Below are 57431 nucleotides of genomic sequence, written 5' to 3'. Positions count from 1 at the left end.
GCATGGCGGTCCTCGGGCGATTCGTTGATGGGCAGGCCGATGCGCGCGCCGATCTCCTTGGCCTCCAGCATCACGCGCGTGATCAGGCCGCGCACCAGGTCGTCGCCCAGGATGCGGTCCGAGGTGGCCCCCGTCAGCGCGCTGACGGGGTTGACGGTCATGTTGCCCCAGAGCTTGTACCAGGCGTCGCGCTGGATGTTGTCGGAGACCTTGGCCTCGATGCCGCCACGCTGCAGCAGTTGGGCCAGTGCCGCCAGGCGCGGCGTGGGCGGCTGGCCGGGCCCTGTGGCCAGGGGCTCGCCCAGGATGAGGCTGTTGCCGAAGTGGCGGCGCACCACGCCGGGCGCATCGTTGGAGCAGCTGGCATGGACCACCGAGCCCAGCACCTGACCCAGCGGGATGGCTTGCGCAATGCGGCCTTCAGGGTCCACGGCTTTCAGCTGCTTGCCTCGCACGCTGGCATCGACACCGCCTTGCAGAAACCACCAGGGCACGCCGTTCATGGCCGTGAGCACCACGGTGTGCGGGCCGATCAGCGGGGCGATGCGCTCGGCCACATCGGGCATGCCCGGCGCCTTGACGGAGATGATGACCAGGTCCTGCACGCCCAGGGCGGCCGGGTCCTGTTCGGCACGCAGCGCGAAGTGCTCGCGCTGCTCGCCGTGCACCAGGGTCAGGCCCTGGGTGCGCAGGGCCTGCAGCGCGGCGCCGCGCGCCACGGCGCTGAGTTGGCAGCCGGCGCGGGCCAGGGCCGCGCCCATCCAGCCGCCGATGGCACCGGCGCCGAAGATGCAGGCCTTGTCGAATGAAATGCTTGTCTGTTCCATGGTCATGCGCGGGAAGCTCCGGGTTCAAAGATCGAGATAGCTGCTGTCGCGCCGGTTCACACGGCGCACCAGGTGGTCGAACACATCGCGGGCACCGCCGTGGCTGGCGTTGAAGGTCAGCGAGTCCTCGTTGCAGCGCTGGGCCATGGCGTCGGAGACCATGCGCGGCGCGCCCATGGACAGGGTGGCCATCTGCACGTCGCAGGCGCGCTGCAGCGTCCACAGCACCACGAAGGCCTGGGGCAGGTCGCTGCCCCAGCTGAGCAGGCCATGGTTGCGCAGGATCACGGCCTTGCGGTGGCCGATGCTGGCCAGCAGGCGCGGCCCTTCGTCGGCATGGATGGTGATGCCCTCGAAGTCATGGTAGGCCACCATGCCGTGCAGCTGGGCGCTGTAGAAGTTGCTTTGCGACAGGCCCTGCTCCAGGCAGGCCACGCCCATGCCCGAGGTGGTGTGCGTGTGCATCACGCAGTGCGCGCCCGGCAGCCCGTCGTGGATGGCCGCATGCACCACGAAGCCGGCCGGATTCACCGGATGCCGCGAGCCGTCCAGCACCTCGCCGCGCACATTGATGCGTACCAGGTTGCTGGCCGTGACCTCTTCGTAATGCAGGCCGAAGGGGTTGATCAGGAACTGCTTTTCACCGCCCGTCACGCTGTCGGGCAGGCGCACCGTGATGTGGTTGTAGATCAGTTCGTCCCAGCCCAGCATGGCGAAGACGCGGTAGCAGGCGGCCAGTTCGATGCGGGCGGCCCGCTCTTCAGGGTGCATGGAGCAATTCATGGTGTGGCTCGTGGGGTGGGTTCTGAGGTGGGTCTTGAGGCGGGTTGTGCAGTGGCTTGTGGGGAAATCAGGCATCCAGCCCCTGGTCCAGCCCCTGGTCCAGCCCTTGGTCCAGCGCTTGGGAGGCACGGCCCAGCTTGTCCAGGATGCGGTCCAGCATGGCGCGCTCATCTGCCGTCAGGGCATTGAGCAGGGCCGCCTGGTAGGGGCGTGCGCGGGACAGCACTTCGTCGAAGAGCGCCTGCCCTGCTTCGCTCAGCTGCAGCAGGTGACGCCGCGCGTGCTGCGGGTCGGCGCGGCGCAGCACCCAGCCCCGGTCGATCAGCGGCTGCAGCGCGCGGCTGATCTGGGCCTTGTCCATCAGGCTCAGGCGCGACAGCGCGCTGGCATGCAGCTCGCCGTGGCGCTGGATCTGGCCCATGAGCCGCCACTCGGTCAGCCCCACGGGCGATGCCGGCGCGATGTAGTGGCGCGTCACCTGGGTCTGCAGCGCATTGGACAGCGCGCCCAGGCGGAAGGTGATGAAGTCCTCCAGCGCCAGCGTCTGGCTGCAGACCTGCGTGTCCGGTGCAGGGCCGGTGGTGGCATCGGCGGCAGGGATGGTGGATGGGCGTGGGCGGGGCATTGGGCGGAGGAAACCGGGCGGCGATTGCGATTTCGATTGCGATGGCCGCATGATCCATCAATGTTGACATATCAACATTGGTGGCAACCCTGAGAGCCCTGGCGGCCTGCAGGCCGCCAGCGGGCGCAGGGTGAAACCCATGCGCCCGCGCCGCGCTCAACGCTTGAGCAGTTCGTTGGAAGGCAGGGTCTCGTCCAGCAGCTTGCGGGCCGTCTCCACGCCCGCCACGGGCAGCAGCGCCGGGTCCAGCAGGCCCACCTGCACCAGCACGCTGGCCTGGTCCCAGTAGATGTGCTCGTGGTAGAGCTTGTCGCCCCGGAACTTGACCACGGCCAGCAGCGGGATCTCCACGCGCCGCCCCGTGGGCCGCACGCCGGGCAGCATCCACGGGATCTCGGTGGTGTGCGTGAAGCAGAACAGCATCTCGTCCACCACCTGCGAGGCCCCCACCGTGCGTGAAATCGGGGTCAGCGACGTGTCGGGCGGATTGCTGTTGACGAAGTGGTTCGTATAGAAGGCGTGCAGGTTGCTGAAGCCCACGCCGCCGGTCATGGTCGGGATGTGGTTCACATAGGGCTCGGCCACCATGGTGGCCATGGTGTCGTCCACGTTGCGAGTGGCGAATTCGTACTCGCAGTGCTTGTCCCACAGCGCGGCCAGGTCGAAATGCGGGCCGATGGCGGACTTGAGCGTGGCAATGCTGCGTTCGTGCGCCATCAGGGCCGAGGCGCGGTGGAAATGGTCGCCGCCCTTGCGCGCAAAGGCATGGTCCACGCCCGGATAGACATGCACGGCCACGCCGGGACGCCCGCCCAGCGCCTGGACGATGCGCTGGCGCGCCTCGGGCGGGCAGAAGGCGTCGAGCTCGGCCACATGCAGGGTGAGCGGGCAGCGGATGCGCTCGGCCTCGTCCAGCGCCGCCTCGATGCCCACGCCGTAGTAGCCGACCACCGCATCGGCATCGGTGCGGCAGGCGGCCAGGTAGGCCAGCTTGCCGCCCAGGCAAAAGCCCAGAACGCCGGCCTTGCCGTCCGTGACGTCGGGGCGCTGGCGCAAGGCGTTCAGGCAGGCCTGGATATCCTGCACGCCCAGGGCCTCGTCGAATCCCTTGTAGAAGCCGAAGGCGCGCTCCCAGTCCGCCGGCGTGTAGCCCAGCTCCACATCGGGCTGCTGGCGCCAGAACAGGTCGGGCACCAGCACCACGTAGCCTTCTTCGGCGTAGTAGTCGGCCACCTCGCGCATGGTGGCGTTGACGCCGAAGATCTCCTGCGCCAGCACCAGGCCGGGGCCGCTGCCCGAGGCCGGCACGGCCAGGTAGGCGTTGAAGCTGCCGCTGCCGTCCAGCGCGTTGATGCGCACATGGCGGCTGGCCGGGGGTTCTTTCTGCTGCATGGGTCTGTCTCCGTTTCAAAGGGTGGGGAAAGCTGCGGTGCCGCTTTTTTCATGGCCCGTCATACGCACTCGGGGTGCCGCACCGTCACCTGATAGTAGCCCGCGTGAAAGGCCAGGGGCTCGCCGTCGAAGCGTTCGCAGCGCTCGACCTGGCCGATGAAGATGAGGTGGTCGCCGCCATCGTATTGCCGGACGTTGCGGCAGACGAAGCGGGCCAGCACGCCATCGATCAGGGGCACGCCGGCCGGGCCTTCCGCGCAGTCCAGGCCGACAAACTTGTCTTGCTGCGGCGTGGAAAAGCGCCGCGACAGAAGGTGCTGGCCCGCAGCCAGCACGTGGATGGCGAAATGGCTGGCGCCCTGGAAATCGCAGACGCTGGGCGCCTGGCGCGCCAGGCTCCACAGCACCAGCGGCGGGTCCAGCGAGACCGAGGAGAACGAGTTGGCCGTCATGCCCACGCGCCGCCCGTCCGGCGCGCGCGTGGTGATGACGGTCACGCCCGTGGTGAACTGGCCGAAGGCCTTGCGCAGCTCGCGCGGATCGAAGGAGCAGGCCGTGGCGGCGGCCGGGGTTTCGCATGTGCTCATGGCGGCCTCTGCGGCTAGGCGGGGACGGCTGCCATGGCGGCGATGGCCGCGCAGCTGTCGATGTAGTGGTCCGCCTCGCCCGCGTCCGCGAACCAGGGGAAGAAGGTGCGCGGGTCATCGAAGCCGTTGGCAAGGGCGCTGGCCAGCGGTGCCAGCGTGCCCGCGCTGGCCAGCAGCTTGAGCACATGGGGTGGCGGTGGCGCCAGCAGCATGTTGGTCCACTGCGTGACCCATTGCGCATAGCCGAACCAGTAGCGGTCGAAGGTCTGCTGCATCCAGGCGGCGTCGAAGGCGCCATTGCCGTCACGATTTCCGTCATCATTGCCGCGCGCCAGGATGCTGCGCAGATAGGTGTCGGCGCACTTGGCCGCGTTGTTGGAGCCCTGGCCCGTAATGGGGTCGTTGAGCACCACCACGTCGCCCATGCCCAGCACCTTGCGCCCCGACGGCAGCGTGGCCACGGGCTTGCGCACCGTGGGGGCGAAGCGGCCCGCGAGGATGCCGTTGTCATCGGTCAGCGCAATGTCGCGGCAGCGCTCGGCCTCCCAGGGCACGAAGGTGTCGAGGATCCAGCGGCTGCGCTCCAGGTGCTGCTCCGGTGTCTTCACATCGCCCCAGCAGTCCATGGGGCCGCCGGGCACGCCCTCGAACACCATGATCTCGCAGGGGCCCGTGGTCGTCAGCGCCGGGAACACGAAATACTCGCCCACGCCCGGCAGCAGGTTGAAGGAGACGGCGGAGAACGGCTCGCGCGGCTTCATGCCCGTCACATAGGTCAGCGCCAGCGCGCGCTGGGGCTGGTCGAAGCGCGAGCGATGGGCATCGCGCTCGAACAGCCTCGATATCTCGCCCTTGCCGCTGGCGACCAGGGTCAGGTCATGGCTGCGCGTGCATTCCTCCAGCTCGGCGATGCCCGCGTCCTTGAGCACCAGCTCGCCGCCCTGGCGGCGGAAGTCGTCCATCCATGCGGGGATCTTCAGGCGCTGGTCCACGGACTGCGCGCCCGCGTTCAGCCGCGCCGCCCAGTCGATGGCCTTGTCGGCCGCTTTCCCGCCGTGCTGCGCCGGATGCGGCACGCACAGGCCGATGCCCTCGACCACCGGGCATTCGCGCGACCAGTGGTCCAGGCCCAGGCCGCGCTCTATCTGCAGCGCGCTGTCGAACATGCACTGGCTGGACATGACCCGACCCTGGGCGATGTCCTGCGCCGTGCGGTTGCTCAGTATCGTGACCTGATGGCCCGCGGCCAGCAGGCCCAGGCCCAGTTGCAGGCCCGACTGGCCGGCTCCGACGATGGCGATTTTCTTCATGGCTGTCTCCTTGCGGCTCCGTGTCCGTACTGCGTACTAGTCCATCAATTGGGGAATGGCGGCCACGGCGCGCTCGGGCCCCATGGCGCCGTAGCCGCCGTCCACCGCGTAGTCGGCGCCGGTCACGAAGCTGGCATGGTCCGAGCACAGGAACAGCACCACCTGCGCCACCTCGTGCGGATCACCCACGCGGCCCAGCAGGTGAAAGGGCGCGGCCACGCGGTCGGTCTTGGCGCGGTCGCCGCCACTGAGCCGGTCCATCACCGCCGACCAGGTCCAGCCCGGGCAGACGCTGTTGACGCGGATGCCATCGGCCGCCAGGTCCATGGCCATGCTGCGCGTGAGCTGCTTCATGGCCGCCTTGCTGGCCGGGTAGAGCCAGCGACCCGTCTGCGCCGCTTCCGAAGAGATGCTGGTGAAATTCACCACGGCCCCGCCACCGGCGGCCACCATGTGCGGGTGCACGGCCTGCAGCATGGCCACGGCGCTGGCCACGTTCACGTTGAACGAGGCCAGCCAGTCCGCGCGCGGCGACTGCAGGCCTTCGTCTACATACGAGCAGGCCAGGTTGACCAGGATGTGCACGCCGCCGTGCCGGCTGCATGCCTGCTGCACGCAGGCGGCGACCTGCGCGTCGTCGGTGATGTCGGTGCGCACGAAAAGCGCGCCCTCGCCCAGCGCATCGGCCAGCACCTGGCCGTTGTCGGCATCGATGTCGGCAATGACCACCTTCACGCCGGCCGCGTGCAGCGCACGCACCACGCCGGCGCCTATCAGGGTGGAGCCGCCGGTGACGATGGCGCTTTTGCCTTCGAGTCCCTTGAACATGACGCTTGTTCTCCCGTGTGGATGCCAGGCCGGGCTGGCCTGTGCAGCACACGTTACGGGGGGCCGGGCCGCGCAGGCATCCGGCAAGCGCAGGCACTGTCCCTGGCGCGCAGAAATCGGCTCCCGGGGAATGGTCCGAATTGTGGGAGCGGGTGGTTTTTGCTACGTTCTGCCCAGCCTATGGAACACGCCATGCACACACCGCTGCCGCTGCAGCGCTACCGGCTTTTCGAGAGCCACGACATGGACGAGGCCCGCGAAAGCGTGGCGCGCGTCTTCTGTCCGCATGGCCTGGGCATGCTGCGCCCGCGCGCCGAGCTGGACGCCTGCCACCACAGCGCGCCGCTTTCCCGCAACGTCAGCTTGAACTATGTGCAGTACGGTCCCGGCGTGCACATCGAGCCCGGCTACCTGCGGGACTTCTTCCTGCTGCAGATTCCCCTGCGCGGCAGTGCCGAGATCCGCTGCGGCGCGCAGCAGGTGGATACCACGCCGCGCCTGGCCTCCCTGCCCTCGCCGACCGAGCCGCTGTCCATGCGCTGGGCCGACGACAGCCCGCACCTGATCGTGCGCATGGCCCGCCCGGCCCTGGTGGCGCGGCTGGAGGCGCTGCTGCAGGCGCCCGCAGGCCGGCCGCTGGTGTTCGATCTGGGCGTGCCGCTGGACCAGCCGGCACTGGCACCGCTGGTGCATTTCATCGACTGCCTGCGGCACACGCTGGATGCGGGCAACGCCCTGCAGGCCACGCAGGCACTGGCCCAGCATGCGGAGGAATACCTGCTGACCAGCCTGCTGATGTCGGCCACGCACAGCCACAGCCGCGCACTGGCCGGAGACAGCCGGCGCAGCCTGCTGCCGCGCGGCGTGCGCAAGGCCCAGGAGTACATGCAGGCCCATGCCGACCAGCCCCTGTCGCTGGCCGATGTCTGCCGCGAGGCCGGCTGCAGCGCGCGCACGCTGCAGGCCGCCTTCCGCCAGCACGCGGGCATGGGGCCCATGGATTTCCTGCGCCAGCTGCGGCTGGACCGGGTGCGCGCCGAACTCCAGGCAGCCAAGGGCCCGGGCGTCGCAGCCGGCTCCGGCGTGCGCGACGTGGCGCAGAAATACGGCTTCCTGCACCTGGGCCACTTCGCGGCCCAGTACCGCAGCCGCTTCGGCGAGCTCCCGTCCGAGACGGCGAGCCGCCGCGTGCAGGCCTGAAGACCTGCCCTTGCCGGTTCAGCCCCGGCCCACGAAGGGCATCTTGGTGGCCATCACCGTGTGGAACAGCACGTTGGCCTCCAGCGGCAGGCTGGCCATGTAGAGCACGGACTGGCCCACCACATCCGCGTCGATCAGCGGCTCCACCGCGATCTCGCCATTGGCCTGGGGCACGCCCTTGGCCATGCGCGATGCCAGCTCGGTCATGGCATTGCCGATGTCGATCTGGCCCACGGCGATGTCGTAGGCACGGCCGTCGAGCGCAGCGGTCTTGGTCAGGCCCATGACGGCATGCTTGGTGGCCGTGTAGGCACTGGAATTGGGGCGCGGCGCATGCGCGGAGATGGAGCCGTTGTTGATGATGCGGCCGCCGCGCGGCGACTGGTCGCGCATGGTGCGGAAGGCCTGCTGCAGGCAATAGAACATGCCGTTGAGGTTGACATCGACCACCTCGCGCCACTGCTCGGGCGTCCAGTCCAGGAAGGAGCCGGGCGGATTGCCCCGGCCGGCGTTGTTGAACAGCAGGTCCACGCGACCAAAGCGCTGCACCGTGCGCGCGAACAGCTGCTCCACGGCAGCCGGGTCGCTGACATCGGTGGCAATGCCCAGCATGCGCTCGCCCGCGCCGTACTTTGCCTGAGCCTCGGCGCAGGTCTCATCCAGCGGCGCCTGGCGGCGGCCCGCCACCACCACCTGGTAGCCGGCGCCCGCCAGGGCCAGCGCCACGGCCTTGCCCACGCCGGTTCCTCCGCCCGTGACCACGGCCGTCTTTGCGTTCTTCATCTCCATTGCTTGTCCATCCTGTAGTGCATGTATTGCAGCCGCCGCCCGCGCACCGGTGGCGGGCGGCGCCGCTGCATTGTCGGCGACGCGCCGGGCCTGCGGACTGTGCCGCAGGCGACACCATCGCCACACTGCGGACGAAGCTCAGGCAAAGCGCCAGGCAATGGAGCCCAGCGGCCCGTAGTCCACATGGAAGCTGTCGCCGGCCTGGGCCGTGACGGGCCGCGTGAACGAGCCTGCCAGCACCACCTGGCCTGCGTCCAGCTGCTCATCCCATTGCGCGAGCCGGTTAGCCAGCCAGGCCACGCCCGTGGCCGGATGGTTGAGCACGGCGGCCGCCACGCCGGACTCCTCGATCACGCCGTTGCGCTGCAACAGCGCCGACACCCAGCGCAGGTCCACCGCGTCGGGGCGCACGGGCCGCCCGCCCATGACGATGCCGGCATTGGCCGCGTTGTCGGCGATGGTGTCGCGCACCGTGCGCATGGCCTGGGTATCGCGGTCCTTTTGCTCGATGCGGGCGTCGATGATTTCCACGGCGGGCACCACCCAGTCGGTGGCGGCCAGCACATCGCACAGGGTGACGCCCGGCCCCTTGAGCGCGCGGCCCAGCACGAAGGCCAGCTCCACCTCCACGCGCGGAGCGATGAAGCGCGCAAAGGGAATGTCGCCGCCGGGCTCGAAGAACATGTCGTCCAGCAGGGTGCCGTAGTCGGGCTCGGTGATCTGCACGGCCTGCTGCATGGCACGCGAGGTCAGGCCGATCTTGTGGCCCCTGACCGTGCGGCCCTCGGCGCGCTTGAGCCGCATCCAGGCGCGCGAGATGGCGTAGCCGTCCTGCACCGTCATGTCCGGATGGCGGCGGGAAAAGTGCCGGACCTGCACCCGGCTTTTTTCGCTGGCGTGCAGCTCGGCCGCCAGGCTGTCTATGGTGTGTTGCGCAAGCATGGGCGGCCCTTCAGCGCGCGGCGGCGCCATCGTCGGCCCAGGCCAGGTAGCCGTCGGACACGCCCTGGCGCTGCATGGCATCCCAATGCGCCACCGAAGGCGTGGGCATCTGGAAGGCATCGCCCACGCGGCCATACCAGCCGGGGTTCTGCAGCCGCGCGATCAGCTCCATGGGCGCGGGGTCGAAGTACATGAGCTCGCCATCGACCACGGCCGCATCCATGACGTGGGCGGCCAGCACGTCGGCCAGCACCAGGCTGCGCACGCCGTCGATATCGATGATCTGGCGCACGCGGCACTCGAAGGACGCAGGGCTGTCCGCGATGCGCGGCGCCTTGACGCGCCGGGCATCGCCCAGGACCAGGCCGGCCTGGGCCGACTCGTCCACCTGCGCGCCGAACTCTATGGCCGTCACCGCCATGCGGCGCGCCAGCGGCTCGGACACCAGGTTCACCACGAACTCGCCCGTGGCCGCGATGTTGCGCGCCGTGTCCTTGAGCACCCCCTGGCGCGAGCCGATGCACACGCACAGCAGCGGCGGATCGCCCGACATGGCGTTGAAGAAGGAAAACGGCGCGACGTTGACCGTGCCGTCCCCGTCCACCGAGCTGATCCAGGCGATGGGACGGGGCAGAACCAGGGAGTGCAGGATGTTGCTGCGCTGCTCGCTGTTGAGCGATTGCATTTCAAAGTACATGGGATTCCGGAGGGGAAGGGAAAAAGGGAGGGCGTCGCGTCACTCGTTGCCGGCGCGCGCCGCGTCCTGCTCGGCCTGGGCGATGCCGGGGGCGCGCGCATTGGACTGGTGCAGTTCCACCAGGTTGCCGGCCGGGTCGCGCAGGAACAGCTGCTTGAGGCTGGGCGATGCCACGTTGTCCAGCGTGAAGTAATCGACGCCGCGCGCCAGCAGCTCCTGCTCGGCGCCGAGGATGTCGTCCACGGCCAGCGCGATGTGGTTGGACACGGGGTCCTTGCCCGGGCCCTGCGCATAGCGCGACGGCCCCTCGCTGCCGAGGATGTGCAACTGGCTGCCGTTGGGCAGGTTGATCCAGGAGCCGTAGATGCCGGGGATCTTCCAGCGCGCGGCGTCCTGGGGCAGGTTCAGCACTTCGCGGTAGAAGTCGAGCATGGCGTCGGCCTGGGCGTGGTTGACGCCGAATCCGACATGGTGGAGTTCCAGAACTTTGATGGGCATGGGATGTCCTTGCAGATTTGTGTGCCGCCAAATAATACGCTTAACGTACTATACACAAAGCGTAATATATGAAAGCCGTAAAATCAACCGCCCTTTCTTCTACCGGCTTCAACCCGGCTTCAACCCGGTTTCACCCGCTTCCATCCACTCCCATGAGTCCGCGCAAGACCGCTGCCGCACCGGCCCCCGACTCCACCCCCCTCGCCAACGCCCCCGAAGCGCTGCGCCCGCACCTGGCCCTGATGGCCGAGACCGCGCAGCCCGGCACCGACACGCCGGCCGCCGGCCTGGGCCTGCTGCTGCTGTGGCTGGCCGACGATGTGGAGCAGCGCGCCAACGCATCGCTGCAGGCGTTCGGCCTGTCCGAGAGCAAGCTCGACGTGCTCATGATCTTCGGCCTGGCCGAGCGCGGGCTGCTGGGCGACACGGTGGTCACGCCGTCCTATATCGCCAGCTACGTCGGCGTGACGCGCTCGTCGGTGACGGGCCTGCTGGACTGGCTGGAAAAGCGCTCGCTGCTGGCGCGCAGCCTCAGCCAGGAAGACCGCCGCAGCTTCGACCTGGCGCTCACCGACCAAGGCCGTGAGGTACTGGCCCGCGCGCTGCCGGCCTTCTGGCGCATGTGCGAGTCCCTGGTCGACTACCTGGACGAGGGCGAGCGCGCCAGCCTGCAGTCCATCCTCTTCAAGGCCTGGACGAGGATGAAGGCGCAACAGGGCGCTTGAGCCTGGGAGCGCGGCAGGCCGCCCTGGCTGCCGCAAGCCTGCGCAGCCGGCACGGTGCCATATTTCGCGCGGGCATAAGCTCAATCTTGCCTGTGCAAAATTTCCTTTGCGATCAATGCCTTGCGCCGTGCATGGCTCGCTATAAGGAAATGTGAATTCCGTCGTGGTGCGCGCCGGGGCCGGGTGTTGCAATGCCTTCAGAGGCCATGCCGGCAGGCGCCATGTGGGCGCCGGCGCCGGGCCTGGCCGAGCTGGAGGAACCACGCCTTGCCCACGCGCAGAAACACATTGCTCTGGTCGCTCGCCGCCACGCTGGCGCTGCCCGGCCTTGCGGCGGCCGCCGCGCTGAAGATAGGCGTCACGCCCGGCTCGCTGGCCGACTCCGTGGAGGTCGCCGCCAAGGAGGCGCGCGCCCAGGGGCTGGACGTGCAGGTCATCGAGTTCACCGACTGGACCACGCCCAACACGGCGCTGGCGGCCGGCGACATCGACCTCAACTACTTCCAGCACCAGGCCTTCCTGGACAACGCCATCCGCGAGCGCGGCTATGCCTTCGCCAGCGTGGCCACGGGCCTGCTGCCCAACATCGGCCTGTACTCGCTCAAGACCCAGCGCTTTGCCGACCTGAAGGAGGGAGCGCGCGTCGGCGTGGCCAACGACCCCGTCAACCAGGGGCGCGGCCTGCTGCTGCTGGAGAAGGCCGGCCTGATCCAGCTGCGCGAAGGCAAGGGCCCGCGCGCGGGGCTGGACGACATCGTGTCCAACCCGCGCAAGCTGCGCTTTGTCGAGATCGAGGGGCCGCAGCTGGTGCGCGCGCTGGACGATGTGGACCTGGCCCAGGGCTACCCGGCCCACTTCGTCAACGCCGGGCGGCCCCAGGTGGCCGGCAATGCGCTGCTGTATTCGGGCATTGACGACCTGTACTACGCCATCCGCTTCGTCTCGCGCCAGGACAACGCCCGGGACCCGCGCATTGCGCAGTTCGTGCGCATCTACCAGACCTCGGGCGCCGTGCAGGCGCAGATCCACAAGTCCTTCGCCGCCAACGACAGGCTGTACAGCCTGCCGTGGCGCAAGCCGTGACGCGGCCCCTTCCTGCCTTTTCGAACCCTTTTTTTCCGGAGATCCCGATGAAGCTTTCCCGTGCCCTGATCGCCCCGCTGGCCGCCCTGGCCCTGTTCTCCGCCCACGCTGCCGACAAGCTGCGCATCGGCGTGGTGCCCGGCGCCTACGCCGACTCGGTGGCCGTGGCCGCCAGGGAGGCCAAGGCCCAGGGCATCGATGTGCAGGTGGTGGAGTTCACCGACTGGACCACGCCCAACGTGGCCGTGGACTCGGGCGACCTGGACATCAACTACTTCCAGCACCAGCCCTTCCTGGACAACGCCATCCAGAAGAACGGCTACAAGCTGGCCAGCGCGGGCACGGGCATCCTGGCCAACGTGGGCCTGTACTCGCTCAAGCACAAGGCCATCGCCCAGGTGCCGCAGGGCGGCAAGGTGGGCATTGCCAACGACCCCGTGAACCAGGGGCGCGGCCTGCTCTTGCTGCAGAAGGTGGGGCTGGTCAAGCTCAAGCCCGGCGTGGGCTACCTGGGCAGCCTGAATGACATCGTCGAGAACCCCAAGAAGCTCAGCTTCGTCGAGGTCGAGGGGCCGCAGCTGGTGCGCATCACGGGCGACGTGGACCTCGCCCAGGGCTACCCGCACTTCATCGTGGCGGCCAAGGCCTTCGATCCGTCCAGCGGGCTTGCATATTCCGGTATCGAGGACGCGCGCTTTTCCATCCAGTTCGTGGTCAAGGCCAGCCGCACGCAGGACCCCGTGGTGCAGAAGTTCATCCGCATCTACCAGAACTCCGATGCGGTGAAGGCCGAGGCCCAGCGCGCCTTCTCCAACGACAAGCGCCTGTACAACCTGGCCTGGGTCAAGCCCTGAGCGGCACGGGGAGGACTTCAGCCATGTCAACCAGCATTGCAGCCAGGCAGCCCCTGGCGGACAGGCCGGCCCACGAGGCGGACAGGCCGGCCCATGACGCGGGCAGGCGCTCATCGGCAGCGGCCGGCACCGCGCGGGAATCCATCCGCGGACCCGGCGCCGTGGCCTTCAGCGGCGTGGCCAAGACCTACCAGTCTTCGGCAGGACCCGTACAGGCGCTGGACGCGATCAGCCTGGAGATCGCGCCGGGCAGCATCTTCGGCATCATCGGGCGCAGCGGCGCGGGCAAGTCCAGCCTGCTGCGCACCATCAACCGGCTGGAGCAGCCCAGCAGCGGCCAGGTGCGGGTCGACGGCGTGGACATCGGCACGCTGGACGAATCGCAGCTGGTGCAGCTGCGCCGGCGCATCGGCATGATCTTCCAGCACTTCAACCTGCTGTCGGCCAAGACGGTGCATGACAACGTGGCCCTGCCCCTGCAGGTGGCGGGCCTGCCGCGCGCACGCATCAATGCGCGGGTCAATGAGCTGCTGGCCCTGGTGGGCCTGCAGGAGAAGGCTGGCACCTATCCGAGCCGGCTGTCGGGCGGGCAAAAGCAGCGCGTGGGCATTGCCCGCGCCCTGGCCACCGACCCCGAGATCCTGCTGTGCGACGAGGCCACCTCGGCCCTGGACCCCGAGACCACGCAGTCCATCCTGGAGCTGCTGCGCACCATCAACCGCAAGCTGGGCATCACCATCGTCCTGATCACGCATGAGATGAGCGTGATCCGCGAGATCGCCGACCGCGTGCTGGTGCTGGAGCAGGGCCGCATCGCCGAGCTGGGCGAAGTCTGGAAGGTCTTCGGCAACCCGCAGCACCCGGCCACGCGCGCCCTGCTGGCACCGCTGCAGCATGGCCTGCCCGACGACCTGCGCCAGCGCCTGCTGCCCGACGCGCCCGCAGGCCGCCACGAACGCATCCTGCAGCTGACCTACCGCGGCGAGGACGGGCTGGAGCCCGACTTCCCGCGCATCGCCCAGGCCCTGGGCGGCCGGGTGCGCCTGCTGCATGGCGGCGTGGACCGCATCCAGGGCCATGCCCAGGGGCAGCTGCTGATCGCGCTGGGCGGCGGCACGGCCGCGCATGACTGGCACACATTGACGCAGGGCCCGGCGGCCATTGCGCATGACATCAAGGATCTCGGATATGTCGCTGAATCTGTCCATTCCCATTGAGCGCTACGGCAACGCGCTGGCCGACACGCTGATGATGGTCGGCGTCTCGGGCGGCATCGCGCTGGCGGCGGGCATTCCGCTGGCGGTGCTGCTCATCGTCACCGCGCCCGGCGGCTTCCTGGCCTCGCCGCGCACGCACCGCGCGCTGGGCAGCGTGATCAACGGCTTCCGTGCCACGCCCTTCATCGTGCTGCTGGTGGCGCTGATCCCGTTCACGCGGCTGGTGACGGGCACCACCATCGGCGTGTGGGCGGCCATCGTGCCGCTGGCCATCAGCGCCACGCCGTTCTTCGCGCGCATCGTCGAGGTCAGCCTGCGCGAGGTCGATCCCGGCCTCATCGAAGCCGCCCAGGCCATGGGCTGCCGCAAGTGGGACATCGTGCGCCACGTCTACCTGCCCGAGGCCCTGCCCGGCATCGTGGGCGGCTTCACCATCACCCTGGTGGCGCTGATCAGCTCCTCGGCCATGGCTGGCGCCGTGGGCGCGGGCGGCCTGGGCGACCTGGCCATCCGCTACGGCTACCAGCGCTTCGACACCCAGGTGATGCTGCTGGTGATTGCCGTGCTGATCGCGCTGGTCACCGTGGTCCAGGTGCTGGGCGACCGCTACGTGCGCCGGCTGCGCAGCCGCTGACGCTGAAAACAGGCACCACGCCTTTCCCTCCGGGGCCGCCGCCTGGCGGCCCTCTCCCCACCGACTCAGCAACGAGGCACGGAATGACCACACCGGATGCCCTGGGCGCAGCCTTGCCCGGCAACACACACCACACCCCGGGCGGGGCGCTGCGGCGCCTGCCCCTGCCGCCCTCCACCCCGCACCGCATCACCAGGGAGGCCGAGGCCCTGCAGGCCGCCCAGGCCCTGGCCGATGAATGGCGCGTGGACGCAGCGGCCCGCGACCACGAGCGGCGCCTGCCCTGGCAGGAAATCGAGCGCTACACGGCCAGCGGGCTGGGCGCCATCACCGTGCCCCGCGCCTACGGCGGCCTGGGCGCTTCCTACGAGACGCTGGCCCAGGTCTTCGTCACGCTGTGCGCGGCCGACCCTTCGCTGGGCCAGATTCCGCAGAACCATTTCGCCGTGCTGCAGAACCTGCGGGACATGGGCAGCGATTCCCAGAAGCGCCGATGGTTCGCCGACGTGCTGGCCGGCCACCGCCTGGGCAATGCCGGGCCGGAACGCAAGGGCCGCGCGGCCCATGTGCTGGAGGCCACCGCGCGCCTGTCGCGCGATGCGGCAGGCGGCCTGCGCGTCAGCGGCACGCGCTTTTACTCCACGGGCTCGGCCTTCGCGCACTGGGTGCCGTTTCGTGCCCAGGACGAGGAAGGCCGCATCGTGCAGGTCTGGGTGCGGCGCGATGCGCCGGGCGTGACCGTGTTCGACGACTGGGACTCCTTCGGCCAGCGCACCACGGCCAGCGGCAGCGTGCAGCTGGACCAGGTGCAGGTACAGCCCGAGGACGTGGTGCCTGCCTGGCAGTTCGAGGCCACGCCCTCGCTGTCCGGCCCGGTGTCGCAGCTGATCCAGGCCTCCATCGACGCGGGCATTGCCCAGGGCGCGCTGCGCGACGCGGTGGACTTCGTGCGCGACAAGAGCCGGCCCTGGATGGACTCGGGCGTGGCGCGTGCCAGCGACGATCCCCACCTCATCCACGAGGTCGGCCAGCTGCAGATCGAGGTGGATGCGGCCTATGCCGTGCTGCTGGAGGCCGCGCGCACGCTGGATGCGCTGGCTGCAGCGGCGGGTGGCGCGGTGGACGAGCAGGCCAGCGCCCAGGCCTCGGTGGCCGTGGCCGAGGCCAAGATCCTCACCACCGAGGCCGCGCTGCAGGCCGGCGAGCACCTGTTCGCGCTGGCCGGCTCCTCGGCCAGCCGCGCTGCCCACCACCTGGACCGCCACTGGCGCAACGCCCGCGTGCACACGCTGCACGACCCCGTGCGCTGGAAATACCACCTGCTGGGCAACTACCTGCTCAACGGCGCCCTGCCGCGCCGCCACCAGTGGAACTGACCGCCATGACACAGACATCGACCCAAGAGCTGCAGGCCCTGGCCTCCACGCCGGGCAGCCAGCCCGCTCCCGCAGCGCCTGCGGCCCGGCCCGCCCACATCATCGGCAGCGAGGCCGAGGCGCTGGAAGCGGCCCGCAGTTTTGCCGCCCTCATCGCCCCCGGCGCGCTGGCGCGCGACCGCGACCGCCTGCTGCCCTGGCAGGAGGTGGAGCAGTTCAGCCAGAGCGGCCTGTGGGGCATCACCATTCCCCGGGAGTACGGCGGCGCGGGCGTGTCCACGGCCACGCTGACGCGGGCCATTGCCCTGATTGCGGCGGCCGATGGCAACTTCGGCCACATTCCGCAGAACCACTACTACTCGCTGGAAGTGCTGCGCGTGGGCGGATCACCCGCGCAAAAGGCCTTCTTCTATGACCGTGTGCTGCGCGGCGAGCGCCTGGGCAATGCGCTGGCCGAGATCGGCCACCGCGACTTCCAGCGCCGCACCCGGCTGCTGCGCGACAGCGGCGGCTGGTTCGTGCAGGGGCGCAAGTTCTATTGCACGGGCGCCCTGTTCGCGCACTGGATTCCCACCCTGGTCAGCGCGCAGGAAGAGGCGCCGGGGCACGGCGAGCGCATGTATCTGGTCTTCATCCCGCGCGATGCGGCCGGCGTCACCGTCACCGACGACTGGGACGGCTTCGGCCAGCGCGTGACGGGCAGCGGCTCCGTGCAGTTCGACCGCGTGCGCGTGGAGCCCGAATGGGTGGTGCCCTTCACCAGTTCCTTCGAGCGGCCCACCACCATCGGCCCCTTTGCCCAGATCATCCATGCCGCCCTGGACGCGGGCATTGGCCACGGCGCGCTGCAGGCCGCCCTGCCCTTCATCCGCGAGCATGCGCGGCCCTGGGTGGACGCGGGCGTGGCCAGCGCCACGCAGGACCCGCTGCTGCTGCAGCAACTGGGCAATGTCCACGTGCGCCTGCGCGCCGCCGATGCCCTGGTGGCCCGCGCGGCCCTGGCCGTGGACGCCGCCCAGCGTGCGCCCACGGACGACAGCGTGGCCGCCGCCTCGGTGGCCGTGGCCCAGGCCAAGGCGCTGAGCACCAGCGCCAGCCTGCTGGCCGGCAGCAAGCTGTTCGAGCTGGCAGGCACGGCCTCCACCCTGGCGGGACAGGGCCTGGACCGCTTCTGGCGCAACGCGCGCACCCACACCCTGCACGACCCCGTGCGCTGGAAATACCACGCCGTGGGCAACTACGTGCTCAACGGCATACGCCCGCCGCGCCATGGCGCGCTCTGACCTTTATCAACGACACAGGAATGCAATGATGACAACGACCTCCCCCACACTCTGGCCCCGGCTGGCCGCCTTCCTGGGCGCTGCCCTGCTCGCGGGCAGCGCCCTGGCCGCGCCCCTGAAGATCGGCGTGGTGCCAGGCATCTTCGCGGACTCGGTGGAAGCCGCCGCCAAGGAGGCCAAGAAGCAGGGCCTGGACGTGCAGGTGGTGGAATTCACCGACTGGGCCACGCCCAACGTGGCGCTGGACGCGGGCGATATCGACCTCAACTACTACCAGAACAGCAACTACCTGGCCAATGCAGCGCGCAGCAAGGGCTTCAAGTTCACCAGCGTGCAGGCGGGCATCCTGTCCTACCTGGGCCTGTACTCCACGCGCCACAAATCCCTGGCCGACCTGCCCACGGGCGCCAAGGTGGCCATTGCCAGCGACCCCGTCAACGTGGGCCGCGGCCTGCGCCTGCTGCAGCACGCGGGCCTGATCACGCTGCGCCCCGACACCGGGCTGCTGGGCACCCAGGCGGACATCGTCTCCAACCCCAGGAAGCTGCAGTTCGTGGAGATCGAGGGCCCGCAGCTGGCCCGCACCACGCCCGACGTGGACCTGGCCCAGGGCTTTCCGTATTTCATCATCGCCTCCAAGGCCTTCGATGCCAGCAAGGGCCTGGCCTACACCAGCTACGAGGACGACTCCTGGGCCATCCAGTTCGTGGCCCGCAGCGACCGCGCGGCCGACCCGCGCATCGCCCGCTTCCTGGACATCTACAAAAACTCCGACGTGGTGCGCAAGACCATCCACGCCTTCTACCTGAACGACCAGAAGCTCTACCGCCTGGCCTGGTTGAAGAACTGACGCAACGGACTGCAGGACCCGCCCCATGACGCAAGCCAAGCGCCACATCCACGTCAACGCCTTCAACATGAACTGCGTGGGCCACATACACCACGGGCTGTGGACCCATCCGCGCGACCGCTCCACCGAGTACGGCACGCTGGCCTACTGGACCCACATCGCCAGGGTGCTGGAGGAAGGACTGTTCGACGGCATCTTCATCGCCGACGTGGTCGGCTACTACGACGTCTACCAGGGCGGCGTGGACCTGACCCTGCGCGAAGGCATACAGCTGCCCGTCAACAACCCCTGGCTGCTGGTCTCGGCCATGGCGGCGGTGACGCGGCACATCGGTTTCGGCCTCACGGCCACCGTGGGCGCGCACCAGCCCTATACCTTTGCGCGCGACGTGACCACGCTGGACCAGCTGACCAACGGCCGCATCGGCTGGAACATCGTCACCGGCTATGTGGACAGCGGCGCGCGCGGACTGGGCCAGGACGGCCTGGCCGAGCACGACAGCCGCTACGACCGCGCCGACGACTTCCTGGAGCTTTCCTACAAGCTCTGGGAAGGCAGCTGGGAAGAGGGTGCCGTGATCGCCGACAAGGCGCGGCGCATCCACGCCCTGCCCGGCAAGGTGCACCCGGTGGTGCATGAGGGGCCGTTCTACCGTGCCAACGCCATCCACATGAGCGCGCCCTCGCCCCAGCGCACGCCCGTGCTGTTCCAGGCCGGCACCTCGCCGCGCGGGCTGCGCTTTGCAGGCCGGCATGCCGAGGGCATCTTCATCGGCGCGCGCACGCCCGAGGCCGCGCGCGAGGCCTCGCGCCAGCTGCGCCAGGCCGCCGTGGACGCGGGCCGGCGCCCCGAGGACATCAAGATCTACGCCGGCGTGGCCGTGGTGCCCGGCCGCACCGAGGCCGAGGCCCGCGAGAAATACGCCGACTACCTGTCCCACGCCAGCGCGGAAAGCGGGCTGGCCCACTTTGCCGCCAGCACCGGCGTGGACTTTGCGCAGTACGGGCTGGACGACCCCATCTCCTTCGGCAACACCAACGCCATCCAGTCGGCGGCCCAGGCCGCGCAGAAACAGGGCTGGACCACGCGGCGCAAGCTGCTGGAGCAGTTCACGCTGGGCAGCCGCTACGCCACCATCGTGGGCGACCCGTCCCAGGTGGCCGACGAGCTGGAGCGCTGGATCGACGTGGGCGAGATCGACGGCTTCAACCTGACGCGCATCGTCGCGCCCGAGACCTGGGAAGACTTCGCCCGCCTGGTCGTGCCCGAGCTGCAGAACCGGGGGCGCTACCGCACCAGCTACGGCGACGACGCCACGCTGCGCCAGCGCCTGTTCGGCCAGGGCGACCGCCTGCCCGCCAGCCACGCCGCCGCGCGCTGGCGGCGTTGAAGGCACCGCGCAGGCCGCGCTGCGCAGGGACGGGCGCAGCGGCCGTGCGCATATCGCCAGAACGCATTAGCACATGCCATGCGCCACAAAATCCCTTTCAGAAACAAGCACTTGCCAAGGCACCCAAACCGATAAGCAAATGCGTTAAGTTTCTTTCGCCATACCGGCGTTCGGCCCTGTAATGAAGGCATCCATCCCACCTCATCCGGGCTGGCAGTCTTCGCAAACCGCATGCCGCGCTGCCTCCTGGAACCCACGCCAAGGAGTTTCCATGAGCCGATCGCTGAAGACTGTCATCGTCAATGGCAGCCTGAGCCGCCCCTCCCGCACCCGTGTCCTGCTGGACGCCCTGCATGCCCGCCTGGGCCAGGAGCTGCCGCTGCAGGCACAGGTCATCGACCTGCTGGACCTGCAGCCCCACCTGGGCGCGGCCCTGTCCAAGAACGACCTGCCGCCGGCCACGCTGCAGGCCATCGAAGCCATCGAGCAGGCCGACTTCCTCATCGTCGGCGCCCCGGTCTTCCGCGCCAGCCTGCCGGGCCTGCTCAAGCACCTGTTCGACCTCATCGACCTGGACGCGCTGCAGGGCACGCCCGTGCTGCTGGCCGCCACCGGCGGCAGCCCGCGCCACGCCCTCATCCTGGACCACCAGCTGCGCCCGCTGTTCGGCTTTTTCTCGGCCCTCACCCTGCCCATTGGCGTGTACTCCACGCCCGAGGACATCCAGGACGGCCAGGTCCACAGCGAATCGCTGCGCCAGCGCATCGAGCTGACCGTGCAGCTGTCGGCCCCGGTGCTGCGCGGTGCGCTGCAGCAGCTGGTGCAGGCCCAAATCCAGGCCGAGGCACAGCCGCCTGTTCCCGAAGCCGCCGACCTGGCCCTGGCCGGGCAGCCCGCGTGAGCCAGGCACAGGCCGTCCCTGCGGACCCGATAGCCACTGCGCAGGATCTGGCGCAGCGCCTTGCCGCCACGGCGGCCCTGCGCGATGCCGCAGGCGGCACGCCCAAGGCCGAGCGCGATGCGCTGCGCGCCAGCGGCCTGCTGGCACTGAGCATTCCGCGCGAGCTGGGCGGCCTGGGCGCGGACTGGGTGCAGACGCTGGAGACGGTGCGCATCCTCGCCACGGCAGACGGCTCGCTGGCCCATGTCTACGGCTTCCAGCACCTGCACCTGGCCACCGTGCAACTGTTCGGCCAGCCCGCCCAGTGGCGGCCCTGGCTGCTGCAGACGGCACGCCACCGCTGGTTCTGGGGCAATACGCTGAACCCTCTGGACCGTCGCACCACGGCCACGCGCCAGCCCGGCCACTGGGAGTTTTCGGGCAAGAAGAGCTTCACCTCGGGCGCGCTGGACTCGCAGATGCTGGTGGCCTCGGCCATCGATGCCGACAGCGGCCAGCTGCTGATCGGCGTGGTGCCCACGGAGCGCACGGGCATCACCTTGCTGCGCGACTGGGACAACATGGGGCAGCGCCAGACCGACAGCGGCTCGGCCCTGTTCGAGCGCGTGCGCGTGGAGGCGGCAGAGCTGCTGCTGGACCCCGGCCCGCTGTCCACGCCGCATGCCGCGCTGCGCCCGCTGCTGGCCCAGCTCATCCTGGCCCATCTGTTCCTGGGCATTGCCCAGGGTGCGCTGGAGCAGGCGCGCGGCTACACGCTGAACGAGGCGCGGCCCTGGTTCAAGTCCCCTGCCGATGCGGCCGGCGCAGACCCCCACATCCAGGCGCTGTATGGCGAGCTATGGGCCGCGCTGGAAGGCGCGCGCCTGCTGACCCTGCAGGCCGCGCAGCGCTTTGACGCCGCCTGGCGCCGGGGCCCGGCGCTGACCGCCCACGAGCGCGGCGAAGTCGCCGTGGCCGTGACGGCCGCCAAGATTGCCACCACGCGCTCGGGGCTGGACCTGTCCAGCCGCATCTTCGAGGCCACGGGCGCGCGCGCCACGCACGCGGCGCTGCGCTTTGACCGCTTCTGGCGCAACCTGCGCACGCAGACGCTGCACGACCCGCTGCACTACAAGCTGCAGGAGCTGGGCGACTGGGTGCTCAACGGAACCCATCCGCAGCCCAGCTTCTATTCGTGACGCCGCGCCATGAACACCCGTCTGCCCACCTGGCCGCCCGGCAAGTCCTCGGCAACACCTGCGCCCGTACCTGCAACCGTGCATGCGCCCGCAGCCTCTGCCGCGCACGATGACGGCGCCGCGCCCGCGCCGTGGATACTGCAAGACCCGGCCTCGCAGGCCCTGCTCAAGACCATGGGACAGGTGGCCGCCAGCGAGGCCGGAGTCCTCATCCTGGGCGACAGCGGCGCCGACAAGGAAATGGTGGCCCGCCACATCCACCGCCTGAGCCCGCGCCGCCACGGCCCCTTTGTCGCCGTCAACTGCGGCGCGCTGTCCGAGGCCCTGATCAACGCCGAGCTCTTCGGCCACGAAAGCGGTGCGCTGACGGGTGCCTTCGGCAACCTGCCCGGCCGCTTCGAGGACGCCCACGGCGGCACCCTGCTGCTGGACGAGATCGACGACCTGCCCCTGCACGTCCAGAGCAAGCTGGTGCGCGTGCTGCAGGACAAGGCGGTCACCCGCATCGGCGCCAGCCAGCGCACGCCGGCCGATGTGCGCGTGCTCGCGGCCAGCAGCGCGCCGCTGCACACCAAGGTGGCGGCGCGGCGCTTTCGCGAAGACCTGTACTACCTGCTTGATGTCGTCACCCTCACCGTGCTGCCGCTGCGCCAGCGCCCGGCCGACATCCTGCCGCTGGCGCGCCACTTCATCGCGAGCTACTGCCAGCGCATGCGCTACGCGCCCATGGCACTGAGCCAGGACGCGCAGCGCAAGCTGCTGGAGCACGACTGGCCCGGCAACAGCCGCGAGCTGGAGAACGTCATCCACCGCAGCCTGCTGCTGACCCAGGGCATGCACATCGGCGCGGGCGACCTGCACATCGCCAGCAGCCAGGGCGAGCCCGATCCCGTCCCCACACGCGAGGCCGAACACGGCGCCCAGGCCGCCGCCGCCGAACTGGCCCTGGGCGAAGCGCTGGACAGCCTGTGCGACGTGCATGCCGAAGGCCTGGAGCAGCACGTGCTGGGCGCCCTGCTGCTCAAGGCCTGGCAGCGCAACCGCGGCAACCAGGTGCAGACCGCGCGCCAGCTGGGCATCAGCCGCAGCGTGGTGCGCGCGCGGCTGCAGCGCCTGGGCCAGGTGCCGGGCGAGGCCGCGCCACCGTCTTTTCCATCGTCCCCGGAGATCTCATGAGCCAAGACCCCCACGCATCGCCAGACATCTTCTGGTTCCTGCCCACCTCGGGCGACACGCGCTACCTCGGCACCTCCGACTTCGGCCGCGCACCCACCAACGCCTACATGCGCCAGATCGCCGTCACGGCCGAGGAGCTGGGCTACGACGGCCTGCTGATCCCCACCGGCAGCTCCTGCCTGGACCCCTGGGTGGTCGCCTCCAGCCTGGTGCCCGTCACGCAGCGCATCAAGCTGCTGGTGGCCCTGCGCACCTCGCTGGGCGCGCCCGTGTCAAGCGCACGCCAGGCCGCCACGCTGGACCAGGCCCTGGGCGGGCGCCTGCTGCTCAACGTGGTGCCCGGGGGCGATGCCACCGAGCTGGAGGCCGACGGCATCTTCCTGGCCCACGACGAACGCTATGCCTATGCCGATGAATTCCTGACCATCTGGCGCCGCCTGCTGGCCGGCGAGGCCGTGGATTTCGACGGCAAATACTTCAAGGTCAAGCAGGGCCGCAACTTCTTTCCCCCGGTGCAAAAGCCGCATCCGCCGCTGTACTTCGGCGGCTCCTCGGACGCTGCCCATGACCTGGCCGCGCGCCAGGTGGACGCCTACCTCACCTGGGGCGAGCCCCCCGCCGCCGTGGCCGAAAAGTTCGCCGACATCCGCCGCCGCGCCGCGCAGCAGGGCCGCCAGGTCCGCCTGGGCGTGCGGCTGCACGTCATCGTGCGCGAGACCAACGAGGAGGCCTGGGCCGATGCCGAGCGCCTGATCAGCAAGCTCACCGACGAGGACATCGCCCGCGCCCAGGCCGGCTATGCGCGCATGGACTCCGTGGGCCAGTCGCGCATGGCCGCGCTGCACGGCGGGCGGCGCGACCGGCTGGAGGTGGCGCCCAACCTCTGGGCCGGCGTGGGCCTGGTGCGCGGCGGCGCGGGCACGGCCCTGGTCGGCGATGCCGCCACAGTGGCCGAGCGCCTGCGCGAATACGCCGCGCTGGGTGCGGACAGCTTCGTGCTCTCAGGCTACCCGCACCTGGAGGAGTCCATCCGCTTTGCCGAGCTGGTCTTCCCCCTGCTCGGCAAGCGGGCCGTCACCACCAGCGACCAGGCCCAGACCGGCGGCGCGTTCGACATCCGCAGCATCCAGCGCCGGCAGTCTGCATCGTGAGCCGCCCCCGGGCTTGCGCCTTGTCAGACCGCAAGACCCCGCAGGCAGCTCGCCCGCTCAAGCCCCCAGATGTTTGACAGCAGCTGCCGGGCACGTCCCGCGCCGGCGACGGGAGCGGCAAGCTCCATGAACTTGTCCTCCAGCTCCCCATCCGACAACGGCAGTTCGGGATCGCCCTTGCGATCGGGCTGCAACCAGACATGGCGGCGTCCATCCCTGGCAACGATTTCCAGTCGCGCCGATCTCTTTCCCGGGAAGGCCCTATCGATTTGCGGGTCCACCGAGACCTGGACGCGCTCGAGCATCGCGCGCACGGCGGGATCGGCCAGGCGCTCGGGGGTGTACGCGGACATTCGCACGCTGCCATGGACCAAGGCCGTCGCCACCACGAACCGGAGACTGAAGCGCGCTTCGTTTTCGGTCACGGGATCGGTGTAGCAGGCGATATCCAGGGCCGGGCCATAGGTGGCCACGGCCACGCTGCAGATGTCGTCCGCCCGCAGGGCATGCTGGCTGCGCAGAGCCAGCGCGGCGTCGATGGCCGCAAAGGTATGGCCGCAGCCGACATGGTTCTTGAAGGTGAGCCGGGTGATGTGGAAGTCCCTGCCCAGCGTGTCCCCGATGCCTGACCAGTCCGGTCCGTCGCTGACAGCGCGGCCCAGGCCCGACTCCCCCTCCAGCACATCCAGCGATCCCGTCACCCCCCTGTGCGCGAGTTGCGCAGCCAGCAGGCCGGCCTCCGCTGCGCGCCCGGCATGCAGGGGCTTGGACATCGAATCCATGCGGAATGCCTGCTGCAGACCCGCAGAGAAGGTGGCCGCCGTGGCCAGTGCATGGGCGAATGGCCCTGCATCCAGCCGCAGCGCATACCCTGCGGCCGCCGCTGCCCCGAAGACGCCCACGGTGCCGGTGTTGTGCCAGAAGCGGTAGTGGGCCCGGCCCAGGGTCACTCCGATGCGGGTGGAGACCTCATAGCCCAGCACCACGGCACGCAGGAATTCCAGGCCACTGGCCCCTGCCTGCTGGCTTGCCGCCAACGCCGCTGCAATGGTTGCTGCCCCGGGGTGGTACATGGCATCGCGGAAGCTGTCGTCCACCTCGGCGGCATGGGCCGCCGAGCCGTTGAAAAATGCCGCCGCCCGCGCCGTGGCCATGCGGCCGTTTCCAAGCCGGCAGGACCCACGGTCCAGATCCTCGGCAAGCACCTGTTCCAACTGTGCAAGAGGCGCGCAGCCCAGGCCCGGGAACAAGGAGGCATACCAGTCGATCACGGCCCGCTTGGCGTGGTGGATGACGGTGTCGGGAAGCTCGGTGCGTTGGTATCGAGAGGCAAATTGTCCGAACACTTCGGTCGCATGCATGCGTGGTCTCCTGGATGAACACTGGCCGGGGCAGTCTCACTTTTTTTGGCACAAATGTGCAGTGGCCGGCCCCTCAGGCCAGAACCAGCACACCATCCGCAGCGCACACGCCCTGGCCCTGCGGCAGCACGAACACCGGGTTGATCTCCGCCTCGATCACGCGGTCGCCCAGTTGGGCGGCCATCGCAGAGAACGCGACGATGGCATCGGCCAGGGCATCGACATCCGCCTTGGGGCGGCCGCGAAAGCCGTCCAGCAGCGGCCAGGTCTTGAGCTCCCTGGCCATGTCCAGCGCTTCTGAGCGGCTCAGCACACCCAGTTGTGTCCCATCGTCCGGCAGCAGGCGCAGCGTGGTGTCCTGGAACAATTCGGCCGCAACGCCCCCCATGCCCAGCATCACGGCGGTGCCCAGCGCATCCTTGTGCAGGCCCAGGATCAGCTCGGTGCCGCCGGCCACCATCTGCTGCACCAGGAACCGGTCCGGGCGCACGCCCGCCCTGGCCTGCACGTCGGCCACCATCGCACCCAACCGGGCACCTATGGTCTGCGTCGTCAGGCCGACGGCGACACCGCCCACATCGCTCTTGTGCGTGATCCGGGACGAAAGGATCTTGAGCACCACCCGGCCGCCCAGTTCGCGCGCGGCGGCTTCGGCCTCTTCGGCGGTATGCACCACGCGCTCGGCCGCGCACGGCACGCCGAAGCGGCGGAAAACGGACTTGGCCTGCGCTTCATCGAGGCAGCCGACGGGCAGATCCGGTTCCTGCAGGGTGTGCTTGCCGACGACCAGCTCGGAAGGCGCACCCTGGAAGCCGTTGACTCGCAGCATGCCCGCCAGCGCGGCCGTGCAGCTTTCCGCCGCAGCGAAGGCCGGCACGCCGCGTTGCGTGAGCAGCGCGCCGATTTCCGGCGCATGCGGGCTGACGTAGGCCAGCACCGGCTTGTCGGAGTGGGGCAGGCAGTCCTGGATGGCACCGGCCAGCAGCTCGGGCATGGCCAGGCTGGAGGAGCCGACGATGATCACCAGCGCGTCGTAGCTGGGGCTTGCCAGCAGGGCATTGATGGCGCCGCGCAGCAGGTCGGGACGCAGGCCCGCCAGGGTCACGTCGATGGGGTTGCGGTCCAGCACGGCTTCGCTGCCGGTCTGCAGCGCGCGCAGTGCATCGGCCGTCGCCTCGTCCGGCGCAGGCGTGTCGAATCCGGCCACGCCCAGATCGTCCGACACCAGGGTGCCCGCACCGCCGGTGGAAGTCAGGATGGCGATACGCCTGCCGCGCAGCCTGCGGCCCGTGGCCAGCGCAGCGGGCACGTCCAGCAGGTCGGCAAAGCTGTGCGCACGGATCACGCCGACCTGGCGGAACAGCGCGTCGTACATGCGATCGGCTCCGGCCATGGCGCCCGTGTGCGATACGGCGGCCTTGGCGCCGGCCTCGGAGCGGCCGATCTTGAAGGCCACCACGGGCTTGCCGGCACGCGCGGCCTTCAGGCAGGCGGCACGGAACCTGGCGGGATGGCGCACCGTCTCCACATACAGCGCGATCACCTTGGTGGCCGGGTCATCGGCCAGGTGATCGATGAAGTCGGCCAGTTCCAGATCCACTTCGTTGCTGGTGGAAATGAGCTTGGACAGCCCGATGCCACGCGCGGCCGCGCGCGACAGCAGCGAGCCCAGGATGCCGCCGCTTTGCGAGACGACGCCGATGCCTCCGACGGGGAACTCGTCCATCTCCAGCGCGCCCGAGGGCGACAGCACGATCCGGTCGGTCAGGTTGACCAGGCCGATGGTGTTGGGCCCCAGCAGGCGCATGCTGCCGGCCGCCTCGATCAGCTGCCGCTGGCGGTGCGCCCCGTCCTCGCCCGTTTCCGTATAGCCGCTGGCCAGCACGATGGCTGCCGCGCAGCCCAGCGCCGACAGTTCCCTGACGGCCTGGTGCGCACGCTCGGCGCCCAGCAGCACCACGGCCACATCGGGCACTTCAGGCAACGAGGCCACATCGGGATAGCAAGGCAAATCGCCGATGCGCTCCACGCGCGGATTGACGGGAAGAATGCGGCCGGCAAACCCGTGCTTTTGCAGGTAGGCCACCGGGCGGCCCGTGGTTTTCTTCAGGTCGGCAGAGGCGCCTATGACGGCGACACTGCGCGGCGACAGCAGCTTGGCAATGGCTTGGCTCATGGCATCACTCCTTGGCGGCCGTCTTGGCCAGGAAGGCCTCCACCGATGCGCGGTGTTCACTGCTGGTGTAGCAGATGCCCTGGGCCTGGCTGCCCTGGGCGAAGACATCGTGCGAAGACAGCTCGAAGCTCTGGTTCAGGATGGTCTTGGTCAACGCCAGCGCGGTGGAAGAAGCCGAGGACAGCTCGCGCGCCCAGGCCTGGGCCTCTGCCACCAAGGTCTCGGCGCTGGCCTGGCGGTCCACGATGCCCAGCGCCAGGGCTTCCGGCAGCTTGACCTGGCGGCCCGTGAAGATCAGCTCCTTGGCCTTGGCCAGGCCCACGCGGCGCGGCAGGAAGTACATGCCGCCGCCGTCGGGGATGATGCCGCGCAGCACATAGCTCCACGCGAAGCTGGCCCACTCGCTGGCGATGACGAAATCACAGGCCAGCGCCGTGTCCGCGCCCAGGCCCGACGCTGCGCCGTTGACGGCGGCGATCACGGGCTTGGGCATGGTGTGCAACAGGGCCTGGACGTGGTGCACGCGCTGCTGGCGCTGCCAGCCGTTGAAGCCCACCTCGCCCGCAGGCGCATTCATGCGCCTTTGCATTCCGGCAATGTCCCCGCCGGCGCAAAAGCCCTTGCCCGCGCCTGTCAGCACCAGGGCCTTGATGGCCTTGTCTGCCGCCACGCGCTCCAGGGCATCGATGAACTCGGTGCGCATGTCGTCACTCATGGCGTTGCGCTTGTCGGGGCGGTTCAGGGTCACGGTCGCCACCGCATCGGCGACATTCAGTTGGATCAGTTCGTAGTTCATGGCGTGCTCTCAAGGCGATCGCGGGCAATGCGATCAATCGGGATGGATGTTGTTTTGCCTGACGATCTGGGCCCAGCGCTTTTCCTCGGCCTGCACATAGGTGTCCAGTTCCGCCGCCGGCCCGGCATTGACCACCAGGCCTTCGTGTTCCAGCTTGCGAACAAAGTCCGGCGAACGGGCCGCCTTGCGGGCCGCAGTGTTCAGGCGCTCGATCACGGCAGCGGGCGTGGCGGCCGGCACGTACAGGCCGTACCAGCTCTCGACGCGGTAGCCCGGGACGGTGACGGCGATGGGCGGCGCATCCTTGAAGGCCGCAGACGGCTCGGCCGTGGTCACACCCAGCACGCGCAGCTTGCCGTTGTCGATGAAGGTGGATACCGCCGCCGCGGTGGCAAACATCATGTCCACCTGGCCACCCATCAGATCGGTGAGTGCCGGGCCTGCGCCACGGTAGGGCACATGGGTGATCCTGACCTTGGCCAGGTTGGCAAACAGCTCCCCGGCCAGATGCGCCGACGTCCCGGCGCCCTGCGAGGCATAGGTCAGCTTGTCGGGACTGGCCTTGGCGGCGGCCATCACGTCCGCCACCGTCTTGTACGGGCTGGCGGCGGGCACCACCAGCACGTTGGGGCCGCGGCCGATCAGGATCACCGGCGCGAAGGCCTTGTTGCTCCCGTACGGCAGCTTGGCCTGCAGCGCCGGATTGACGGCGTGCGCGAAGGAAGCCACGACCACGGAGTAGCCGTCCGGCGCGCTCTTGGCAACGTTGTCGGTGCCGATGATCGTGCCGGCACCGGGCTTGTTGTCCACGATGACGGGCTGGCCCAGGTCCTTGGCCATCTCGGCGCCCAGCGTGCGTGCGATCAGGTCGGTTCCGCCACCGGGCGCGAAGGGCACGACGAGGCGCACGGGCTTTTCCGGGAAGGCTGCAAAGACTGCGTTGCAGGCAGTCGCGAGCACGGCAAAGAGCGCAATGGCCCTGGCGCAACGGCGGGCGGCGAAACGAAGCATGGTGTGTCTCCTGGTTCTATGGGCAGAGGTCCGTTCCATGCGCAAGCGTTGCGATGACGCTGGCGACGGATTGGTGAAAGCTTAGGGAAACGCACCGCAGTTGTGATCCCCCATGTTCCAACCAGTGAAACCGCACAGCGAGCGCGCCAGGACTTGCGTTTTCATCTGCCATCCTTTCGGTGGAATACTCCACGCCATCAGGCGCCCGCGCCTGTGCAGCAAGAACCAGGCTTTCAACCGAGGATGAACCGGTCCTCCCGCAGGCGGCAGCAACATGACCCACAGGCGATCCCCCATACTCCATGACAAGCCCGGTCAGTCCCCGAGCAACCGCTCCCTGGAAAGAGGCATCGAAATACTCCGTGCGTTCAGGCCCGGGTCGGAACTGCTGGGCAACGGCGACCTGGTGGAACGCACCGGACTGTCCAAGGCCACCGTGAGCCGGCTGACGCAGACCCTGGTGGGCTGCGGCATGCTGCAGGTCGATCACCAAAGCCGCGCCTTTCGCCTGGCTCCCGCTGTCCTGAGCCTGGCGCACGCCATGCGTACCGGATCGACGGTGCTGTCGATGGCGGCCCCCCTGATGCGCACCCTCGCCGAGACACGCAGGATCAACGTGGGCCTGGCCTGTCCCGACAGGGACGAGATGGTCTATCTGGAATCGATCCGCTACAACCGCCGGATTGTGCTCAGGCATGTGGTGTCGGGTCAGCGCGTGCCCATGGAGCTGACGTCGCTGGGCCGTGCCTACCTTGCCGTGGCGCCGCCTGCCAGGCGCAAGGCACTGTTCGACAGCTTCAGGCTCAAGAGAGGCGCCCAATGGCGCGACCTGGAAAAACAGATCCAGGCGGCCATCAGGTCCGTGAAAAGCCAAGGCTTCTGCGCTGCATCGTGGCAGCCGGAAGTGGTTGCACTGGCCACGCCGCTGGTGACACCCGATGCCATCTATGTCCTGAACTGCAGCGTGTCCACGACGGAGCCTGTGCCAGCCATCGTGCAGGAGCTGCACCCGGCGTTGCTGCAGCTGGGCCGCCAGATTCAGAGCCTGCTGGAGAAACGGTGAGGTTTGGCCGCCGTTCCGCGCACCTGCGGGCGGCCCGCTTTGCATAGGGAAAAAACATAGCTGATATAGGCTGCATTGCCTTATCGCAATGGCGCCCGAAACCCAGACTGGCGGCATGACAAACACCCATCTGGAGACAACCAGCGTCACTCGCCGGCTCGTGCGCTACCGCCCGCAGGCTGCGAAGGACGAGATTCAAATCGAGTATGCGGACCAGGGCGCAGGGCCGGTCGTCTGCATGCTGCCATCGCTGGCCCGTTCCGGCCGTGACTACGACGTCGTTGCCCGCCATCTGCAGGCGCAAGGGCTGCGGGTACTGCGCCCCGAGCCTCGGGGCATAGGCCAAAGCCGTGGCCCCATGCAGGGGCTGACGCTGCATGACTTCGCAGCCGACGTCGCCGCCGTCATCGACCACGAAGCCACCGGCCCTGTCGTGGTCGTGGGTCATGCCTGGGGCAGCCAGCCGGCGCGCATGCTGGCGGCCGACAGGCCGGACCTGGTGCGCGGCGTCGTCATGGCCGCCGCCTCGGCAGGCAAGCTGCCGCCGGGATCGGACGAAAAGCCGTACGGCCGCCTGCGGGACGCAATCGATGGCGCGGGCGATGCACGGCTGTCCAGGGAGCAGCGCCTGGACTGCCTGCGCCGCGCCTTCTTTGCCCCGGGACATGACCCCAGCGCCTGGCTGGACGGGTGGAACGCCCAGGCCCATGAAGCGCAAGGCCATGCACGGCGCGTCACGCCCGTCGATGACTACTTCAGCGCAGGAACGACCGTTCCCATACTGGACCTTCGGGCCGAGCATGACGCGGTCGTGATCCCCCATGTGATGAAGTCCTGCCTGGGCGAGCGGGTGACGGAACAGGTGATTGCCGACGCGGGCCACGCCCTGGCGCCCGAGCAGCCCCTTGCCATGGCAGACGCCATTGCGGCATTCACGCGCCGCGTGTACGCCGCCTAGGCCAGCCCTTGCCCGCAAGACACCCGGCCCCTTCGGGGATGCGCCGGACAGAAACAGTGCTCAGGAGACAACGATGACCATCCACACGCCCGCAGCCGCCATCAGGAAAGCCTGGAAGTTCGCCATGACCTGTGCTGCCTGGGCCACCTGCACCCTGGTGGGCGCGCAAGACTATCCGGGCAAGCCGATCCGCATGGTGATTCCGTACACGCCGGGTGGCTCGATCGACACCGTGGGCCGCCTGGTGGCCGACCAACTGCAAAGGCAGCTGGGCCAGGCCATCGTGATCGAGAACGTTCCGGGGGCTTCCGGCCTGTTGGGAACCCTGCAGGTCAAGAAGGCCAAGCCTGACGGATACACGCTCATCTTCAATGCCTCCAGCCACGCCTACCTGCCGCTGGTCAGTTCCAAGAAAACCTATGACGCCGAACGTGACTTCACGCCCGTGGGGCAAATCGGGTACGTGCCGCTGATCGTGGCGGTCACCAACGAGTTGCCCGTCAGGACCGTGGCAGAGTTCGTGCAACTGGCCAGGGCCCATCCAGGCAAGTACACCTGGGCAACTTCCGGCCTGGGTACCACCAGCCACCTGAGCGAAGAGATGCTGAACCGGGCCCTTGGCCTGCAGATGGACATCGTCGCCTACAAGGGTGCCGTTCCCCAATTGACGGACGTGATCGGCGGCCATGTCTCCGCGGCCATCTCGCCCATGCCGGGTGTCATGCCCTTCGTGCAGGCCGGCCGTCTGCGGCCCCTTGCTGTCACCAGCAAGACCCGCGTCCCGTCGCTGCCCGATGTGCCGACGCTGGCGGAGGACACCATTGCCGGGTTCGAGCTCCTGTCCTGGTACGGAATCTGGGGCCCGGCCGGCCTGCCCGCAGACATCACCCACAGGTTGAACACCGAAATTTCAAAGGCCGTGGAGGCGCCGTCGCTGAAATCCAGGTTCGCCGAACTGTCCTTTGTCCCCGCGAAGTCCAGTCCTGCGCAGTTCCGGAAATTGATCGCTGACGACCTGAACAAGATCGGCAAGGCCGTCAGGGAAGCGGGCATCCGCATCGACTGACCTGCCGCTTCCGATCCGGGAGGCATGCCCTACACGGCGCGGGCGCCCTTGCGAAAGTCAAGCTCGCGCAGCAACTTGGCGGTTTCCGCGATCAGCCGGTTCGCGGGACGCGCCCTGGGCATGGCCAGCACGAGCTGGTTGCGTATGGCCGGCGGGCCGATGGGCGCAGACTGGATTCCAGTGCGGGCACCGGCCAGATTCAACGCACTGTCCGGAAGAATGGAGCAAGCCAGTCCCTCCTCCACCACGGACAGCGCCGTGTGCACGGCCCCCACCTCGGCCACCACGTTCAGCCGAATCTTGCGCGGCAGCAGGACGGCGTCCACGAGGCTGCGTATCGGGTTATGGGTGCCCGGCAGCACCAGCGGAAAGTCCGCCAGGGCCGAAAGGCCGATGCGCGACGGCAACCGGTAGCCCTTGGGAGCCACCAGCAGCATGGACTCGCGCATCAGGGGTTCGTAGGACAGCAGGGGCGTCGGAGCGGGGTCGAACATCAGACCCAGGTCGATGCGGCCCGCAATCATTCCCTCACGCAAGGACAGGCTCAGCCCCTCCACCACCGAAAGCAGTGCATGCGGCAGCCGGCGCCGGAACTCCCGTATCAGCGGCACGGCCAGGCTTGCCGCCACCCGGTGGGGCAGGCCCACGACCACGCTGCCGACGGGCTCGGCATGCATTTCCTTGAGATCGGACAGCGCCTGGCTGGCCGAGTTGAGCATCGTGCGTGCATGCGACAGCAGTGTCTCCCCGGCCGCGGTTGCTGCCACGCCGCGCCCTGTCCTGTCCAGCAGCCGCTGCCCCAGCTCCTCTTCCAGCAGTGCGATCTGGCGGCTCACGCTCGGCTGCGCCAAATTCAGCGCCACGGCCGCGCGGCTGATGCTGCCGTGCTCCACCACGGCGACGAAGTACTCCAGTTGGCGCAGATCCATAGGTATTCAACATAGCTGGTATAGGCGCCATCCAGTTTAACTTTGCCGGCATCGATCGCAAACTGGCCTGCATCGCCGCTTGCCACAGCGGCTCCACCGTGTCACATGAGGAAAGCCAATGAGCAGGTTCAAGTCCAAGATAGCCATCGTTACGGGGGCCGGATGCGTGGCAGCAGGCTGGGGCAACGGCAGGGCCATGGCCGTGCGCCTGGCGGAGGAAGGCGCGAAGGTGCTGGCGGTGGACCGTGACCAGGCGCGGCTTGACGAAACGCTGTCCCTGGCCGGCGAGGCGGCAGCGTCCATCACGACCTGCATCTGCGATGTCACCGACTCGTCCAGCGTCAAGGCCATGGTCCAGACCTGCCTGCAGGCCTGGGGCGTCCCGGACATCCTGATCAACAACGTGGGCGGCTCCGCAGCCGGCGGCCCCATTGAGCTGAGCGAGCAGGACTGGGACAGCCAGATCGACATCAACCTCAAGAGCGTCTTTCTGACCTGCAAGCATGTGCTCCCGCACATGGTCGAACGCGGCAGCGGCGCCATCGTCAACGTGGCGTCCACCTCGGGCCTGCGCTGGACCGGCAGCGCGCAGGTCGCCTATGCGGCCAGCAAGGCCGGCGTGATCCACCTGTCCCGCGTGGTGGCCGTGCAGCATGCGCCTGACGGCATTCGCGTGAACACGGTGGTGCCGGGCCAGCTGCACACCCCCATGGTGGAAGCGCGGCTGGCCAGGCAGCGCACAGGCGGCGATGTGGAGACGCTGCTGGCCTCGCGGGTCAGGCGCATCCCGCTGGGCTTCATGGGCGATGGCCGCGATACCGCCAGTGCCGCCCTGTACCTGGCCAGCGACGAGGCCCGCTTCGTGACGGGAACCGAGCTTGTCGTGGACGGCGGCATGACCGCACGCTGCGACTGAAATTGCACTGCGACTGGACTTGCACTGCGACTGACCTGGCGCTGCGACCGACGGGCCGATCGCCGCGGCCAGCCGCCATGGACATCGCATGGGCCCTGGGGCGAAGGCCGTGCTATGTCCCGCGCCAATGGGCATGCCGCACGCCAAGCTGCAGTTGCTGGATGCGCCGGTGGATGGTGGAGCGGCTGACGCCGAGCTGGCGCGCCGCCTCGGAGACATTGCCCTGGCATTGCGCAAGCAGCTGTTCCAGCGCCTGTGCGGCGGGCTCGCCGGCATTGCCAGCCAAGGCGGTGCGCGCTGGGGCGCGGTGCAGCGCATCGTGCAGGTGGTCAGGCAGGTGGTCGGGCTCGATGGTGCCGTCGCCATCGTGGCCGCACAGGGCTGCGGCGTAGCGCAGCGCGTTGTGCAGCTCGCGCAGGTTGCCGGGCCAGGCGTGCGCGGCCAGCACGGCGCGGGCTGCGTCGTTCAGGTGCAGGTGGCTGCCCAGGGTGGCCAGCATCTGGTCGGCAATGGTCTGCAGGTCGCTGCGCTGGCGCAGCGCAGGCAGGCGAAGCTCGGCCGCGTTGAGGCGGTACAGCAGGTCTTCCCGGAAGCTGCCACGCCGCACCAGCTCGGCCAGCGGCTGGTGCGAGGCCGAGATGAAGCGCACCGCCACCGCCCGTGGCGCGCGTGCGCCCAAGGGGGTGATTTCGGATTCGGACAGCACCCGCAGCAGCTTGGCCTGCAGGGCCAGGGGCATGTCGCCGATCTCGTCAAGGAACAGCGTGCCCTCGTGTGCCGCAGCAATCAGCCCTTCGCGGCCCTTGCTGGCGCCGCCGGTCCAGGTGCCGGGCAGGTAGCCGAACAGCTCGCTCTCCAGCAGTGCCTCGGGAATGGCTGCGCAGTTGATGGCAATGAAGGAGCCGCTGCGGCCGCTGGATGCATGCAGCGCGCGGGCCAGGTATTCCTTGCCTGCGCCGGTCTCTCCCTGCACCAGCACGGGCAGCTCTTGAGGTGCGAGCCGCGCGGCCTTGCGCAGCAGCGTCTGCAGTGCGGCATCACCCGTGTCCAGCGCCTGCAGCGCAGCAGGCAGCGGGGGCTGCGCCGGCCTTGCCTGCGCTTGCAGGCGGCGTGTCCGGCGCTGCGGCTCCATGGCATGGGCGAAGAGGATGCTGCCGTCGCGGGCGCGGATGATGCGCTCCTGCGCCGGGCGATTGCGGCGCAGCTCGGACAGGTGGCGCAGGTCCACGTCGAAGAAACGCTCCAGCGGCTGGCCGATGAGGCTCTTGCGCTGGCGCCAGTCCAGTTGCGCGGCCGCTGCCAACAGCCGCGCGCCCGCGTGGGTCATGGCGCGGATGCGGCCACGTGCATCGACGCTGATGGAGGCGTCGGGATCGACGTCGAGGAAATCGGGCGACTGGGCCAGGCGCACCACCCAGTCCTGGCCGGACTGCGCCATCAGGTTGGCCTGCTCCACCCGCCGCGCCGCGGCCATGACGAGGTTGAGCGCCAGGTTCTGGCTGGCCCGCTCGGCAGGTGAGCGCAGCAGCGACAGGTCCAGCACCGCCGCGAGTTCGCCGCGCATGTCGTAGATGGGCGCGGCCGTGCAGGACAGGCCGGTGTGGGTGAAGTCGAAATGGTCGCTCTGGTGCACCGTCAGCGCCTCGCCCGTCTCAAGGCAGGCACCCACGGCCGAGGTGCCCGAGTGGTCCTCGCGCCATTGCGCGCCCAGATACAGGCCCGCGCGGCGCAGGTCGCCCTTGTCGGCCTCATGCCCCAGAAAGTCCACGGCCACGCCATGCCGGTCCGCCAGCAGCAGCACGTAGTCCAGTCCCTTGAGCTGCTGGTACAGCCGCTCCAGCGCATGGCGGGCGATGTGGATCAGCGGCTCGGACTCCTCGCGGTGCGCGCGCAGCTGGCCTTCGGTGACGATGTGGGCTTCGCTGGTATGCGCCGGGTCGAGCCGGTGGGAGTCGATGCAGCGGCGCCAGCTGCGCAGCACGGCGCGGTCGCGCTCCTGCCCGCGGTGGGAGTAGCCCAGGCCGAAGGCTTCGATTTCCTGGATGTGCGAGGCGTAGGACTGCAGGGGCATGGCGTGGAGTCGATGCGGGCTTTGAACGTGCCGCAGACGATTCTGTGCCCTGTGCGGCGCAGCGCCAATCAAGACTTACCCACTGCCCCTGCTGCGCTGCAGCACGCCTGGTGCGACAGGTGTCGCAGGGCTGCCCCACCTGTGGCGGGCGGCAATGCCGGGCAGCGGGGTGCAAGGCGCAGGGTTTGTACCGGAGGCGCGCAGGCAACCCCTTGATTTGCCTGGCGCATCCTGCCGCCGGGCCTGCCTGGCATGGTGATTGCGTAAGAGCGCCTGCCCGAAGAAAAACCAGCGGGCATGACCGCATCAAGGAGACAACCATGACCGATACGACGCCCAACGCCCGCGCCAAGGCGATGCTTGACCAACTCAACCATGCCCTGGGAGACCGCGACTTCGCGGCCGCCAGCCGCCTGTTCGCCGACGAATGCTACTGGCGCGACCTGGTGCTGCTGACCTGGAACATCAAGACCATGGAAGGGCGCAGCCAGATCGCCGACATGCTGGCTGCGCAGCTGGACGCCGCGGCGCCCGTGCGCTTTTCGCTGGACGAGCGCGAGACGGTGGAGGAGGCCGATGGCGTGGTGTCCGCCTGGATCGTGATCGACACGCGCCATGCGCGCGGCGGCGGCCATGTCCGCATCAGGGACGGGCGTATCTGGACGCTGCTGACGGCCGCCCAGGAGCTCAAGGGCCATGAGGAACCCATGGGCACGCGCCGCCCGATGGGGGCCGAGCACGGCATCCGGCGTGGCCGCCAGACCTGGCTGGAGCGCCGCCAGCAGGAGGCCCAGGAACTGGGCCGCGACAGGCAGCCTTTCGTGCTCGTCATCGGCGGCGGCCAGGGCGGCATTGCGCTGGGCGCGCGGCTGCGCCAGCTGGGGGTATCGCACATCGTCATCGACCGCCAGGCGCGCCCTGGCGACCAGTGGCGCAACCGCTATAAATCGCTGTGCCTGCACGACCCGGTCTGGTACGACCACCTGCCGTACATGCCTTTCCCGGACAACTGGCCCGTGTTCGCGCCCAAGGACAAGATCGGCGACTGGCTGGAGATGTACACCAAGGTGATGGAGGTCAACTACTGGCCGTCCACCAACTGCCTGAACGCCCGCTTCGATGAGGAACGGCAGGAATGGGAAGTCACCTTGGAGCGCAATGGCGAGACGCAGGTGCTGCGCCCCAGGCATGTGGTGTTCGCCACCGGCATGTCGGGCAAGGCGAATGTGCCCAAGATCAAGGGCCAGGACATCTTCAAGGGCGAGCAGCAGCACTCGTCCCAGCACCATGGCCCGGACGCCTACGCGGGCAAGAAGGTGGTGGTGATCGGCGCCAACAATTCCGCCCACGACATCTGCGCGGCCCTGTGGGAGCACGGCGCCGATGTGACCATGGTACAGCGCTCGTCCACGCACATCGTGCGCTCCGATTCGCTGATGGACATCGGCCTGGGCGACCTGTACTCGGAGCGCGCCGTGGCCAGCGGCGTGACGACCAGGAAGGCGGACCTGATCTTTGCCTCGCTGCCCTACCGCATCATGGCCGACTTCCAGGTGCCGGTGTACAACCGCATCCGCGAGCGCGACGCTCAGTTCTACCGCCAGCTGGAGGCGACCGGCTTCATGCTGGACTTCGGGGATGACGACTCGGGCCTTTTCATGAAGTACCTGCGCCGCGCCTCGGGCTACTACATCGACGTGGGGGCCTGCGATCTGGTGATCGACGGCAGCATCAAGCTGCAGGCGGGCAAGCAGATCAGCCACCTGTCGGAAAACGCGGTGGTGCTGGCCGATGGCACCGAGCTGCCGGCGGACCTGGTGGTCTACGCGACCGGCTATGGCTCCATGAACGGCTGGGTGGCCGACCTGATCAGCCAGGAGGTGGCGGACAAGGTAGGCAAGGTCTGGGGCCTGGGCTCGGACACCACCAAGGACCCGGGACCGTGGGAGGGCGAGCAGCGCAACATGTGGAAGCCCACGCAGCAAGAGGCGCTGTGGTTCCACGGCGGCAACCTGCACCAGTCGCGCCACTACTCGCTGTACCTGGCGCTGCAGCTCAAGGCGCGGCAGGAAGGCCTGCCGGTGCGTGTCTATGACCTGCAGCAAGTTCATCACCTGCGGTAAGGCCGAATAATCGCCATGGGGCGGCTGTGCCGCCCGCCAACCCAGCCTTGCAAAACAGAAAGTTCAATCATGAAAGCAGCACGTTTCCACGACCGGGGCGACATCCGCATCGAGGACATCCCCGAACCCGTGGTGGAGCCCGGCACCGTGGGCATCGAAGTGGCCTGGTGCGGCATCTGCGGCACGGATCTGCATGAGTTCATGGAAGGGCCGATCTTCATCCCGCCCTGCGGCCACCCGCATCCCATCTCGGGCGAGTCCGCACCCATCACCATGGGGCATGAGTTCTCGGGCGTGGTGTACGCCGTGGGCGCAGGGGTGGACGATATCCAGGTCGGCCAGCATGTGGTGGTGGAGCCCTACATCGTGGCCGACGATGTGCCCACGGGGCCGGGCGACAACTACCACCTGTCCAAGGACATGAACTTCATCGGCCTGGGCGGGCGCGGTGGCGGGCTGTCCGAGCGGATTGCCGTCAAGCGCCGCTGGGTGCATCCCATCTCCGATGCCATTCCACTGGACCAGGCCGCGCTGATCGAGCCGCTGTCCGTGGGCCACCATGCCTACACCCGCAGCGGAGCGAAGGCCGGCGATGTGGCACTGGTGGGCGGCGCCGGCCCCATCGGCCTGCTGCTGTCGGCCATCCTCAAGGCCAAGGGCCTGACCGTCGTCATCACCGAGCTCAGTGCCAAGCGCAAGCAAAAGGCGCGTGAATCGGGCGTGGCCGATCACATCCTGGACCCCTCCGAGGTGGACGTGGTGGCCGAGGTGATGAAGCTCACCGGCGGCAAGGGCGTGGATGTGTCGTTCGAATGCACCAGCGTGAACAAGGTGCTGGACACGCTGGTGGCCGCGACGAAGGCCACGGGCGTGGTGGTGATCGTGTCCATCTGGAGCCATCCGGCCACCATCAACGTGCACAGCGTGGTCATGAAGGAGCTGGACGTGCGCGGCACCATCGCCTACTGCAACGACCACCAGGAAACCATCAAGCTGGTCGAGGAGGGCAAGATCAACCTCGAGCCCTTCATCACCCAGCGCATCCAGCTCGATGACCTGGTGGCCCAGGGCTTTGACACGCTGATCCACAACAACGAGTCGGCGGTGAAGATCATCGTGCAGCCACGGTTCAAATAGCCGCTGGGCACCGCGACTGTCGAGTCTCTTCGAGGCTTGAACCTTGAATCAAGGTAGATCAACCACTTGGCTTACCTCGAGCAGCATAGTTTTGAACTCCCGGATCGCTCAGTTTTGAACTTCACCAGAAGTTTTTCACTAAGTTTTGAATTCTTCCTTCACCGAATACTGACGTCAGTCTTTTCGTTCTCGTCGATAGCGCTTGGCTTTACCTGGTAGTGGTGCGGCAGCTCTACGCTCGCAAGTCATGGCGCAGAGCGCAGCCGGCGGCATGTATGTATGCGAGCCCGAAGACATAGAAACGTTGCCATTGACATTGCAGCAATGTTGCAGGATGATTTCCAAACAATTTCGGAGGGCATCCATGACACGCGACATCGCCGTTGGAAAATACATCTGGGCTGCTGCCGGTTTCGATGACACCTTGTTAAGGTGGCAGATGAAACCGGAGGTGGTTAATGGAGAGAAGAAGGACATTCAGTCGCGAGTTCAAACTCGAGGCGGTCAAACTGGTCGTTGAGCGTGGCGTGTCTGTGGCCCAGGCGGCCAAAGACTTGGACGTTCACGAGAACGTGCTGCGCAAGTGGGTGCGTGAGCTGAGGCAGGAGCCTCAGGAGGCGTTCCCTGGCAACGGCAAACAAAAGGCGCAGGATGCTGAGATAGCACGGCTGCACAAGGAAGTGGCCAAGCTCAAGATGGAGCGCGACATATTGAAAAAAGCCGCGGCCTACTTCGCGAAGGAGTCGATGTGAAGTTCGGCTTCGTGGCGAAACACCGAGGGGCCTGGCCGGTCAATCTGATGTGCGAGGCGCTCGGTGTCTCGCGAGGCGGCTTCTACGCCTGGCTCACACGACCCAGGAGCCGGCGTAGCCTCAGCGACGAGGTGCTGGGTGCGCAAGTGCATCAGAGCTTTGTACGCAGCGACCGCACCTACGGCGCACGCCGTGTGTGGCACGACGTGCTGGAGCAAGGCCAGACCTGTGGGCTGCATCGTATTGAGCGGCTCATGCGGGAGCAGGCGCTGCGTGCGAGACCGCGAAGGCGTGGACTACCCAAGGACCGTGGCGCGCGTGGTGCTGTGGCTGACAACGTGCTGGACCGTCAGTTCCAGGCAGATGGTCCGAACCAGAAATGGGTGGCCGACTTCACCTATATCTGGACGGCAGAAGGCTGGCTTTACGTAGCTGCGGTACTGGACCTGTACTCCCGTCGAATCGTGGGCTGGTCGATGCAGGAGAGCATGACCTCGCAGCTCGTGGTGGACGCGCTGATGATGGCTGTGTGGCGCCGGGGCAGGCCAGTGGCACTGCTGCACCACTCGGACCAGGGTAGCCAATACACAAGCGAGCACTTCCAGAGGCTGCTGGACGAACAGGGCATCACTTGCAGTATGAGTCGGGCTGGTGAGGTCTGGGACAACTCGGCCATGGAGAGCTTCTTCAGTTCTCTGAAGACCGAGCGCACGGCCCGTAAGGTGTACAGGACACGAGGGCAGGCCCGCTCAGATGTGTTCGATTACATCGAGTGCTTCTACAACCCGACGCGTCGGCATTCGACGCTCGGATATCTCAGTCCCGTACAGTTCGAGCAAGCTCAAGAAGCTTAGGTCGGTGTCAACGAGACCGGCAGCAGCCCAATCGCCACCCTGCGCGAGCAGGCGAGACTGAAGCAAGCCGAACTCGCACGCAAGCTCACCTGGAGCCCCGCCGTACTGTCCCGCGTCGAGAGCGGTGAGCGCACGCTCGGCGGCGACGAGCTGGCTACGATCCTCAACGGCATCGGCACTCCCGAAGCTCTCAAACTACAGGAAATGCTCGCCCGTGAATGGAAGATCCTTTCTGAACCTCCGCTCGGCGACCCGGATGCCGACCTCCTATGGAGCGCTGAGCAGACGGCCCAACAGGTTCATGACCTGGCCGAGCGGCCGGACGTCAAGCAGTTCTTCGAGCGCCGCCTGGTACGTTATCAGGACGAGCTGAAAACAGCCGCCGCGCGCGTGGCCGACAAACGCTTCCGCGCCGCCTTCATCGGCACCATCGCCGTCGGCAAGTCGACAGCAATCTGCAGTGCGCAGGGCCTCGAGATTTCGACGGGAAAGGGCTTGCCAAAAGCGGTGCTTGAGACCGGCACCGGGCGCATCACGCTTTGCGAGGTTCACGTCCGGCAGGGTCCAGGCTACGGCCTGATGGTCGAGCCCTGCAGCGATGACGAAATCCGCCGCCACGTTTCTGACTTTGCGAGTTTCCTGCTCCGACCGACGCAACCGGTGCCGCAGGATGACGACGAAAGTGAATCCGCTTCACCTGGCGTGTCCGGCGAGATTGAGCGCGCCATCCGCAATATGGCAGGCCTGCGCCGCCGCCGAGCGGAGCGGAAGCAGGACGGCACGGTCGTGCCCGCCAGCGACGAAGCCCGGGCGCTGGCAGCAACGCTGACAGACTCGAAGGCGCTCGCGGTCGAAATCCTCTCGCGCATGGAGCTGCACCGGCGCGCAGAGCGCGATATGTGGCACAGCGCCGACAGCGGCACAAACCCGCTGGAGTGGCTACAGGACGCGTTCGAGCGCATCAACAACGGCCGCCACTCGGATTTCACGCTGCCCCGGCGCATTGAACTATTCGTACCGCAGACCATCCTGCAGGAGAGTGAGGTCGATCTCACTCTGATCGACACGCGCGGCATCGATGAGTTGGCGGAGCGTCGCGACCTTGAGCAGCACTTTGACGACCCGCATACAGTCGTCGTGCTGTGCAGCCGGTTCGATGAAACCCCAGCTCTGCCGGTCCGGCAGCTGCTGACGCGCGCTAGGGAGGCCGGGGTACGCACCCTGGAGAGCCACGCAGCGATCCTGGCGCTGCCGCGGCCGGGCGAGGCGACGATGGTCAAGGAAAACGGCGTCTTGGTCCAGGACGCGGCGGAAGGTCGCGAGGTCAAGGGCTTCGAGGCTGCAGATCGTCTCCAGCAACTCGGCGTTGGCACAATACCGATCGAGTTCTTCAACGCATCGGAGGATGACCCGGAGGATCTACGCAGCTTCGTCTGCAGGCGTATCCGCGTAGTCCGGCAGTGGCAGCGCGACGCCTTGGAGGAGATCATTTCGGGAGCGCAGGCGCTGCTAGAAAACCATGAACGGGCCCAGGCCCGCGAGGCGATGCAGGCCGCAGCGCGCAGACTGCAAACTTGGCTCGAAAACAATGCCGCGCTGCCCAAGAGCACAACGCGGCACGTGCATGACAGCCTCGTCAAGGCGGTCGAGGCCGCCCATCCGCGGACGGTCTACGCTGCCATCGTGCGCGACGGGGATTGGTTGAACCTGCACTACGGGCATCAATTGAGTCACGGCGCACGCCGGCTCGCCGCAATTCTCACAGAGCCGAAGCTAAACGAGTTTCGGGCGATTGCGAACAACCTGCTCCAGGACGATCAGTTCGCCGACGCACACGGCCTCGTGCATCAGACCATCAGGTCCGTGGAGGCCGGCTTTGACGCAGTGATCCGCAAGGCCCAACTGGTCGGCGAAAGTGTGCACGCCGACGAGATGCGAGGGGACTCCGACTTCTGGCGCGATTGCAGCAGCCAGTGGGGTCTGGGGAAAGGCTATCGGGAGCGAATCAATGTGCGCAATCATGACTGGTTTTGCGTCAAGCACGATGGCGAGGCGGATGCGCGAGTGCTGGCCGCGGTTACAGAGGCCTGGGACGACGCGATGGCATCGGTGCGCCATCTGCTGATCCAAGGCTGAACCCGGGCGGCCGTTGCCGTTCGCCTAGTTGGCAGCAGTCCCTCGCGCCAAACAAATCTTCAGTCCGCACTGTAATCCGCAGCAGTCGTTGAAGCCTTAGGCTGAGTGTCCGAAATCAGTTCTGGGGCCGCCGGTAGCGGCTTTGGGGCGAAAGACTGCTGACGGCGGTGGATTCAACCGGTCAACGCAACACACTCATCAAACATTTCAGCAGGTGTTCTGAACCCCAGCGTCTTCCTGGGACGCTGGTTCAACTGCCTTGCAATCGCATCCAAGCTCTCCTGTGAGTAGCCCGACAGATCCAGGCCTTTGGGAAGGTACTGCCTGAGTAACCCGTTCGTGTTCTCGTTGGTGCCCCGTTGCCATGGATGGTGCGGGTCGCAGAAGTAGACCTGGATGTCGGTCGCCAACGTGAAGCGCTTGTGCCCCGCCATTTCCGAGCCGCGATCCCAGGTCAAGGAGCGGTAGAGCTCATGCGGCAGGCTCCTGGCATGTCTGGCTAGGGCCGCAGCCACGGTGTACGAGTCTTTGTCCACCAGCTTGACCAGCATCACATAGCGCGTGTGTCGCTCCACCAAGGTCGCGATCTGGCTATGAGCATCGCCGAACAGCAAGTCTCCTTCCCAATGCCCTGGCACGGCCCGATCTTCTATACAGGCCGGACGTTCGCTGATGGGGACGGCACCGACGATTCGGCCATGGATACTGGTCTTTTGCGTGTAGTGCCGTGAACGACGCATGCCTCTGGTGCGCCGCAAATGCTCCAGAAGCTCCTTCTTCAAAGCGCCCCGCGTCTGGACAAAGAGCGTGCGATAGATGGCTTCGTGGGACACCTGCATGCTCCTTTGCTCTGGGTAGGTCCGTTTGAGCCAACCGGCGATCTGCTCAGGCGACCATCGATGCTGCAGTTTGCCAGCCACGATCTGCGCCAGGGCTGGATTGCTCGCCAGCTTGCAACGCTTGGGGCGGTGCGCACGCTCCCAGGCTGCTTCATCGGCGCGCGCAGCCCTGTAGCAACTCTTGCCACCGTTGCGGTGAAGCTCACGGCTGACAGTGGATGCAGCTCGCCCCAAGCGCGCGGCAACGCAGTGGATGGATTCGCCCGCAGCCAATGCCCGCGAGATCTCCTCGCGCTCAGCGAGAGTCAGTGCCAATCGTGATCGATGGCGCGCTGGCGGGCGGATTCCGCCGGTTGCGGCCAGGATGTTCTGAATGGAGGTATGTGGCCGATCGAACAGCTTGCCGATCTGGTGCAGGGTATCGCCCTTGCTCCAGCGATCCCACATCATCGCCTTCTGTGCTTCGGTGTAGTAGATCCGAGGTCGTTGCTTCATGGCCAGCACTCCTTGCGCCAGGTGCAGTCATTGTGTTGCATCGACCGGTTGAATTCGCAGCCAGGAGCGGCCGATTGATTCCACCGCTAACTGGTCATCCAGGCGGCGGCTTCACGACGGGAAGCGGACACTGAGGGGCTAATGCACGCCTGGACGGTACCTGTGGTCATCATGCATAGCCACGCGTCGATCCGGACGTTATGATCGATCATGCGATATTGCGCCTGCGTTCGCAGCATGGGCATCATTCATTAAAATTGCTGTACAACGATATAACAAATATGGGCCATCTAGACGCAGTTTCGGCAGACAAAACCTCACTCGGCTTTGAATTCCAGGATCTAGTGTTTATCGAAAAACTCCTGGAACTCAAGCCTGGCGAATCACTGGGGCTCGAAGTCTTAGATGACATCCACCTCGAGACGATATCCAGCAAGTTCCTCCTGTATCAGGTCAAGCATAGCCTGTCCGGAGGCAACATCACTGATCGTGACTGCGACCTGTGGAAAACGCTCGCCAACTGGCTTAAAGCGTTACCCGAACTGCCGCAGCACGGCGAGGTCGGTTTTCGAATATATACGAATAAGGCGTTGAACAGCCAGACACTTATCAGTCTGCTCAAGGCACCCAAAAAAGACATCGAAGCGATCATCACGCATATTCGTGAGACACACCATGACATCGCTGCTACAGACGCGCAGAAAGCCCCCGAGGCATCTCCCAATCCAATCGCGGGCTACGCCAGGGCACTGGCGCAAGCATCCGATGTCGACCTGTGCTTTCTTTTCGAACGCTTCGAGTTCCATGCGGACAACAGCGGGATCCTCGCACGAATCGACTCGCTCCTGACCTACCTCTCAGTGCCGGATAGCCGGCTCCTAGCGACCCGCCAAGCCTTGATCGGGGCTTTCAAGGAGTACAAGTTCAAGACCATCTGTGCCAACGAGAAGGTTAGCATTTCCTTCGATGATTTCCGAAAACGGATGGGATTCAGGCTGATTCTGACGGCCGCGAGGACTGACGAAGCAAATTTTGAGGAGTTTGTGGATCGCCATTATTCTTATCGCCGTCCGCAAGAACTGTCCTTCTTGAACAGTAAGTTCCAGGCGCAGCTTGCCGCGCTCAATATCGCATCCGAAGAAATCATCGATCGCGGCATTGAGATGAAGGTCGCCGAAGACTTCATCGAGGAACTGTGCGACCGCGGACTTTTTGGGCAAGTTGAAAATCTTCGGCTGGAAAACAGCGCGCACGGTATCTGGACAGAGATCCATCGGGATACTCACCGCGATGCGCATGCCGACGAGGCAGCACACCGCCAAGCGGCTTATGCCTGCTACAAGCAAACCATCAAGGAGTCGCTGACTGCCAATAAAAATTCGCTGCCGATCGCCATGAGCCGTGGCAAGTTCATTAGCCTGTCGGATCAGCCGAGAATCGGCTGGACGAAGGACTGGGAGGCGAAATTCAAATCATGAGTACCCTGTCCACCAACGAATTGCTCGGTGCAGTTGCACTGCAGACAGCTCTGCAGTACGCACCAGACAGGCGACTCCCGCTCTCCAAAGCGTTCCTCGTCTTGCCTCTCCTGTTCGACCGCAGCATTCGCAAAATACTCAAGGATCAGCGCAGCGCCATCGTGAGTTGCAAGGATCTAATCCTGTCGCACCCCGAAGCTTTCACCACCGTCAGCGCACGCTTCAGCGATCTGTCTCTGACCTCACTCAACACTATATTGCTTGCCTGCGAGATGGGCATGACCCAGCTGGTTAACAGTGAAATTGTGCTTGAGAAAGTCTTTTTCGACGATAACAAGCCGGCACGCGTCGGCAAGACTGCCAGTGACATCATGGGCGCCGGTCCGCACCTGGCCACACTATTGCGGGAGCCAGCCGTTGATCTGTATCAAACCTTTCGGATAGCGCTGTGAGCAACATTCAGATATCGAACATTCTCCTTTGGCAGAAAGACCAGCAGTTCAGAAATCTGGAATTTCGACACAACCACGTCAACGTAATTACCGGTGATGCGGGCAAGGGAAAATCGTCCATCCTGTTCATCATCGATTATTGCCTGCTGGCCAGTGAAACCAAGGGTATATCCAAGACCAATATCGATTCCAAGGTCGACTGGTATGGCATCAGGCTTACCATCGACGGCAAGGAACTGGTCATCGCCCGCCCTTCGGAGGCGCAACAGGACAGAGATCGCGCCTACTTCAGTGAGGATGGAATCATCCCAGAGCGGCCGACACCGAATATCCGTATCGATAACCTCAAGCGGGTCCTCAACAAGGCTTTCGGGATCGATCCCGAGTTGAAGGTTCCTTACGGCGGCAAGTTCATACAGGCTGGTCAGAAGGTCTCGTTTCGCAACTTCCTGGCGCATTGTTATCAGGATCAGACGACCATCATCGCCCCAGATTATCTGTACATTCGTCCAAGTGATGGCCGATACCAGGAAGGGATCGAACGGACTTTTCGCATGGCCATCGGTGCAGAGAACGTCAAGACAGCGCTCGCGCGCAGTCAACTGGCTGACCTCGAACGCAAGAAGGCCGCGCAAGCGAGAAAGCAGGGGATTTATGACAAGGCGGTCCACGCGTTCTCCGACGAGCTTGAGCAGCTCGGCCGGGAAGCCATGTCTTTTGGCCTAGTCGACAACTTCCCGGATACGCCTACGGAACAGATCAATGCACTCCGGCTAGCGCTCGACATGGCCGATATCTTGCCAGCACAACTCTATGAAGAAGATCGAATTGAGGCCGAGATTTTTGAGCTACGCACGAAGAACCGCCGGTTGGTGGCTTTCGTCGAAAACGGAGACCACCATAAAGGTGCGCTCCGGAACATGGCCGATGCGCTTAAACCGGCCAGCATATTCGACGCCGATTTAGAGCAGGTGTTTCCGTCGTTCCTGGCCCATCAGGTGGTTTCGCGCCTTCAGAGGGAACTGAACGATATTCAGCGAACTATCCGCAGCCGCGACACCTTCCCCTTTCTCAAGGAGGTGCAAACGCTGATCGATGATAACGAAAGGCGCATCGTCGATCTACGTGCTAGACAGGCGGAATTACAGCAAAGTCAGGCGATGCGCCGGAGTCCGCAGACCTACCATCGGTATCTTGGCCGGCTCGAGTCGAAGCTTGAGCTCTACGCCAGACGCGACGACTTGCGCCAACCAGTTATCAACGACGACCTCGATGCGCCGATCCGAGAACTGCAGGAAGCAGTCGACGCTAACCTGCAGAAGACTGCCCACACCAAGGAAGAACTCAACCGACGCATCAACGCACGTTTGACGCGGCTGAAACTCAAGGGTTACGAGGGCTTTTTCGCGCATCTTGCCGAGCGGGAACGCCTGATCACCCTGTACTCCCCGGATCTCTCGCAGACAGAGAAAATGCCGGACATTGGCAGTGCGTCGAACTACCTCTACCTACATGTCGCCTATTTTCTTGCACTGCACGAGATCGCCAAGCTTCAGCGCGTACCCTGGATGCCATCGTTCTTGGTGCTGGACCAACCCAGTACGCCGTATTGGACCGACGGAAAGCCGACCGACGATATCGTCAGCCTTGACGTCGTGCTAAGCGAACTCAACGGCTTCGTCAAGGAAATGGACGCGCATGGAGGCTTTCAAATCATCGTGCTGGAACATATCGAAGAGACTCATTGGACAGGCCTGGGGTTGGAACGATTCCACCTAGTTGATCGTGAACTGCGCGAGGATTATGGATTGATCCTACGCAGACCCGCCTCTCCAGCGAAGGAATAGTTGTCTTGGTCAAGCCGGTGAGCGGCACCAAACCGCTCACTACGAATACGACCGACCTCTTCGTGGCGCAACATCCCGAAGCGAGCTGAACATGGTTAGTCGCGCGCTCAACTAAGAGTGGCTAACACCACTGCCCCAGAGGGTCCGTCAGAGTGGTTATGCTCAATGCCCTCATAGCACGACGACCGGTAAGCAAAGAACTGAACCGCCCCGGTTTTCGCAGATGCTCAACACTCTGAGAGGATTGAGCCACGAGCAAATCGAACAAGTTCTCGCCCGAGGTCCGTGAGCGTCCGGGGAGGATGGTTCGGGAGCACCGTGGGGAATACCCGTCGCTGTGAGCGACCATCGAGTCCATCGCTCTCAAGATTGGCTGCGTGCCGCAGACCCTGAACGAATGGGTCAAGCGCGCCGAGGTCGATGCCGGCGCGCGTGAAGGCATCACGACCGGCGAGACGCAGCGGATGAGGGAACTGGAGCGTGAGAACAAGGAACTACGCGGGGCCAACGAGATATTGAACGTTTTTCGCCCAGGCGGAGCTCGACTGGCAAGCCCCCTACGCCGACTGAAGTCGTAAAGGCTTTCATCGACCAGCACCGCCACGCCTTCGGGGTCAAGCCGCTCTGCAAGGTTCTGCAGGTTGCTCCGTCGGCATATCGGCGGCATGCCGCGCTGCTGCGCGAGCCCCACAGGCGCTGTGCCCGAGCCAAACGCGAAGAACTACTGCTGATGCCGCAAATTCAGCGCGTCTGGCGGGCCAACATGCAGGTCTAAGGTGCCGATAAGGTGTGGCGACAGATGGCACGCGAAGGCGTCGTCGTGGCCCGCTGCACAGTCGAGCGGTTGATGCGCAGCATGGGACTGCGCGGCGTGACGCGCGGCAAGGTCGTGCGTACCACCATCGGCGATGCCAAGGCCCCATGCCCACTGGGCCGGATGAACCGGCAGTTTCTTGTCGAGCGGCCCAACCAGCTATGGGTCAGCGACTTCACGTACGTCTCTACTTGGCAGGGCTGGTTGTCCACGAAGCACTGCTGAAATTGGCGGCAGCGATCATCTGCACACGCTTCGTGGATCGGTGGTGTTAGCCAGTCTTAATGGAAGGACAAGGTGCCCGTGCCACGCCGCTCAATGTGCCCCGCCTACTTCTTTTGAATTGCACGTTGTGTCAGTGCCGAACCCGCAGCAGTCTTTGTCGACTTGCTTGATCCCGCGCTACGCAACGCGGCAGATGCGGCAGTCGCTGCCTTTGTGGATGTGACCTTTGGTGGTGCTTTGTGCTGAGACAAGGCAGATCCGGCAGCGGATTTCGCAGATTTACTTGAATCGCTGCTTCGTAGCACTTTGGAAGCGGCCGTAGCGGCACGCTTGCCGGTGACTTCGGGCCTAATTGCCATGTTCCACTCCTACGGAAGATTGATTTGACTTCTTCACCATTTCGACTGGAGATGTGTCATTGAACACCAGGAATGCGACCACGGTGAGGATGGCTGCAAACAATAGTGCGCTAGTAAGACCGCCCGCCACGTTTACTCCGAACTGCGGCCAGAACTGCTTCAGCTCTTTGATCTCGCCGACCACGATTCCGTTTTCGATTTCTTTCCGATACTCCGCATCTAACTCGGCGGAAACCTGTTCTGAGTATGCAAGCAAGGCATTCTCTGCAGTACCCTTTGCACGCAACAGGGCGCCCGGTGGTTGCTGCTCGTACCAGCCATGAACCTGATCCGCAGTCGGCAGAGCGCCGTGGCTCTTCTCGTAGTGTCGCATCCATTCAACGCGCTGCTCTTCAACGACAGCAAAAGCTACGAGACCCAAAAGCCAACTCTCATTTGATTCTTCGACGAGTTCGCGATAAGTGTCTTGCGCGCCTGCATATTTGGTCATCTTGCATCCACCTCCTGTTTGCGGTGTCGCCGATCTGATCTCGAGTACCTAACGCTTGAGTGAAGCCGCTTCAACGACGAGCCTCAAGATTTGCCCTCAAGGCATCAAGCGCAGCCACCTAGTGGGCTGGCATTGCTGCGCTGTTATACAACAAATTCGTATCTAGGTAACCCACTACATTCTCGACCTGGTCATCCGGAATGCCTGATGAGCAAACTTCCGAGAGGGCTGAATCGATGATCCTTGCATCGTCTGCCGTGATTGAGCCGCCATCTTTTGAGGCGAAGAGAATGCTTAGGCCAGTCATGAATTTATCCTGCGGCATAACGGATTATGGATCGCAAAAAACGCAGATCATATCTGATGCTTGCGATCTAAATCGGCACTTAAAAGAAGCAGCAAGGGGCTTGTAGCCTGGCCTTGTTGCAGGTGTGCTGAATGAAAATACAGTACCAAACGCAGCCATAAAACCCACCGCATCTCCTATGTTACGCACCACGTAGTTGTTGAATAAGATCTGCGAGCGAATTCGTAACAAGCACTATAGCCTACGCACGGAGCAGGTCTATGGTAACAGCGCGGCAATCCCATGTTGACCGTCGCAGGCAACACAGGCATTGATCAGGCGGCGCCCTCAGCCTGCCAGCGATACAGCAGCAATTCTTCGGTCCGGCTGGCACGTGTGTGGGCAGGCGCGTGAGCACGTCCTTCAGGTAGAGGCATAGGGGCCATGCCCGTTCAACCCCGCTCCCGCTCCGCAGAAGAACGCCTTCGTAGCGGCAGAGTCTAGGGGCTGGGTTTGGTGTGCATCGCTCCATCGGCAACCAAGCTCGAGAGCTCGCCGTCCTGATGAAGCTCCCGCAACACAGCAATGAGGTCTTCGGCTTGGCGATGGGGCGCCCCTGTCCCGGTCGCGCCGCCTTTAAGCGGGAGCTCTGCACCAGCTTGATGCTCTTCGGACTTGACCAATGTACTGTATTTATATACAGTTACCTCTATGGAAGCATCACCCATACCAAAACCCTCTCCGGGATCTGTATGCGTGACAGGCCGCCAGCGCGGTCTCAATCAGGCGTTGGAGGTACCCACATGCAAGCATAAGGTGAGAGCTTCTAAAGGCAAGCGCATCTATCGCCTCCCGACTTTGATTCATTGCAGCTTAGCGCCCCTTGCTCTACTGGCGGCTTTCATACGTAACAGCTTTGATACAGTCCTGCCCATCGACTTAAAAAGGTGGAGCGTTGACTGCATGGAAACCCAAAAGCTCACGATCGACTTACTTTCGAAACGCCAAGATGTCCTGCCATATGTTGCTCAGGTGGTTGAGGCCGCTGAAACTGTCCGTGATGCGTTGGGTTGGTTCCCGTTCAAGGTCTACAACGAAGCTGCAACCGGTGAACGGCTTATCGTGGCGGTTGCTCGCCAAGCTAATGAGGCACGTTATGCGGGGCACCTTCTGTTTGCTACGCGGTTTCCGCGGGGCTACGTCATGCAGATCCATGTCGATTCGAGGTGCCGCCGCCACAACGTCGCAAAGACAATGCTCGACTCGCTCAAGGCACATTTGAGCGCGTTGAACTACATCGCCATTGATGCTCGGGTCGCTGAAGACCTTCGCTCCTCCCAGGAGTTTTGGCAAAGCCAGGAGTTCTATGCATATCGCACCACGCCAGGAGGGAAGACAAGGGGCCGGACGCTGGTGGTGCGCAGCCACGAACTACCGACCCAGCAGCTTTTTGCGCCCAGTGGACTGAACCATCGAGATCCTCTGGGCCTTGCTGTCGAGCCCTCTGCAGCCACCAAACTCTATCTGCTGGACCTTAACGTCATGTTCGACCTGGGTCCGCGCAGAGCACGGCATCAGGATGTTGTCGACCTGTTTGCGCTAGAGCGCTTGGGCGTGTGCCGCCTCGCATTGAGCACCGAGTTTGATACAGAGCTCAAGCGGTCGGCAACAAGCGGAAAGACCGACCCCATGCAGGGTCTAGGACAAGTTTTCCCGAAGTTCGCAGTGCCCCCTGGCGATGTCATGACGCAGCTCACCAACGAACTTGCTCCCGTTATTTTTGCGGAGCGTTTCGCAGCAGGTGCCCTGACAGCAAACGACCTCTCTGACCTGCGGCACCTTGGCACAGTGATACATCACAAGTTAGCAGGGTTGGTGACCAGCGATGGTTCCATTCGCGATGCATCGGCCATGCTTCGCCTGCGGTATGGAATCGAAGTGCTCTCCCCATCTGCGTTTCAGATTTTGGGGGAGATTGACCCGGAGCTTGGCGCCATCACAGCCAGCACACGTGACACGCTGGAGCTGAAGGAGCTCACCTGTGGCAACGAGGTTGCGGTCCGCGAACTCCTTGCGCGCCTGGGCGTAGCTCTGGTTGATCAGTCCACTGCCTGGGCTGCAGATGATGGCAACAGCCGGGCCCGCCATCGCTACATCGTTGTGCAAGAGGATCAAACTATTGGGTATCTGATGTGGCCCAGTGGTCTCAGAGGAGGCACTTGCGATGCCTACCTCGCGGTCGATGAACGGGTTACGTGCGCACATGACGCAGCACGCCTGATGCTCGTTCACTTGATGGGAAGGGCTGAAAAAGAGGTTCAACGCATTCGGCTGAACCTCGCTCCCCAGCAGGCGTCTGTCAGGGAGGTTGCACTTGAGATCGGCTTCACCGGCACGAACAAGGCGCAGGAGCTGCACAAGGTATCGCTCTACAGCGTGGTCCTTGCCCAGAACTGGTCTACACACCGCTCGAAACTTCAAAGCGCGAGCGAAATCGGCCTGCCAACGTCGATGCCGATTTTCCGAGATCCAGACCAATACATCGAACTCACTCGGCCCGATGGTCAACGCACCCAGCTGACAGCTTTCGCTTTGGAAACTTTGCTCTCGCCAGCGCTGATTTGCATGCCTGGCCGACCTGGGGTGCTCGTGCCTATCCTGCGAGACTATGCAGAACATTTGCTGGATCACCTAGATCAGATGCAGCTGCTGCCGAGCGCCAAAGCTCTGCTCTACCAGCAACGCCACTATTTGAGTTCGCCGCAGACCCTAAAGGCGTTCCGACGTGGGAGCTTGATGTTCTTCTACGAATCTGGGCGCCACAAAGGACTCAAAGCCGTGGTGGCTGTTGCACGGGTGACAAACGCTTACCTGAGTGCTGAGGGGATGGTCGACAAAGGGGACTTGGACCGATCGGCGCTTGAGGAAGTCGATCTATCAACCATCGGCAAGTCAAAAATCAAGGCCGTCGTGGCCTTCAGCAACCTTAGAAAACTGCCAAACCCTGTGCCGCTGGCGCGCCTTAAGAGGCTCGGTTGTGGCGAGCCTACCCAACTGCTGACAAGTCGATCGCTCACATCCGAGCAGATCGAAAACATTCTCCTCGAAGGATTTCCGCATGAACGCCCCGCATAACTTCCTGATCTCTCTTGAAGAACGGCATGCGAACAGGATTCTGCAGGGCACCAAAACCGTTGAGCTCCGTCGTCGGCCTATGCACGTAGCCCTTGGATCAACGGTCTGGTTCTACGTAAAGATGCCGGTCGGCAGCATCGTCGGCTGCGCCACTGTCACAGGCCTGCACACGCTCGCCCCCAGCACACTGTGGAGGCGATTTGGCACCGTATCGGGCCTCAAGCGCCAAGAATTTTTCGAATACTTTTCAGGTATTTCGAAAGCCTTTGCATTGGGCCTGAGTGAGCCTACTGAGCTCACGTCCCCCATCCCGCTGAGCAAGCTGCGCGACGTGTCGGGAGGCTTTCACCCACCACAGTTCTTCGCCAATGTCGCAAATGATGGACCTTTACTGCACGTGATGAGCCAAGCTCTTCACGGCAGGCCCGCGACGTCGCAAAATCTGCAGACTGAGCTGGAACTGGCCTGAGGCGCCCCATGGAAACAAACGCCTCAAACACCCTCAGGCTCTGCTACGGCCTGAGCGAGCTTGCGTTTGCAGTATGGAACCATCTGCGCGATGAGATCTTTACAAACCTCGAAAGCATTCAACACCTCAGAGGGTGAGGTGCCGGGTGTATAGAACTTCCCGCCTTCCTCGATCAGGCCTAGCTTGGGGCGAGCACCGGCAACTGCGGAAGTCATCTCGCTGATGGGAAATTCTGGCGGTATGCCTGGATAGTTGGCTCGCTCAATGGTCTTGTCCGCTCCTTGCAAGACTCCCCTAGAAACGCATCTGGCACAGAAGTGCAAAAAAACTGATTTCGGGCTGTGGACTTCTGCCCCGATGCGCCCAGCTTACTTGGCTTTGAATCGGACCGTGATGACCTTGCCTTCAGCCGTGGTCACCGTCGCAACGACGCGAGCACCAGACACCAACTTCGTCGTAGCCTCGAGCTTGTTGCCCCCGACCGGTTTGAGTTCGACCTCGCTCTTCTCGGTGCCATTCAGAATGGCCAGCTTGCCACTCATTTTGCTGGCGTCTGCAGGCGCATCGTGGTCCACGATGTACAGCGCAGCCTTATCGCCTTCGTTCGCAAGCTCAAACGACAGGTCGCTAGCGGTCTGAACCACGCCTCCATATTGGGCCTTGCTAGGGCCATGGGCGGAAGCATTGAAGGCCAACGCAGACAAGCCGAGCATGACGGCCAGGGCAGTTTTACGATTCATCATTTCCATCTCCAAGTTTCAAGTTGACCGCAAGTTGAGGCTGCGGTGTCGCCTATCTGAGTGCACGCGTCAGTACGCGTGTTGAACGTCGTGAGATTCTTCCGGTTGGTCGGTGATGAGACGCTCTGTCGCCTTGCGACCGAACCGCAGGTACATCAGCGGTGTCATCAATGTGTCGAGTAGCGTTGAACTCACCAAACCGCCGAAGATGACGACAGCCACTGGGTGCAGAATTTCCTTGCCGGGTGCGTCGGCAGACAGCAGCAAAGGAGTCAGAGCAAACGCGGCAACGAGCGCAGTCATCAGGACTGGAGTCAATCGTTCCAGTGAGCCGCGTACAACCATGGCCTGGTCAAACGTCTCCCCCTCGAACTTGCAGAGGTTGATGTAATGGCTGACCTTGAGGATGCCGTTGCGCGTCGCGATGCCGGCCAGCGTGATGAAGCCCACCATTGAGGCAACAGAGAGGCTGATGTCTCCAATCCACATGGCGACCACACTGCCTATCAAGGCGAGGGGGATGTTCGCCATGATGATGGCCGCCAGCGTGACAGACTTGTACCGGGAGTACAGGACCAGGAACACCAGCAACAGGGACAGCACGGATAGACTGGCAATCAGTTGCGCGGCCTGCTCCTGAGCTTGGAACTGTCCCTCAAGGCTGATGAACGCGCCAGCCGGCAGCGTCACCCCGCCAATCACGCTCCGGATATTGCTCACGATGGAGCTCATATCGTTGCCATCCGTGTTCGCGTAGACAACAATGCGGCGCCTCCCGTTCTCCCTGCCAATCTGGTTTGGGCCGTCGTTCTGCTCGACCGTCGCGATGGAAGACACAGGGATACGTCCCGACGGAGTATCGATGAGGGTACGCTCCAGGTCCTGGGGCGTTCGAGCCCCATCTGGCAAACGCAGCACCAACTCGTACCGCTTTACGCCATCGACAATTTGCGCGCTGTGTGCTCCATCTGTCAGGGCTTGGAGGATACGGACGGCTTCCCCGGGAGAGATGCCTGCCTGCGCTGCCTTGCGCTGGTCGATGCGCACCGTGATTTGGGGAATAAGCACCTGTTTCTCAACAGACAAGTCCACCACGCCAGGAATGGTCGACATCCCCAGGCGTAGTTGCTCCGCCAAACCACGTAGGGTGTCAGTGTCGTCACCGAAAACTTTGACTGCAATCTGCGCGCGAACGCCCGACAAGAGATGGTCCAACCGGTGTGAGATGGGCTGGCCAACGGCAACTTGCGCGGGCAAGACGGAAAGCTTGCCGCGGATGTCAGCCATGATGGCTTCTCGGTCCCGCTGACTACGGCGAAGGTCGACATCGATTTCTGCAGAGTGCACACCCTCCGCATGCTCGTCCAGCTCCGCACGTCCGGTACGACGCCCCACCTGCGTTACCTCTGGAACCTCCTTGATGAGTGTTTCAGCCAGTGAGCCCATCCGGTTAGCCTCTGCCAGTGATGTCCCGGGGTTGAAGACCATTCCGAGAACCAGGGAGCCTTCGTTGAAAGCCGGCAGAAACGCCCTCGGGAAGAATGGCACGCTCGCTGCTGCACCGGCAACGGCCAAAGCTGCCGCGCAAAGCAGTATCTTGGTGCGCGGAAAGGACCAGCTCAGCAGCGCCTCATCCCAGCGCTTCAAATGCGTGACCAATGTGCTGTCACCATGGTCAATACGGCGCATCTTTGGCAGCAGGTAGGAGCTCATCACCGGCGTGACGGTCATGGACACCAGCATCGATGCCAGGATGGAGACGATGTAGGCAATGCCCAGCGGTGTGAAGAGCCGCCCTTCGATGCCGGGAAGAGCGAACAGAGGAACGAACACCAGACACACGATGATGGTGGCGTAAACGATGCCTGAGCGCACTTCGATACTGGCGTGGCGTACCACCTCCATGGTCGACAGTGGCCTGGGCAACTGGCGGTTCTGCTTCAGCCGTCGCAGGATGTTTTCCACGTCCACGACAGCATCGTCGACCAGCTCGCCAATGGCGATGGCCAGGCCTCCCAATGTCATCACATTGATGGACTGTCCGAGCAGCTTGAAGACTACCGCCGTCACCGCCAGCGAGAGCGGGATGGCGACGAGGGAGATAAGAGTGGCTAACACCACCGATCCACGAAGCGTGCACAGATGATCGCCGCTGCC

The 57431-nt window shown here is 65.5% G+C and carries 49 protein-coding genes, 1 pseudogene and 1 other annotated feature (1 of these 51 running past the window's edge); of the genes and pseudogenes, 29 read left to right on the top strand and 21 right to left on the bottom strand.

What is annotated here, in order from left to right; genetic code table 11:
• The 7 genes from AC5I49_RS05135 to AC5I49_RS05105 form a co-directional block, all read right to left on the bottom strand.
• Positions 1–833 carry the 5' portion of a 2-dehydropantoate 2-reductase gene (locus AC5I49_RS05135; protein ID WP_495788943.1) on the bottom strand. Its footprint begins 193 nt before the window's first position, so only the first 833 of its 1026 coding nucleotides appear in the window; its start codon is at positions 831–833; its stop codon lies off the left edge, out of view.
• An 18-nt stretch (positions 834–851) separates the two neighbouring features.
• Complete coding sequence (locus tag AC5I49_RS05130) at positions 852–1685, bottom strand: class II aldolase/adducin family protein (RefSeq protein ID WP_495788942.1); 834 nt, start codon at positions 1683–1685, stop codon at positions 852–854.
• Complete coding sequence (locus AC5I49_RS05125) at positions 1678–2235, bottom strand: MarR family winged helix-turn-helix transcriptional regulator (protein ID WP_046238853.1); 558 nt, start codon at positions 2233–2235, stop codon at positions 1678–1680. Before AC5I49_RS05125 ends, AC5I49_RS05130 begins: the two co-directional genes overlap by 8 nt.
• A 156-nt stretch (positions 2236–2391) precedes the next feature.
• Positions 2392–3627 carry a dienelactone hydrolase family protein gene (locus tag AC5I49_RS05120; RefSeq protein ID WP_199136685.1) on the bottom strand — a complete coding sequence of 412 codons (1236 nt, stop codon included), beginning with the start codon at positions 3625–3627 and terminating at the stop codon, positions 2392–2394.
• A 59-nt stretch (positions 3628–3686) separates the two neighbouring features.
• Positions 3687–4214, bottom strand: a complete 528-nt coding sequence (locus tag AC5I49_RS05115) for a flavin reductase family protein (RefSeq protein ID WP_046238852.1) — start codon at positions 4212–4214, stop codon at positions 3687–3689.
• 14 nt (positions 4215–4228) lie between these two features.
• Positions 4229–5524 (bottom strand): styrene monooxygenase/indole monooxygenase family protein, encoded by a 1296-nt coding sequence (locus AC5I49_RS05110; RefSeq protein ID WP_203399905.1) that lies wholly within the window; start codon positions 5522–5524, stop codon positions 4229–4231.
• Positions 5525–5560: 36 nt separating this feature from the next.
• Positions 5561–6352 (bottom strand): SDR family oxidoreductase, encoded by a 792-nt coding sequence (locus tag AC5I49_RS05105; protein WP_012203717.1) that lies wholly within the window; start codon positions 6350–6352, stop codon positions 5561–5563.
• A gap of 192 nt (positions 6353–6544) precedes the next feature.
• Here AC5I49_RS05105 and AC5I49_RS05100 point away from each other — a divergent pair, with 192 nt between their 5' ends.
• The gene (locus AC5I49_RS05100; protein ID WP_209672140.1) at positions 6545–7552 is read left to right on the top strand and encodes an AraC family transcriptional regulator; all 1008 of its coding nucleotides are present in this window, start codon (positions 6545–6547) and stop codon (positions 7550–7552) included.
• 18 nt (positions 7553–7570) lie between these two features.
• Here the strand turns inward: AC5I49_RS05100 and AC5I49_RS05095 are convergent, their stop codons facing one another.
• From AC5I49_RS05095 to AC5I49_RS05080, 4 genes are all read right to left on the bottom strand, one after another.
• Entirely contained in the window at positions 7571–8341 is a 771-nt protein-coding gene (locus AC5I49_RS05095) for an SDR family oxidoreductase (RefSeq protein ID WP_013803947.1), read from the bottom strand.
• Between the two features lie 138 nt (positions 8342–8479).
• A complete protein-coding gene (hpaH, locus tag AC5I49_RS05090; protein ID WP_016449088.1) occupies positions 8480–9283 on the bottom strand; it encodes a 2-oxo-hept-4-ene-1,7-dioate hydratase in 804 nt (267 codons plus the stop codon).
• A gap of 10 nt (positions 9284–9293) precedes the next feature.
• Complete coding sequence (locus AC5I49_RS05085) at positions 9294–9980, bottom strand: flavin reductase family protein (protein ID WP_495788941.1); 687 nt, start codon at positions 9978–9980, stop codon at positions 9294–9296.
• Between the two features lie 39 nt (positions 9981–10019).
• Entirely contained in the window at positions 10020–10478 is a 459-nt protein-coding gene (locus AC5I49_RS05080; protein ID WP_017404212.1) for a VOC family protein, read from the bottom strand.
• 152 nt (positions 10479–10630) lie between these two features.
• Between AC5I49_RS05080 and AC5I49_RS05075 the strand changes: the two genes are divergently transcribed.
• From AC5I49_RS05075 to ssuD, 13 genes are all read left to right on the top strand, one after another.
• Positions 10631–11203: a MarR family winged helix-turn-helix transcriptional regulator gene (locus tag AC5I49_RS05075; RefSeq protein ID WP_016454129.1), complete on the top strand. Its 573-nt coding sequence runs from the start codon at positions 10631–10633 to the stop codon at positions 11201–11203.
• Between the two features lie 267 nt (positions 11204–11470).
• On the top strand, positions 11471–12286 hold the full coding sequence (locus tag AC5I49_RS05070; RefSeq protein ID WP_183019138.1) for a MetQ/NlpA family ABC transporter substrate-binding protein: 816 nt from the start codon (positions 11471–11473) through the stop codon (positions 12284–12286).
• Between the two features lie 47 nt (positions 12287–12333).
• Complete coding sequence (locus tag AC5I49_RS05065) at positions 12334–13140, top strand: MetQ/NlpA family ABC transporter substrate-binding protein (protein ID WP_279493190.1); 807 nt, start codon at positions 12334–12336, stop codon at positions 13138–13140.
• Between the two features lie 23 nt (positions 13141–13163).
• Positions 13164–14357 carry a methionine ABC transporter ATP-binding protein gene (locus tag AC5I49_RS05060; protein ID WP_495788940.1) on the top strand — a complete coding sequence of 398 codons (1194 nt, stop codon included), beginning with the start codon at positions 13164–13166 and terminating at the stop codon, positions 14355–14357.
• Positions 14329–14991 carry a methionine ABC transporter permease gene (locus tag AC5I49_RS05055; protein ID WP_012203707.1) on the top strand — a complete coding sequence of 221 codons (663 nt, stop codon included), beginning with the start codon at positions 14329–14331 and terminating at the stop codon, positions 14989–14991. The genes AC5I49_RS05060 and AC5I49_RS05055 overlap by 29 nt, the downstream gene beginning before the upstream one ends.
• Positions 14992–15074: 83 nt before the next feature.
• On the top strand, positions 15075–16367 hold the full coding sequence (locus tag AC5I49_RS05050) for an SfnB family sulfur acquisition oxidoreductase (protein WP_495788939.1): 1293 nt from the start codon (positions 15075–15077) through the stop codon (positions 16365–16367).
• 5 nt (positions 16368–16372) lie between these two features.
• Positions 16373–17650, top strand: coding sequence for an SfnB family sulfur acquisition oxidoreductase (locus AC5I49_RS05045; RefSeq protein ID WP_016449095.1), 1278 nt, complete (start codon positions 16373–16375; stop codon positions 17648–17650).
• A gap of 25 nt (positions 17651–17675) precedes the next feature.
• Positions 17676–18500, top strand: coding sequence for a MetQ/NlpA family ABC transporter substrate-binding protein (locus AC5I49_RS05040; RefSeq protein WP_012203704.1), 825 nt, complete (start codon positions 17676–17678; stop codon positions 18498–18500).
• Positions 18501–18525: 25 nt separating this feature from the next.
• A complete protein-coding gene (locus AC5I49_RS05035) occupies positions 18526–19890 on the top strand; it encodes an LLM class flavin-dependent oxidoreductase (RefSeq protein WP_495788938.1) in 1365 nt (454 codons plus the stop codon).
• A 271-nt stretch (positions 19891–20161) separates the two neighbouring features.
• Positions 20162–20791, top strand: a complete 630-nt coding sequence (gene msuE / locus AC5I49_RS05030) for an FMN reductase (protein ID WP_016453782.1) — start codon at positions 20162–20164, stop codon at positions 20789–20791.
• Complete coding sequence (locus tag AC5I49_RS05025) at positions 20788–21969, top strand: acyl-CoA dehydrogenase family protein (RefSeq protein WP_016450172.1); 1182 nt, start codon at positions 20788–20790, stop codon at positions 21967–21969. Before msuE ends, AC5I49_RS05025 begins: the two co-directional genes overlap by 4 nt.
• A 9-nt stretch (positions 21970–21978) precedes the next feature.
• Positions 21979–23145: a sigma-54 interaction domain-containing protein gene (locus tag AC5I49_RS05020; RefSeq protein ID WP_392459194.1), complete on the top strand. Its 1167-nt coding sequence runs from the start codon at positions 21979–21981 to the stop codon at positions 23143–23145.
• Positions 23142–24296, top strand: coding sequence for an FMNH2-dependent alkanesulfonate monooxygenase (ssuD, locus tag AC5I49_RS05015; RefSeq protein WP_016453780.1), 1155 nt, complete (start codon positions 23142–23144; stop codon positions 24294–24296). The genes AC5I49_RS05020 and ssuD overlap by 4 nt, the downstream gene beginning before the upstream one ends.
• 23 nt (positions 24297–24319) lie before the next feature.
• On the opposite strand, the gene AC5I49_RS05010 is transcribed toward ssuD, so the two are convergent.
• The 4 genes from AC5I49_RS05010 to AC5I49_RS04995 all read right to left on the bottom strand — a co-directional run bounded on the left by AC5I49_RS05010 (position 24320) and on the right by AC5I49_RS04995 (position 29640).
• A complete protein-coding gene (locus tag AC5I49_RS05010) occupies positions 24320–25657 on the bottom strand; it encodes an MmgE/PrpD family protein (RefSeq protein WP_495788937.1) in 1338 nt (445 codons plus the stop codon).
• 73 nt (positions 25658–25730) lie between these two features.
• A complete protein-coding gene (locus tag AC5I49_RS05005; protein ID WP_495788936.1) occupies positions 25731–27833 on the bottom strand; it encodes an acetate--CoA ligase family protein in 2103 nt (700 codons plus the stop codon).
• 4 nt (positions 27834–27837) lie between these two features.
• A complete protein-coding gene (locus AC5I49_RS05000; RefSeq protein ID WP_016450167.1) occupies positions 27838–28629 on the bottom strand; it encodes an enoyl-CoA hydratase/isomerase family protein in 792 nt (263 codons plus the stop codon).
• Positions 28630–28662: 33 nt separating this feature from the next.
• Positions 28663–29640: a tripartite tricarboxylate transporter substrate binding protein gene (locus tag AC5I49_RS04995; protein ID WP_043791119.1), complete on the bottom strand. Its 978-nt coding sequence runs from the start codon at positions 29638–29640 to the stop codon at positions 28663–28665.
• Positions 29641–29914: 274 nt separating this feature from the next.
• On the opposite strand from AC5I49_RS04995, the gene AC5I49_RS04990 reads away from it, so the two are divergent.
• The 3 genes from AC5I49_RS04990 to AC5I49_RS04980 all read left to right on the top strand — a co-directional run bounded on the left by AC5I49_RS04990 (position 29915) and on the right by AC5I49_RS04980 (position 32727).
• Positions 29915–30703 (top strand): IclR family transcriptional regulator, encoded by a 789-nt coding sequence (locus AC5I49_RS04990; RefSeq protein WP_160856087.1) that lies wholly within the window; start codon positions 29915–29917, stop codon positions 30701–30703.
• Between the two features lie 115 nt (positions 30704–30818).
• Positions 30819–31661, top strand: coding sequence for an alpha/beta fold hydrolase (locus tag AC5I49_RS04985; RefSeq protein ID WP_495788935.1), 843 nt, complete (start codon positions 30819–30821; stop codon positions 31659–31661).
• A gap of 73 nt (positions 31662–31734) precedes the next feature.
• A complete protein-coding gene (locus tag AC5I49_RS04980; protein WP_338497941.1) occupies positions 31735–32727 on the top strand; it encodes a Bug family tripartite tricarboxylate transporter substrate binding protein in 993 nt (330 codons plus the stop codon).
• Positions 32728–32756: 29 nt separating this feature from the next.
• On the opposite strand, the gene AC5I49_RS04975 is transcribed toward AC5I49_RS04980, so the two are convergent.
• Positions 32757–33656, bottom strand: coding sequence for a LysR family transcriptional regulator (locus tag AC5I49_RS04975; protein ID WP_016450162.1), 900 nt, complete (start codon positions 33654–33656; stop codon positions 32757–32759).
• Between the two features lie 118 nt (positions 33657–33774).
• On the opposite strand from AC5I49_RS04975, the gene AC5I49_RS04970 reads away from it, so the two are divergent.
• Positions 33775–34572, top strand: coding sequence for an SDR family NAD(P)-dependent oxidoreductase (locus AC5I49_RS04970; RefSeq protein ID WP_252652192.1), 798 nt, complete (start codon positions 33775–33777; stop codon positions 34570–34572).
• Positions 34573–34684: 112 nt separating this feature from the next.
• Here AC5I49_RS04970 and AC5I49_RS04965 read toward each other — a convergent pair whose 3' ends face one another.
• Positions 34685–36643, bottom strand: coding sequence for a sigma-54-dependent Fis family transcriptional regulator (locus AC5I49_RS04965; protein WP_495788934.1), 1959 nt, complete (start codon positions 36641–36643; stop codon positions 34685–34687).
• 320 nt (positions 36644–36963) lie between these two features.
• On the opposite strand from AC5I49_RS04965, the gene AC5I49_RS04960 reads away from it, so the two are divergent.
• From AC5I49_RS04960 to AC5I49_RS04940, 5 genes are all read left to right on the top strand, one after another.
• On the top strand, positions 36964–38766 hold the full coding sequence (locus AC5I49_RS04960; protein WP_495788933.1) for an NAD(P)/FAD-dependent oxidoreductase: 1803 nt from the start codon (positions 36964–36966) through the stop codon (positions 38764–38766).
• A 69-nt stretch (positions 38767–38835) separates the two neighbouring features.
• Positions 38836–39903, top strand: a complete 1068-nt coding sequence (locus AC5I49_RS04955) for a 2,3-butanediol dehydrogenase (protein ID WP_016450158.1) — start codon at positions 38836–38838, stop codon at positions 39901–39903.
• Positions 39904–40267: 364 nt separating this feature from the next.
• Entirely contained in the window at positions 40268–40423 is a 156-nt protein-coding gene (locus AC5I49_RS04950; RefSeq protein ID WP_203399914.1) for a hypothetical protein, read from the top strand.
• Positions 40362–41509 (top strand): IS3 family transposase gene (locus AC5I49_RS04945; protein ID WP_089577556.1). Its coding sequence is split into 2 segments (ribosomal slippage): positions 40362–40623 and positions 40623–41509, totalling 1149 coding nucleotides; the frame shifts between segments, so codons are not numbered across the junction. The genes AC5I49_RS04950 and AC5I49_RS04945 overlap by 62 nt, the downstream gene beginning before the upstream one ends.
• A 30-nt stretch (positions 41510–41539) precedes the next feature.
• Positions 41540–43645 (top strand): helix-turn-helix domain-containing protein, encoded by a 2106-nt coding sequence (locus tag AC5I49_RS04940; protein WP_203401064.1) that lies wholly within the window; start codon positions 41540–41542, stop codon positions 43643–43645.
• A gap of 173 nt (positions 43646–43818) precedes the next feature.
• Here AC5I49_RS04940 and AC5I49_RS04935 read toward each other — a convergent pair whose 3' ends face one another.
• Positions 43819–44979, bottom strand: coding sequence for an IS30 family transposase (locus tag AC5I49_RS04935; RefSeq protein ID WP_495788932.1), 1161 nt, complete (start codon positions 44977–44979; stop codon positions 43819–43821).
• A 200-nt stretch (positions 44980–45179) separates the two neighbouring features.
• On the opposite strand from AC5I49_RS04935, the gene AC5I49_RS04930 reads away from it, so the two are divergent.
• The 4 genes and pseudogenes from AC5I49_RS04930 to AC5I49_RS04915 form a co-directional block, all read left to right on the top strand.
• Positions 45180–46457 (top strand): hypothetical protein, encoded by a 1278-nt coding sequence (locus tag AC5I49_RS04930; RefSeq protein ID WP_012203680.1) that lies wholly within the window; start codon positions 45180–45182, stop codon positions 46455–46457.
• A complete protein-coding gene (locus tag AC5I49_RS04925; RefSeq protein ID WP_012203679.1) occupies positions 46454–46909 on the top strand; it encodes a three component ABC system middle component in 456 nt (151 codons plus the stop codon). Before AC5I49_RS04930 ends, AC5I49_RS04925 begins: the two co-directional genes overlap by 4 nt.
• Positions 46906–48756, top strand: coding sequence for a DUF3732 domain-containing protein (locus AC5I49_RS04920; protein ID WP_012203678.1), 1851 nt, complete (start codon positions 46906–46908; stop codon positions 48754–48756). Before AC5I49_RS04925 ends, AC5I49_RS04920 begins: the two co-directional genes overlap by 4 nt.
• Before the next feature lie 302 nt (positions 48757–49058).
• Positions 49059–49777 (top strand): annotated as a pseudogene (locus AC5I49_RS04915) (IS3 family transposase); the annotation flags it as partial.
• Positions 49275–49405: a sequence feature (AL1L pseudoknot), on the top strand. It overlaps the preceding pseudogene by 131 nt.
• 366 nt (positions 49778–50143) lie before the next feature.
• Here the strand turns inward: AC5I49_RS04915 and AC5I49_RS04910 are convergent.
• Entirely contained in the window at positions 50144–50644 is a 501-nt protein-coding gene (locus tag AC5I49_RS04910) for a hypothetical protein (RefSeq protein ID WP_012203675.1), read from the bottom strand.
• Positions 50645–51893: 1249 nt separating this feature from the next.
• Here AC5I49_RS04910 and AC5I49_RS04905 point away from each other — a divergent pair.
• Positions 51894–54065: a GNAT family N-acetyltransferase gene (locus AC5I49_RS04905; protein ID WP_012203673.1), complete on the top strand. Its 2172-nt coding sequence runs from the start codon at positions 51894–51896 to the stop codon at positions 54063–54065.
• On the top strand, positions 54049–54534 hold the full coding sequence (locus tag AC5I49_RS04900; protein WP_012203672.1) for an ASCH domain-containing protein: 486 nt from the start codon (positions 54049–54051) through the stop codon (positions 54532–54534). Before AC5I49_RS04905 ends, AC5I49_RS04900 begins: the two co-directional genes overlap by 17 nt.
• 368 nt (positions 54535–54902) lie before the next feature.
• On the opposite strand, the gene AC5I49_RS04895 is transcribed toward AC5I49_RS04900, so the two are convergent.
• Both AC5I49_RS04895 and AC5I49_RS04890 read right to left on the bottom strand, forming a co-directional pair.
• A complete protein-coding gene (locus AC5I49_RS04895; RefSeq protein ID WP_012203671.1) occupies positions 54903–55277 on the bottom strand; it encodes a hypothetical protein in 375 nt (124 codons plus the stop codon).
• A 66-nt stretch (positions 55278–55343) separates the two neighbouring features.
• Positions 55344–57431 (bottom strand): efflux RND transporter permease subunit (locus tag AC5I49_RS04890; protein ID WP_495788931.1); only part of this gene is annotated, 2088 nt, incomplete at its 5' end.

The organism is Delftia sp. (assembly GCF_059499305.1).
The sequence above is the reverse complement of the archived record's forward strand: the minus strand, read 5'-3'. Positions and strand labels throughout refer to the sequence as shown.

What these genes read in the sequence shown, in the direction of transcription:
- ssuD (WP_016453780.1), top strand. Translation starts at nt 23,142, where the DNA reads ATGAGCCAAGACCCCCACGCATCGCCAGACATCTTCTGGTTCCTGCCC.
- AC5I49_RS04975 (WP_016450162.1), bottom strand. Translation starts at nt 33,656, where the DNA reads ATGGATCTGCGCCAACTGGAGTACTTCGTCGCCGTGGTGGAGCACGGC.
- AC5I49_RS05020 (WP_392459194.1), top strand. Translation starts at nt 21,979, where the DNA reads ATGAACACCCGTCTGCCCACCTGGCCGCCCGGCAAGTCCTCGGCAACA.
- AC5I49_RS04925 (WP_012203679.1), top strand. Translation starts at nt 46,454, where the DNA reads ATGAGTACCCTGTCCACCAACGAATTGCTCGGTGCAGTTGCACTGCAG.
- AC5I49_RS05100 (WP_209672140.1), top strand. Translation starts at nt 6,545, where the DNA reads ATGCACACACCGCTGCCGCTGCAGCGCTACCGGCTTTTCGAGAGCCAC.
- AC5I49_RS04935 (WP_495788932.1), bottom strand. Translation starts at nt 44,979, where the DNA reads ATGAAGCAACGACCTCGGATCTACTACACCGAAGCACAGAAGGCGATG.
- AC5I49_RS05045 (WP_016449095.1), top strand. Translation starts at nt 16,373, where the DNA reads ATGACACAGACATCGACCCAAGAGCTGCAGGCCCTGGCCTCCACGCCG.
- AC5I49_RS04965 (WP_495788934.1), bottom strand. Translation starts at nt 36,643, where the DNA reads ATGCCCCTGCAGTCCTACGCCTCGCACATCCAGGAAATCGAAGCCTTC.
- AC5I49_RS04985 (WP_495788935.1), top strand. Translation starts at nt 30,819, where the DNA reads ATGACAAACACCCATCTGGAGACAACCAGCGTCACTCGCCGGCTCGTG.
- AC5I49_RS05005 (WP_495788936.1), bottom strand. Translation starts at nt 27,833, where the DNA reads ATGAGCCAAGCCATTGCCAAGCTGCTGTCGCCGCGCAGTGTCGCCGTC.
- AC5I49_RS05080 (WP_017404212.1), bottom strand. Translation starts at nt 10,478, where the DNA reads ATGCCCATCAAAGTTCTGGAACTCCACCATGTCGGATTCGGCGTCAAC.
- AC5I49_RS05075 (WP_016454129.1), top strand. Translation starts at nt 10,631, where the DNA reads ATGAGTCCGCGCAAGACCGCTGCCGCACCGGCCCCCGACTCCACCCCC.
- AC5I49_RS05055 (WP_012203707.1), top strand. Translation starts at nt 14,329, where the DNA reads ATGTCGCTGAATCTGTCCATTCCCATTGAGCGCTACGGCAACGCGCTG.
- AC5I49_RS04950 (WP_203399914.1), top strand. Translation starts at nt 40,268, where the DNA reads ATGACACGCGACATCGCCGTTGGAAAATACATCTGGGCTGCTGCCGGT.
- AC5I49_RS05010 (WP_495788937.1), bottom strand. Translation starts at nt 25,657, where the DNA reads ATGCATGCGACCGAAGTGTTCGGACAATTTGCCTCTCGATACCAACGC.
- AC5I49_RS04930 (WP_012203680.1), top strand. Translation starts at nt 45,180, where the DNA reads ATGATCGATCATGCGATATTGCGCCTGCGTTCGCAGCATGGGCATCAT.
- AC5I49_RS05115 (WP_046238852.1), bottom strand. Translation starts at nt 4,214, where the DNA reads ATGAGCACATGCGAAACCCCGGCCGCCGCCACGGCCTGCTCCTTCGAT.
- AC5I49_RS04960 (WP_495788933.1), top strand. Translation starts at nt 36,964, where the DNA reads ATGACCGATACGACGCCCAACGCCCGCGCCAAGGCGATGCTTGACCAA.
- AC5I49_RS05130 (WP_495788942.1), bottom strand. Translation starts at nt 1,685, where the DNA reads ATGCCTGATTTCCCCACAAGCCACTGCACAACCCGCCTCAAGACCCAC.
- AC5I49_RS05105 (WP_012203717.1), bottom strand. Translation starts at nt 6,352, where the DNA reads ATGTTCAAGGGACTCGAAGGCAAAAGCGCCATCGTCACCGGCGGCTCC.
- AC5I49_RS04895 (WP_012203671.1), bottom strand. Translation starts at nt 55,277, where the DNA reads ATGATGAATCGTAAAACTGCCCTGGCCGTCATGCTCGGCTTGTCTGCG.
- AC5I49_RS05085 (WP_495788941.1), bottom strand. Translation starts at nt 9,980, where the DNA reads ATGTACTTTGAAATGCAATCGCTCAACAGCGAGCAGCGCAGCAACATC.
- AC5I49_RS05000 (WP_016450167.1), bottom strand. Translation starts at nt 28,629, where the DNA reads ATGAACTACGAACTGATCCAACTGAATGTCGCCGATGCGGTGGCGACC.
- AC5I49_RS04910 (WP_012203675.1), bottom strand. Translation starts at nt 50,644, where the DNA reads ATGACCAAATATGCAGGCGCGCAAGACACTTATCGCGAACTCGTCGAA.
- AC5I49_RS04990 (WP_160856087.1), top strand. Translation starts at nt 29,915, where the DNA reads ATGACCCACAGGCGATCCCCCATACTCCATGACAAGCCCGGTCAGTCC.
- AC5I49_RS05050 (WP_495788939.1), top strand. Translation starts at nt 15,075, where the DNA reads ATGACCACACCGGATGCCCTGGGCGCAGCCTTGCCCGGCAACACACAC.
- AC5I49_RS05095 (WP_013803947.1), bottom strand. Translation starts at nt 8,341, where the DNA reads ATGGAGATGAAGAACGCAAAGACGGCCGTGGTCACGGGCGGAGGAACC.
- AC5I49_RS04970 (WP_252652192.1), top strand. Translation starts at nt 33,775, where the DNA reads ATGAGCAGGTTCAAGTCCAAGATAGCCATCGTTACGGGGGCCGGATGC.
- msuE (WP_016453782.1), top strand. Translation starts at nt 20,162, where the DNA reads ATGAGCCGATCGCTGAAGACTGTCATCGTCAATGGCAGCCTGAGCCGC.
- AC5I49_RS05125 (WP_046238853.1), bottom strand. Translation starts at nt 2,235, where the DNA reads ATGCCCCGCCCACGCCCATCCACCATCCCTGCCGCCGATGCCACCACC.
- AC5I49_RS04980 (WP_338497941.1), top strand. Translation starts at nt 31,735, where the DNA reads ATGACCATCCACACGCCCGCAGCCGCCATCAGGAAAGCCTGGAAGTTC.
- AC5I49_RS05040 (WP_012203704.1), top strand. Translation starts at nt 17,676, where the DNA reads ATGATGACAACGACCTCCCCCACACTCTGGCCCCGGCTGGCCGCCTTC.
- AC5I49_RS05065 (WP_279493190.1), top strand. Translation starts at nt 12,334, where the DNA reads ATGAAGCTTTCCCGTGCCCTGATCGCCCCGCTGGCCGCCCTGGCCCTG.
- AC5I49_RS04905 (WP_012203673.1), top strand. Translation starts at nt 51,894, where the DNA reads ATGGAAACCCAAAAGCTCACGATCGACTTACTTTCGAAACGCCAAGAT.
- AC5I49_RS05120 (WP_199136685.1), bottom strand. Translation starts at nt 3,627, where the DNA reads ATGCAGCAGAAAGAACCCCCGGCCAGCCGCCATGTGCGCATCAACGCG.
- AC5I49_RS04900 (WP_012203672.1), top strand. Translation starts at nt 54,049, where the DNA reads ATGAACGCCCCGCATAACTTCCTGATCTCTCTTGAAGAACGGCATGCG.
- AC5I49_RS05060 (WP_495788940.1), top strand. Translation starts at nt 13,164, where the DNA reads ATGTCAACCAGCATTGCAGCCAGGCAGCCCCTGGCGGACAGGCCGGCC.
- hpaH (WP_016449088.1), bottom strand. Translation starts at nt 9,283, where the DNA reads ATGCTTGCGCAACACACCATAGACAGCCTGGCGGCCGAGCTGCACGCC.
- AC5I49_RS04955 (WP_016450158.1), top strand. Translation starts at nt 38,836, where the DNA reads ATGAAAGCAGCACGTTTCCACGACCGGGGCGACATCCGCATCGAGGAC.
- AC5I49_RS05035 (WP_495788938.1), top strand. Translation starts at nt 18,526, where the DNA reads ATGACGCAAGCCAAGCGCCACATCCACGTCAACGCCTTCAACATGAAC.
- AC5I49_RS04995 (WP_043791119.1), bottom strand. Translation starts at nt 29,640, where the DNA reads ATGCTTCGTTTCGCCGCCCGCCGTTGCGCCAGGGCCATTGCGCTCTTT.
- AC5I49_RS05110 (WP_203399905.1), bottom strand. Translation starts at nt 5,524, where the DNA reads ATGAAGAAAATCGCCATCGTCGGAGCCGGCCAGTCGGGCCTGCAACTG.